42 protein-coding genes, 2 pseudogenes and 1 riboswitch (2 of these 45 running past the window's edge) are annotated in these 57671 nt (G+C 66.8%); of the genes and pseudogenes, 16 read left to right on the forward strand and 28 right to left on the reverse strand.

Features of this window, described 5'->3' with window-relative positions; all coding sequences use genetic code 11:
* The 3 genes in view from ABQY64_RS15585 to ABQY64_RS15595 are tightly spaced (each overlapping or abutting the next) and all read left to right on the forward strand, a layout consistent with a single transcriptional unit that may run on beyond the window.
* On the forward strand, positions 1–1002 hold the 3' portion of the coding sequence (locus ABQY64_RS15585) for an MFS transporter (RefSeq protein ID WP_054591046.1). 207 nt of this gene lie to the left of the window's left edge; the window shows 1002 of its 1209 coding nt (coding positions 208–1209); its start codon lies off the left edge, out of view; it ends in the stop codon at positions 1000–1002.
* Positions 980–2749, forward strand: a complete 1770-nt coding sequence (locus ABQY64_RS15590; protein ID WP_349779918.1) for an IucA/IucC family protein — start codon at positions 980–982, stop codon at positions 2747–2749. Before ABQY64_RS15585 ends, ABQY64_RS15590 begins: the two co-directional genes overlap by 23 nt.
* A complete protein-coding gene (locus ABQY64_RS15595; RefSeq protein ID WP_349779919.1) occupies positions 2746–4032 on the forward strand; it encodes a type III PLP-dependent enzyme in 1287 nt (428 codons plus the stop codon). Before ABQY64_RS15590 ends, ABQY64_RS15595 begins: the two co-directional genes overlap by 4 nt.
* On the opposite strand, the gene ABQY64_RS15600 is transcribed toward ABQY64_RS15595, so the two are convergent.
* The 13 genes and pseudogenes from ABQY64_RS15600 to ABQY64_RS15660 form a co-directional block, all read right to left on the reverse strand.
* Positions 3939–4847 (reverse strand): GyrI-like domain-containing protein, encoded by a 909-nt coding sequence (locus ABQY64_RS15600; protein ID WP_349779920.1) that lies wholly within the window; start codon positions 4845–4847, stop codon positions 3939–3941. The two genes, ABQY64_RS15595 and ABQY64_RS15600, sit on opposite strands and share 94 nt — an antisense overlap.
* Positions 4848–4923: 76 nt before the next feature.
* Positions 4924–5125: pseudogene (locus ABQY64_RS15605) on the reverse strand (histidine phosphatase family protein); the annotation flags it as partial.
* Complete coding sequence (cobT, locus tag ABQY64_RS15610; RefSeq protein WP_024940845.1) at positions 5122–6168, reverse strand: nicotinate-nucleotide--dimethylbenzimidazole phosphoribosyltransferase; 1047 nt, start codon at positions 6166–6168, stop codon at positions 5122–5124. The pseudogene ABQY64_RS15605 and the gene cobT, both read right to left, overlap by 4 nt.
* Positions 6165–6319, reverse strand: a pseudogene (locus ABQY64_RS15615) (bifunctional adenosylcobinamide kinase/adenosylcobinamide-phosphate guanylyltransferase); the annotation flags it as partial. The gene cobT and the pseudogene ABQY64_RS15615, both read right to left, overlap by 4 nt.
* Before the next feature lie 44 nt (positions 6320–6363).
* Entirely contained in the window at positions 6364–8241 is a 1878-nt protein-coding gene (gene btuB / locus ABQY64_RS15620; protein ID WP_349779921.1) for a TonB-dependent vitamin B12 receptor, read from the reverse strand.
* A 113-nt stretch (positions 8242–8354) separates the two neighbouring features.
* A riboswitch (cobalamin riboswitch) is annotated at positions 8355–8578 on the reverse strand.
* A gap of 770 nt (positions 8579–9348) precedes the next feature.
* Positions 9349–10635: an O-acetylhomoserine aminocarboxypropyltransferase/cysteine synthase family protein gene (locus ABQY64_RS15625; RefSeq protein ID WP_226427329.1), complete on the reverse strand. Its 1287-nt coding sequence runs from the start codon at positions 10633–10635 to the stop codon at positions 9349–9351.
* A gap of 209 nt (positions 10636–10844) precedes the next feature.
* On the reverse strand, positions 10845–13430 hold the full coding sequence (clpB, locus tag ABQY64_RS15630; RefSeq protein WP_024940653.1) for an ATP-dependent chaperone ClpB: 2586 nt from the start codon (positions 13428–13430) through the stop codon (positions 10845–10847).
* A gap of 198 nt (positions 13431–13628) precedes the next feature.
* A complete protein-coding gene (locus tag ABQY64_RS15635) occupies positions 13629–14432 on the reverse strand; it encodes an ATP-binding cassette domain-containing protein (protein ID WP_126967644.1) in 804 nt (267 codons plus the stop codon).
* The gene (ssuC, locus tag ABQY64_RS15640) at positions 14429–15223 is read right to left on the reverse strand and encodes an aliphatic sulfonate ABC transporter permease SsuC (protein ID WP_039519435.1); all 795 of its coding nucleotides are present in this window, start codon (positions 15221–15223) and stop codon (positions 14429–14431) included. Before ssuC ends, ABQY64_RS15635 begins: the two co-directional genes overlap by 4 nt.
* Positions 15224–15350: 127 nt before the next feature.
* Positions 15351–16334 (reverse strand): aliphatic sulfonate ABC transporter substrate-binding protein, encoded by a 984-nt coding sequence (locus ABQY64_RS15645; RefSeq protein WP_167705763.1) that lies wholly within the window; start codon positions 16332–16334, stop codon positions 15351–15353.
* Between the two features lie 11 nt (positions 16335–16345).
* A complete protein-coding gene (mgrA, locus tag ABQY64_RS15650) occupies positions 16346–17386 on the reverse strand; it encodes an L-glyceraldehyde 3-phosphate reductase (protein WP_167705764.1) in 1041 nt (346 codons plus the stop codon).
* A gap of 16 nt (positions 17387–17402) precedes the next feature.
* Positions 17403–18731, reverse strand: coding sequence for an LLM class flavin-dependent oxidoreductase (locus ABQY64_RS15655; protein WP_349779922.1), 1329 nt, complete (start codon positions 18729–18731; stop codon positions 17403–17405).
* Between the two features lie 64 nt (positions 18732–18795).
* Positions 18796–21051: a TonB-dependent receptor gene (locus ABQY64_RS15660; protein WP_349779923.1), complete on the reverse strand. Its 2256-nt coding sequence runs from the start codon at positions 21049–21051 to the stop codon at positions 18796–18798.
* A gap of 273 nt (positions 21052–21324) precedes the next feature.
* Here ABQY64_RS15660 and ABQY64_RS15665 point away from each other — a divergent pair, with 273 nt between their 5' ends.
* Together ABQY64_RS15665 and ABQY64_RS15670 are read left to right on the forward strand one after the other, a co-directional pair.
* Positions 21325–21633, forward strand: coding sequence for a GIY-YIG nuclease family protein (locus ABQY64_RS15665; protein ID WP_126967647.1), 309 nt, complete (start codon positions 21325–21327; stop codon positions 21631–21633).
* A gap of 45 nt (positions 21634–21678) precedes the next feature.
* The gene (locus ABQY64_RS15670; protein WP_167705765.1) at positions 21679–22386 is read left to right on the forward strand and encodes a glutathione S-transferase; all 708 of its coding nucleotides are present in this window, start codon (positions 21679–21681) and stop codon (positions 22384–22386) included.
* A gap of 132 nt (positions 22387–22518) precedes the next feature.
* On the opposite strand, the gene ABQY64_RS15675 is transcribed toward ABQY64_RS15670, so the two are convergent.
* The 5 genes from ABQY64_RS15675 to ABQY64_RS15695 all read right to left on the reverse strand — a co-directional run bounded on the left by ABQY64_RS15675 (position 22519) and on the right by ABQY64_RS15695 (position 29015).
* Complete coding sequence (locus ABQY64_RS15675; protein WP_349779924.1) at positions 22519–23334, reverse strand: DUF3014 domain-containing protein; 816 nt, start codon at positions 23332–23334, stop codon at positions 22519–22521.
* A 1419-nt stretch (positions 23335–24753) separates the two neighbouring features.
* The gene (locus ABQY64_RS15680; protein WP_104623793.1) at positions 24754–25923 is read right to left on the reverse strand and encodes a lysozyme inhibitor LprI family protein; all 1170 of its coding nucleotides are present in this window, start codon (positions 25921–25923) and stop codon (positions 24754–24756) included.
* A complete protein-coding gene (locus ABQY64_RS15685) occupies positions 25920–27521 on the reverse strand; it encodes a hypothetical protein (protein WP_039519417.1) in 1602 nt (533 codons plus the stop codon). The genes ABQY64_RS15680 and ABQY64_RS15685 overlap by 4 nt, the downstream gene beginning before the upstream one ends.
* Before the next feature lie 136 nt (positions 27522–27657).
* The gene (locus ABQY64_RS15690) at positions 27658–28530 is read right to left on the reverse strand and encodes a hypothetical protein (RefSeq protein WP_349779537.1); all 873 of its coding nucleotides are present in this window, start codon (positions 28528–28530) and stop codon (positions 27658–27660) included.
* 11 nt (positions 28531–28541) lie between these two features.
* Entirely contained in the window at positions 28542–29015 is a 474-nt protein-coding gene (locus ABQY64_RS15695; RefSeq protein WP_024939416.1) for a DUF3574 domain-containing protein, read from the reverse strand.
* Between the two features lie 228 nt (positions 29016–29243).
* Here ABQY64_RS15695 and ABQY64_RS15700 point away from each other — a divergent pair, with 228 nt between their 5' ends.
* The 6 genes from ABQY64_RS15700 to ABQY64_RS15725 all read left to right on the forward strand — a co-directional run bounded on the left by ABQY64_RS15700 (position 29244) and on the right by ABQY64_RS15725 (position 41230).
* Positions 29244–31679 (forward strand): TonB-dependent receptor, encoded by a 2436-nt coding sequence (locus ABQY64_RS15700; RefSeq protein ID WP_349779536.1) that lies wholly within the window; start codon positions 29244–29246, stop codon positions 31677–31679.
* A 127-nt stretch (positions 31680–31806) separates the two neighbouring features.
* Positions 31807–32565 carry a trehalose-phosphatase gene (gene otsB / locus ABQY64_RS15705; protein WP_349779535.1) on the forward strand — a complete coding sequence of 253 codons (759 nt, stop codon included), beginning with the start codon at positions 31807–31809 and terminating at the stop codon, positions 32563–32565.
* A gap of 48 nt (positions 32566–32613) precedes the next feature.
* Positions 32614–34392, forward strand: a complete 1779-nt coding sequence (locus tag ABQY64_RS15710; RefSeq protein ID WP_349779534.1) for a glycoside hydrolase family 15 protein — start codon at positions 32614–32616, stop codon at positions 34390–34392.
* The gene (gene otsA, locus ABQY64_RS15715) at positions 34389–35756 is read left to right on the forward strand and encodes an alpha,alpha-trehalose-phosphate synthase (UDP-forming) (RefSeq protein ID WP_047127075.1); all 1368 of its coding nucleotides are present in this window, start codon (positions 34389–34391) and stop codon (positions 35754–35756) included. The genes ABQY64_RS15710 and otsA overlap by 4 nt, the downstream gene beginning before the upstream one ends.
* A 624-nt stretch (positions 35757–36380) precedes the next feature.
* Positions 36381–38819 carry a glucose/quinate/shikimate family membrane-bound PQQ-dependent dehydrogenase gene (locus ABQY64_RS15720; protein ID WP_349779551.1) on the forward strand — a complete coding sequence of 813 codons (2439 nt, stop codon included), beginning with the start codon at positions 36381–36383 and terminating at the stop codon, positions 38817–38819.
* A 542-nt stretch (positions 38820–39361) separates the two neighbouring features.
* On the forward strand, positions 39362–41230 hold the full coding sequence (locus tag ABQY64_RS15725) for a methyl-accepting chemotaxis protein (protein WP_349779533.1): 1869 nt from the start codon (positions 39362–39364) through the stop codon (positions 41228–41230).
* 252 nt (positions 41231–41482) lie between these two features.
* Here the strand turns inward: ABQY64_RS15725 and ABQY64_RS15730 are convergent, their stop codons facing one another.
* The 4 genes from ABQY64_RS15730 to rluD form a co-directional block, all read right to left on the reverse strand.
* The gene (locus tag ABQY64_RS15730; protein ID WP_374151369.1) at positions 41483–41908 is read right to left on the reverse strand and encodes a thiol-disulfide oxidoreductase DCC family protein; all 426 of its coding nucleotides are present in this window, start codon (positions 41906–41908) and stop codon (positions 41483–41485) included.
* A gap of 70 nt (positions 41909–41978) precedes the next feature.
* Complete coding sequence (locus tag ABQY64_RS15735) at positions 41979–42503, reverse strand: DUF4166 domain-containing protein (protein ID WP_047129192.1); 525 nt, start codon at positions 42501–42503, stop codon at positions 41979–41981.
* Positions 42504–42505: 2 nt separating this feature from the next.
* The gene (gene pgeF, locus ABQY64_RS15740) at positions 42506–43321 is read right to left on the reverse strand and encodes a peptidoglycan editing factor PgeF (RefSeq protein ID WP_349779531.1); all 816 of its coding nucleotides are present in this window, start codon (positions 43319–43321) and stop codon (positions 42506–42508) included.
* 1 nt (position 43322) lies between these two features.
* A complete protein-coding gene (rluD, locus tag ABQY64_RS15745) occupies positions 43323–44318 on the reverse strand; it encodes a 23S rRNA pseudouridine(1911/1915/1917) synthase RluD (protein WP_047129194.1) in 996 nt (331 codons plus the stop codon).
* Between the two features lie 120 nt (positions 44319–44438).
* Here rluD and ABQY64_RS15750 point away from each other — a divergent pair, with 120 nt between their 5' ends.
* Both ABQY64_RS15750 and ABQY64_RS15755 read left to right on the forward strand, forming a co-directional pair.
* Positions 44439–45320: an outer membrane protein assembly factor BamD gene (locus ABQY64_RS15750; protein ID WP_024939405.1), complete on the forward strand. Its 882-nt coding sequence runs from the start codon at positions 44439–44441 to the stop codon at positions 45318–45320.
* Positions 45321–45644: 324 nt separating this feature from the next.
* Positions 45645–46631 carry a hypothetical protein gene (locus ABQY64_RS15755; RefSeq protein ID WP_102585156.1) on the forward strand — a complete coding sequence of 329 codons (987 nt, stop codon included), beginning with the start codon at positions 45645–45647 and terminating at the stop codon, positions 46629–46631.
* Between the two features lie 9 nt (positions 46632–46640).
* On the opposite strand, the gene ABQY64_RS15760 is transcribed toward ABQY64_RS15755, so the two are convergent.
* From ABQY64_RS15760 to ABQY64_RS15770, 3 genes are all read right to left on the reverse strand, one after another.
* Positions 46641–48281, reverse strand: a complete 1641-nt coding sequence (locus ABQY64_RS15760; protein ID WP_349779530.1) for an NAD+ synthase — start codon at positions 48279–48281, stop codon at positions 46641–46643.
* A 201-nt stretch (positions 48282–48482) separates the two neighbouring features.
* The gene (locus ABQY64_RS15765; RefSeq protein WP_225879958.1) at positions 48483–49304 is read right to left on the reverse strand and encodes an MBL fold metallo-hydrolase; all 822 of its coding nucleotides are present in this window, start codon (positions 49302–49304) and stop codon (positions 48483–48485) included.
* Positions 49305–49517: 213 nt separating this feature from the next.
* A complete protein-coding gene (locus tag ABQY64_RS15770; protein WP_349779529.1) occupies positions 49518–50162 on the reverse strand; it encodes a DsbA family protein in 645 nt (214 codons plus the stop codon).
* An 80-nt stretch (positions 50163–50242) separates the two neighbouring features.
* On the opposite strand from ABQY64_RS15770, the gene ABQY64_RS15775 reads away from it, so the two are divergent.
* Positions 50243–51184, forward strand: a complete 942-nt coding sequence (locus ABQY64_RS15775; RefSeq protein WP_349779528.1) for a LysR family transcriptional regulator — start codon at positions 50243–50245, stop codon at positions 51182–51184.
* A 206-nt stretch (positions 51185–51390) separates the two neighbouring features.
* Here ABQY64_RS15775 and sucD read toward each other — a convergent pair whose 3' ends face one another.
* Both sucD and sucC read right to left on the reverse strand, forming a co-directional pair.
* A complete protein-coding gene (gene sucD, locus ABQY64_RS15780; RefSeq protein ID WP_011038208.1) occupies positions 51391–52266 on the reverse strand; it encodes a succinate--CoA ligase subunit alpha in 876 nt (291 codons plus the stop codon).
* Between the two features lie 24 nt (positions 52267–52290).
* Positions 52291–53460, reverse strand: a complete 1170-nt coding sequence (sucC, locus tag ABQY64_RS15785) for an ADP-forming succinate--CoA ligase subunit beta (protein WP_039519379.1) — start codon at positions 53458–53460, stop codon at positions 52291–52293.
* A gap of 231 nt (positions 53461–53691) precedes the next feature.
* On the opposite strand from sucC, the gene ABQY64_RS15790 reads away from it, so the two are divergent.
* Both ABQY64_RS15790 and ABQY64_RS15795 read left to right on the forward strand, forming a co-directional pair.
* On the forward strand, positions 53692–55305 hold the full coding sequence (locus ABQY64_RS15790) for a PAS domain-containing sensor histidine kinase (RefSeq protein ID WP_039512337.1): 1614 nt from the start codon (positions 53692–53694) through the stop codon (positions 55303–55305).
* Positions 55306–55497: 192 nt separating this feature from the next.
* Positions 55498–56892, forward strand: coding sequence for a sigma-54 dependent transcriptional regulator (locus tag ABQY64_RS15795; RefSeq protein WP_016901261.1), 1395 nt, complete (start codon positions 55498–55500; stop codon positions 56890–56892).
* A gap of 230 nt (positions 56893–57122) precedes the next feature.
* Here ABQY64_RS15795 and pilB read toward each other — a convergent pair whose 3' ends face one another.
* Positions 57123–57671: the final stretch of a type IV-A pilus assembly ATPase PilB gene (pilB, locus tag ABQY64_RS15800; protein WP_349779527.1), read on the reverse strand. Its footprint extends 1188 nt past the window's final position; only the last 549 of its 1737 coding nucleotides appear in the window; the start codon falls outside the window, past its right edge — the gene reads right to left on this strand; its stop codon occupies positions 57123–57125.

The following is a 57671-nucleotide window of genomic DNA, read 5'->3' on the forward strand; positions in this document are numbered from 1 at the left end:
AAGCGCTCGCTGCTGCGTGCGCAGCTGGGGCTGGCGCTGGGCTTTGCGATCGCCGGCTTCGCGCCGTCGCTGAGCTGGCTGGTGATCGGCCTGATCGTGCAAGGCACCTGCGGCGGCTCGCTGGCGGCGGCCAATGCATACCTGGCCAGCCAGCCGCAGGCCGGCCCGCTGGCGCGCGCGCTCGACTGGACGCAGTACTCGGCGCGCCTGGCGATGGTCAGCGCGCCCGCGTTGCTGGGCCTGGCCGTGGCGCTTGGCCCGGCGCAGTCGCTGTATCGCGCGCTTGCGCTGCTGCCGCTGCTGGCGTTCGCGCTGACCTGGCGTCTGCCCGCCGACCGACCGGCGCCGCGGCCGACCGCGTCCCCTGCGCAGTCCAAGCCCTCCGGGCATGCGGCTACGTCGGCGCCATCGGCGTCAGCACCGACCACCACACCGGCCAGCGCACTGTGGCCTGCGTTGCTGATTGCGCAGTTTTTGTTCTGCTTCGCGATGGTGGTGACCTTCCCCTACTTCATCCCGTATGCGCTGGCGCGCGGCGCCGGCCACGACGCGCTGGCCGGCCTGCTCTACAGCCTGCCGCACCTGGTCTATCTGGTGGTGCTGCCGTGGTGGCGGCGCGGCGATGGCGAGGCCTGGCTGGTGCCCGGCCTGGCGCTATTCGCGCTGGCCTGCCTGTGGCAGGCGCTGCTGCACGACGCCGCCGCATTGGCAGCGGCACGGCTGCTGTTCGGGTTCGGCATGTTGTTCGGCCTGCGTGGGCTCAACCGCAGCCTGGCGCTGGTCGCCAGCGGGCATGGCGCCGGGCGTTTGTTCGGCCGCTTCGATGCCTGCGGCAAATGGGCCGGCGTGTTCGCCGGTGCCGCTGCCGGCGCGCTGGCCCAGGCGGCCGGCCCTGCCACCCCTTTCCTGGCTGCCGCGCTGGCTGCGGCGGCCGCTGCGCTCACCGTTCTGGTGCGCTTCCCTTCGAGGAGATCCGCCGATGTCGCCGCACACGATGCATGACCCCTGGTACGACAGCATGGCCGACGCGCAGGCCTGCAGTTGCTGGTTGAACTGCTACCTGCGCGAGTTCGCGATTCCGCAGCGCGCAGTGGACTTCGATTACCGCGGGCTGGATCGCCCCGGCCCGCGCGTGGCCGAGCAGCGCTGGCTGCGGATCGATCTAGGCGACACCGGCGCGCTGTGCGTGCGCATTGCCTATGCCGATCGCCTGGGCCGCTGCCGCTTTGCCTCCACGCCGTTTCTCAAGAGCGCCGGCCAACCGTGGCAGAGCCTGGACGCGCATGCCTTGGCGCGCTGCCTGCTGCAGGCGCTGGGCAGCACGCAGGCGGTCAACCCGGAACTGCTCGCGCAAAGCGCCAACAGCGTGGCGATCACTGCCGCACTGCTGCGCCAGGCACAGGGCAGCGCCGCGACCGGCGAGGCGATGATCGACGCCGAACAATCGATGCTGTGGGGGCATGCCTTGCATCCCACGCCCAAGAGCCGCGAAGGCGTCGATCTGGCGCAGGTGCTTGCCTGCGCGCCGGAAGCGCGCGCCGCGTTCCAGCTGTTCTGGTTCCGCATCGACCCACGGCTGCTGCGCATGCAGGGCCGCGATGTGCGTGCCAGCCTGCGGCAGCTGTCCGGCAGCGACGCGCTGTATCCCTGTCATCCGTGGGAAGCGCAGCGCCTGCTCGACGACCCGCTGCTGCGCACCCTGCAGGCGCGCGGGCTGATCGAGCCTGTCGGCACGCTGGGCGATGCACTGCGCCCCACCTCGTCGGTGCGCACGCTGTATCACCCGGAACTGGATTATTTCCTCAAGTGCTCGGTGCATGTGCGGTTGACCAACTGCGTGCGCAAGAACGCCTGGTACGAGCTGGAAAGTGCGGTCGCGCTTACCGAGCTGCTGGCACCGAGCTGGCGTGCGCTGGCAGTGCAGGTGCCGGGCTTCGATGTGATGCTGGAGCCTGCGGCCACCTCGCTGGAGGTCGCCCAGGTCGATCCCGCCTTGCACGACGCCGACCCGCTGGCGGCGCGTGGCCTGTCGGAGAGCTTCGGCATCCTGTACCGGCAGACCCTGCCCGCCGCGCAACGCGCGCGTTGGCAACCGCAGGTGGCCGCCGCGTTGTTCACCTGCGATGCGCAGGGCAACAGCGTGTGTGCGTCCAGGCTGCAGGCACTGGGCGGCGCGCAGATGGATCGCCACACCGCCACGCTGCTGTGGTTCCGCGCCTATGCCGGCTTGCTGCTGGACGGGGTGTGGAGTGCCTTGTTCCAGCACGGCATTGCGCTGGAACCGCACCTGCAGAACACCGTGATCGGGTTTGCCGATGGCTGGCCGACGCGGGTATGGATCCGCGACCTGGAAGGCACCAAGCTGCTCGCACATCACTGGCCCGCCACGCGCTTGCAGGGCGTGGGCGAACGCGCGCGGCAATCGCTGTACTACACGCCGCAACAGGGCTGGAATCGCGTGGCGTATTGCGCGCTGGTCAACAATCTGGCCGAGGCGATCTTCCATCTGACCGAAGGCGATACCGTGCTGGAGGCGCGCCTGTGGCAATGCGTGGGCGAGCTCGCCGCACGCTGGCAACAGCGCCATGGTCCGCAAGCCGCGCTACAGGGCCTGCTCGACGGCGCGCCGCTGCCCGGCAAGAACAACCTGGGCACGCGGCTGTGGCAACGCGCCGATCGCCAATCCGACTACACCGCGCTGCCCAATCCGATTCCACGCATCGCTGCGGCACGGCGGGTGGCGGCATGAGCCTGCGCATCGATATGGACGCAGTGATGCAGGCATTGCCGGGCATCCGCGACCAAAGCGATGGCCCGCTGTGCGCCTACGTCTACGACCTGGCCGCACTGGATGCGCATGCGGCCTGGATGCGCGCGCAACTGCCGGCCGACTGCGAGCTGTTCTACGCGGCAAAAGCCAATGCGGAGCCGCCGATCCTGCACACGCTCGCCCCGCACGTGGATGGCTTCGAGGCGGCCTCCGGCGGCGAACTGGCCTGGCTGCATCGGCAACAACCCCGGGCCGCGTTGTTGTTCGGTGGCCCTGGCAAGCTCGATGGCGAACTGGCCCAGGCCGCCGCACTGCCCGACTGCACCGTGCATGTGGAAAGCCTGGGCGAACTGGAACGCCTGGCCGCGATCGCGGCGCAGGCCGGCCGCTGCGTGCCGGTGTTCCTGCGCATGAACATCGCCGTGCCCGGCGCGCAGAGCACGCGCCTGATGATGGGCGGGCAGCCCTCACCGTTCGGCCTGGACCCGGACGATCTGGACGCGGCGATCCAGCGGCTGCGGGCCAGCCCTTCGCTGCGGCTGGAAGGCTTCCATTTCCATCTGATGTCGCATCAGCGGGATGCCGGCGCGCAGCTGCATCTGATCGCCGCCTACCTGCGCACCGTGCAGCAGTGGCGGCAGACCTACGCGCTTGGACCGCTGCGGGTCAACGCGGGCGGCGGCTTCGGCGTGGACTATCTGGCCCCGGAGTCCTCGTTCGACTGGGCCGGCTTCTGCGCCGGCTTGCCTGCCTTGCTACGCGAACACGGCCAGGCGCTGTGCCTGCGGCTGGAACCGGGGCGCTATGTCAGCGCCAGCTGCGGCTGGTATCTGATGGACGTGCTGGACCTCAAACGCAGCCACGGCGCGTGGTTTGCGATCGCCCGCGGCGGCACCCATCACTTCCGCACCCCGGCCGCGCAAGGCCACGATCACCCGTTCCGCGTATTGCGTGGCAGGCACGCGCCGGTGCTGCGCGACACCCCGATCACCCTGGTCGGGCAGCTGTGCACACCCAAGGACGTGCTGGCGCGCAACCAACCTATCGCAGCGCTGGCGCCCGGCGACTGCCTGGCCTTCCCGCTGGCCGGCGCGTATGCGTGGAATATCTCGCACCAGCAGTTCCTGATGCATCCGCCGCCGCAGATGGTGTTCCTGCCAGTGGCAGCTCAGGCGGCATCGGCGTCCGTCGCGGGCCGGACCGGCACGCGAATGTCGGCACGCAGCTCTGCCTCTGCCACCGCTTCGGGGTCGTCCAGGTAGAGATAGTGCAGCGGCGCATCGCGCAGCACGTAGCCGCTGTCGGGTAGCCATTGCGAGAGCACGCGATCGAGCGCGTCTTCGATACCTGCATAAGAGCCCACATGGCGCAGTACCGCGTGCGCGCCGCCATCGAGCTGGCGCAGTTGCAGCGGCGCCGGCGGCGACAGTGCGGCGTCGAATACCATGCCGCATTCGAACAGATGCCGATGTGCCGGCACATCGCGGTGGTCGCTGAGCGGCAGGCCGATCAAGGCCTGCAAGTGTTCGATTGCACCGGCGCGCTCGGCCCAGGCCGCGATGCGGCCGAAGCCACGGTCCAGATCGTCGAAGGCGCCGCGCTGCCGCAGCACCACCACGTCCAGCGGATCGAGCATTTGCACCAGCACCTGTAAGGGTGCGCCGGATATCTGCGGCGGCAGCGAAGGCATGGCCAGTTGCTGCAGTTTCTGTGCGCGCACCGCGGGCGCGTTGCGCAAGCTGCTTGGGCTGGCCTGCAACAGGCTGCGGAACGCGCGTGCCAGCGCCTGCGGGGTCTGATAACCCACCGCCAGCGCCACCTCGGTCACCGTGCTCGCCGGCTCGCCCAGCAGATGCAGCGCATAACTCAGCCGCAGCCGCGCGATGGTCTGTCCCAGGGTTTCGCCGGCCAACGCGCGATAGACCCGATGGAAATGATGCGGCGACTGCTGCGCCACCGCCGCCAATGCGGCCAGGTCCGGCAGCGGTTCGCCGGCGCGGATGCTGGCCTGCAGATGTGCGACGACGCGCTCGACGCTGCGCTGGCGATTGAAGACGACCGAAGCGGCTGCTGACATGGGGCGACTCCTGTTGGACAGCCCCAGCATCGCGCAGATCGGCTAGGCCTGCGGTCCCGATCTTGCGCAGTGTCGCTGGCGCGTCCGGCTGCATACAACCCGGTGGCGAACCAGGCGCAGGTGTTACAGCGTCGAGGCCACCACCGCGTCCCATGCGCCATCGGGGGTGGCCGCGCGCAGTTGCTGCCAGCCAGTTAAGCGAGCGGGTCGTCGAGCTGACCGCGGTCGCTGTGCTGGCCGGTGTCGCCGTGCCCCAGCAGGCTGATCTGCACACTCATGCGTCGGACACGCCGGCTTCGGCAAAGGTGGCCATGCCGTTGTGCAAGGCGCAGGCGTGACGCAGCAGCGGAATCGCCACCGCTGCGCCGCTGGCCTCGCCCAGGCGCAGGTCCAGTTGCAGCAACGGCTCGGCATCCAGCGCGCGCAGCAAGGCGGCGTGGCCGCGCTCCTGCGAGCGATGCCCGAACAACAGCCATTCGCGCACGCCGCCATTGAGATGGGTGGCGACCAGCGCTGCAGCAGTGCTGATGAAGCCATCCACCAGCACCGGAATCCCCGCCTGCGCAGCGGCGATGTAGGCACCGACCAGGGCGGCGATCTCGAAACCGCCCAGCCGGCGCAACCGCTCCAACGGAGTCGCAGCATCGGCATGCAGGGCCAGCGCACGGGTGATCACGGTGGCCTTGTGGGCGATGCCCTCGGCATCCAGCCCGGTGCCAGCGCCGGCCATCGCCTGCGGAAACTGCGACAGCAGCGCGCAGCCCAACGCCGCGGCCGAGGTGGTGTTGCCGATGCCCATTTCGCCGCCGACAAACAGCTGCGTGTCGCAACTCTTTGCCTGGGCGACGCTTTCGGCGCCCGCGGCAAGCGCGTCGCGCAACTGGGTGGAACTCATCGCCGGCTGCTCGCAGATGTTGGCACTGGCCGGCGCGATCCAGGCACGCCGCACCCGCGGCAACTCGCCCGGATCGTTGACCACGCCCAGATTGACCACTTCCAGGCGCGCACCGAGCTCGCGCGCCAGCACCGCAATGGCGGCGCCACCGCGGGCGAAATTGCGCACCATCTCGCCGGTGACCGCTTGCGGAAACGCAGACACGCCCTCGGCGGCGACGCCGTGGTCGGCGGCATACACCGCGATCCAGACCCGCTGCACGGTGGGGTGCTCATTGCGCTGCCAGGCCGCCAGCTGCACCGCCAGCTGTTCCAGCCGGCCCAGCGCGCCGTGCGGCTTGGTCAGTTGCTCCTGCCGCGCCAGCGCAGCCGCGCGCACACGCGCGTCCGGCACCGCACAGGCACCATGGATCCAATCGCTTGTCACACCGCCTCTCCCGTCAGAACCATCGGCAAACCTGCCACCACCAGCACCACACGCTCGCACTGTAGCGCCAATGTCTGGTGCAGCCGGCCGGCCTGTCGACAAATCGACGCGTGAGTTCGCCCAGCGGCACGACGCCCTGCCCCGCTTCGTTGCGCGCTCACCTCACAGTGCGCATGCCCGGCGCAACAGCCGCGCTTACTGCGCGGCCTGATAACGCAACGTCAGCAGATAATTGCGCCCCGGCTGCGCATACCAGCGTGCGGTCTCGTACTGGCGATCGAACACGTTGTTGGCGGTGAGCGATACCTTCCAGTCCACGGTCACGGCATAGCTCACGCGCAGATCCAGCAACCCGTAACCGGCCAGGCGCTCGGTGTTGGCCAGATCGTCGAAGCGCTTGCCGGACCCGAACAGGCTCGCGCCGACGCCGAATGCACCGAAGCTGCGGTCCGCATCGATGCGCCCGCTCTGCCGCGCGCGCCGCGGCAACCAGTTGCCGTTGTTGACCTCGCCATCGGCCTGCGGCTGTAGCCAGGTCAAGGCGCTGCGCACGGTCCAGCCGGCCAGCTCGGTGTCGTAGCCGGCTTCCACGCCGCGGATGCGCGCCTGATCGATATTGTTCGGCTGCCCGAACGGATGCGCCGCGTCCACCAACGACGCGTCGTAGGCGATCAGGTCGTTGATGCGGGTCTGGAACGCGCTCAGCGTCCAGGTGCCCCAGCCGTAGCTGCCACGCAGGCCGAGCTCGGCGCTCTTGGAGGTTTCCGGCCCCAGCAACGGATTGCCGAAATCGGGGTAATACAACTCGTTGAAGGTCGGTGCCTTGAACGCGGTGCCGTAGCTGGCGGTCAGGCGCAGATGCTCGGCAACATCCCAGCCCCACAGCAGGCTGCCGGTGGTCTTGCCGCCGAACTGGCTGTTGTCGTTGCGACGCAGGCTGGCCTGCACGGACTGCGCACCGAAGCTCTGTTGCCACTGTGCGAATGCGGCGCGGTCGATGCGGCTGTCGGCATCGTAATTGTCGCTGCTGGCGATGGCGTCGCGCTGCCAGTCGAAGCCGACCGTGAACAGGCCCGCGCCGGCAGCGATATCGGCCTGCAACGCGCCCTGCTTGCGGCGGGTGTCGTAGGTCGACAGATACGCACCGTCGTAATACGCATCACTGAAGTCGGAACTGCTGCCGACGCTGGCGGTGAGCTTGACCGCATCGGTAGGCGCGTAACGCACACGACCACCGACCGCCTGCTGCACGCCTTTGGACAGGTTGCCGCCGAAGGCCGAGCCGTCGTATTCGTTACGGCTTTGCGCGCGCAAGGCATGCACGTCGGCGTCCCACTGGCGATTGAAGCGCCAGCCGCCCTGCATGCTCAGCGAATCGTTGCGGTAGCCATCGCGATCCGGGTCGTAGTCGCTGGAGCTGGTGTCCAGATACGCGTTGATGCCATCGGTTTCGTCATGCACCGCGTTGGCCGAATACCAGCCGCCGCTTTCGCTCAGATCGCCTTCGCTGCGCCCGGCCAGGCCCGCGCTGTAGCGGCGCGCATTGTCGCTGCCGGCCGCTGCGCTGAAGGTGGGCACGAAGCGGCCTTGCGGGCGCCGGGTAAAGATCTGGATCACCCCGCCCAGCGCCTCGGAACCGTACAGGCTGGAGAACGGGCCACGCACGATCTCGATGCGCTCGATCTGCTCGATCGGCAGGTCCTGCCACGCCGCCCCGCCCGAGGTGGCCGAGCCGATGCGCACGCCATCGATCAGCACCACCACCTGGTCGGACTCGGTGCCGCGCAGGAACAGCGAGGTCGGCTTGCCCGGGCCGCCGTTGTTGGCCAGCGCCACCCCGGCTTCGCCACGCAGCAGGTCCTGCAGCGAATTCACCTGGCGACGCTCGATCTGCGCGCGGTCGATCACGGTGACCGGCGCCAGCGTCTGGTCCTGGGTCTGCGCAGTACGCGAGGCAGTGACCACGACCTGGTCGAGATCAATGGCGGCCTCGGCATGGGCCAGGGTGGCCACGCACAGCGACAGCCCCACGGCCAGCACCGCACGACGCGGCAAAACGGAAGAAACGGACATCGATTGCTGCTCCTGGAACCGCGCCTACCCGCGCGGGGGCAATGGGGCGGCAGACAGCAACGGGCCAGGCGTCCAACGCGCAGCGCCAGACGATCAAGGCCACGCCCACCGCGTGCCGGTTCAATCCCTCAGGCCGGTCTCCGGGCTCGCGAGTGGAAGCCTGCGCCTCCGATGCCGCGCCTTCCCATGCGACTGCACAGTGGCGTGTTGCGGCATCTGACCTCGCCCACCGTTGCGGGGGCAGCTCCGGCATTGCAGCTCGCCAAGGCGACCCGCGCACCGGATTCCCGTTTAAACCACCGCAACTCCGGTAGTCACCTCAGGGGCGCGCATGGTAGCAGGATTGGCCAGGGGCGCCTCCGAGGTCTGCGGCAAGCGGCCAAGCGCAACACGTCGCCACGCACCGGGGGGCCCGATCCCTTCTCCCACCGGGAGAAGGTTCCCCGAAGGGGCGGATGAGGGTACGGAGCGAAGCCTCATGCCATGGATGAAAGCAGCATGCCGGGGATGCCGGCATGGCCGCATGCCTGCCACCGAGCGTCACCTCGCAGATGCGAGTGGGCTTCGCTCCCGTACCCTCACCCCCGCTCCGCGCCCCGGCCCGCGCTTGCGGCGCGGGCGCTCCCAGGCACGCGCGCCCATGGTGCGCAAGCTGTGCCTCCTCGCCCCCGACGGGAGAGGGCTTCGGGCAACTTCGTCATGACCGCGTTCAGCACTTTTCGAAGTCGCGGCAACTCGAAGTCGCGGCAACAACGTGCCGAGGCGGCAGCGTGGCCGGGGGTCGGCGGAGAGCGGCACACGGATGTGCCGCGACGGCGAGTCAGACAGGATGTCTGCCGAGCCGAAGAGCCGATCACCGGCCACGCTGCCGCCCTGACCGAAGCCAGAGACAGACGGCGTACTTGGCGGTGCCTGGAGAACCCGTACCCTCACCCCAACTCCCGCGCCCCGGCCCGCGCTTGCGGCGCGGGCGCTCCAAGGCACCCGCGACCATGGCGCGCCAGCTGTGCCTCCTCGCCCCGACGGGAGAGTGGCTACCCGTCCTCCGCAGGAGAGGGGCTAGCTCGTCCCTTCGCGCACCCCTGCTCAGTTCACGGCTAGCAAACCTCACGCCCCCTGCAGCGCCTGCTCCAGATCCGCCAACAGATCGTCGATGTGCTCGATGCCGATCGACAGCCGCACCGTGTCTTCGCTGACCCCGGCATGTTCCAGTTCGGCCGGGCCCAGCTGACGGTGCGTGGTCGATGCCGGATGCGTTGCCAGCGACTTCGCATCGCCGATGTTCACCAACCGCGTGAACAACTGCAGCGCATCCAGAAAACGCGCGCCGGCCGCGCGCCCGCCGGGCAGGCCGAAGGTCAGCACGCCCGAACCATGCCCGCCCAGGTACTTCTGCGCCAACGCATGCTCCGGATGATCCGGCAGCGCGGCGTAATTGACCCAGGCGACCCGCGGGTGCTGCTGCAGATACGTCGCAATCGCCAGCGTGTTGGCATTGATGCGCTCCATCCGCAACGGCAGCGTTTCGATGCCCTGCAGGATCAGGAATGCGTTGAACGGCGACAGCGCCGCGCCGGTATTGCGCAGCGGCACCACGCGCGCACGGCCGATGTACGCCGCCTCACCCAGCGCTTCGGTGTAGACCACGCCGTGATAGCTCACGTCCGGCTCGTTGAGGCGTGGAAACCGCTGTTTGTGCGCCGCCCACGGGAAGCGCCCGCTGTCCACGATCGCCCCGCCGATGCTGTTGCCATGGCCGCCCAGATACTTGGTCAGCGAGTGCACCACGATGTCGGCGCCGAAGTCGATCGGCCGCAGCAGCGACGGCGTGGCCACGGTGTTGTCCACGATCAGCGGCACGCCATGCGCATGCGCCACCGCGGCCACGGCCTCGATATCGGTGATGTTGCCGCGCGGATTGCCGATCGACTCCACGAACACCGCCTTGGTACGTTCATCGATCAAGCCGGCAAACGCCTGCGGATCGCGATAATCGGCAAAGCGCGTGCTGATGCCGAACTGCGGCAAGGTATGCGCGAACAGGTTGTAGGTGCCGCCATATAACGCACTGGAGGAGACGATGTTGTCGCCGGCCTCGGCGATGGTCTGGATCGCATAGGTCACCGCGGCCTGCCCCGAGGCCAGCGCCAGCGCACCGATACCGCCTTCCAGCGCAGCCACGCGCTGCTCCAGCACAGCGTTGGTCGGATTCATGATGCGGCTGTAGATATTGCCCTGCACCTTGAGGTCGAACAGGTCCGCGCCATGCTGGGTATCGTCGAAGGCGTAGGCGACGGTCTGGTAGATCGGCACCGCCACCGCACGCGTGGTGGGATCTGGCTGATAACCGCCGTGCACGGCGATGGTTTCGGGCTTCCACTGCGGATCGGTCATGGCGCGGCTCGCTCGGACAGGAGTGCCGACCATAGCCGGCCCTGCACGCGTGTCTGCAAACCAGCAGTGATGACCTTATGCCGCCGTGTTGTGAGCGCCGACGATGCGCCGCATGCGCCATCCCCTCATGCAAACGGGCACTGCCTGCGCAGTGCCCGTTGCTTGCTTCAACCACTGCCAGCGATACGGCGCACGATTGGCGCCGCGTCTCAGCCCTTGCCAAACACCAGCCGCCCACCCTCGGCACGCACGCGCACGGTGTCGCCGCCGAGGTACTGGCCGGACAGGATCTGCTGGGCCAGCGGGTTTTCCACCTGCGACTGGATCGCACGCTTGAGCGGGCGCGCGCCATACACCGGATCGAAACCGACATTGCCGAGCAATTCCAGCGCGGCATCGTCCAGGTCCAGCTTGAGGCCGCGCTCGGACAAGCGTTTTTCCAGCCCATGCAACTGGATGCGCGCGATCGACTTGATCTGCGCCTTGTCCAGCGGGTGGAACACCACGATGTCGTCGAGCCGGTTGATGAACTCCGGGCGGAAATGCGCCTGCACCACGCCCATCACCGCTGCCTTCATCTGCGTATAGGCCTCGGCACTGCCGTCGCCGGACAGCTCCTGGATCTGGTGCGAGCCCAGGTTGGAGGTCATCACGATGACGGTGTTGCGGAAGTCCACCGTGCGGCCCTGGCCATCGGTCAGGCGGCCGTCGTCGAGCACCTGCAGCAGGATGTTGAAGACATCGGCATGCGCCTTTTCAACCTCGTCCAGCAGGATCAGCGAATACGGACGCCGCCGCACCGCCTCGGTCAGATAGCCGCCTTCCTCATAGCCCACATAGCCTGGAGGCGCGCCGATCAACCGCGAGACCGAGTGCTTCTCCATGAACTCGCTCATGTCGATGCGGATCATCGCCTCGGTGCTGTCGAACAGGAAGTCCGCCAGCGCCTTGCACAACTCGGTCTTGCCCACGCCGGTCGGGCCCAGGAACAGGAACGAGCCGCTCGGACGATTGGGATCGGACAGGCCTGCACGCGAACGCCGCACCGCGTCGGAGACGACCTTGATCGCCTCGTTCTGGCCGACCACGCGCTGGTGCAGCTCGTCTTCCATGCGCAGCAGCTTGTCGCGTTCGCCCTCAAGCATCTTGTTGACCGGGATACCGGTCCAGCGCGACACCACTTCGGCAATTTCCTCGGCGGTCACGCGGTCCTGCACCAGCTTGAAGTCGTGATGTTCGACCTCGTTGGCCAGCGCCATCTGCTTTTCCAGCTGCGGCAGCACGCCGTACTGGATCTCGCTCATCTTGGCGTAGTCCTGGCGCCGTTGCGCGGCTTCCAGCTCCAGCTTGGCGTGCTCGATCTGCTCCTTGACCTTGGTGGTGCCCTGCAGCGCGGCCTTTTCCGACTTCCACAACTCGTTGAGGTCGTAGAACTCGCGTTCGAGCTTGTCGATGTCGGTTTCCAGATCGGCCAGGCGCTGACGCGAGGCGTCGTCCTTTTCCTTCTTCAGCATCTCGCGCTGGATCTTGAGCTGGATCAGGCGGCGCTCCAGGCGATCGAGTTCTTCCGGCTTGGAGTCGATCTCCATGCGGATGCGCGATGCCGCTTCGTCCATCAGGTCGATCGCCTTGTCCGGCAGCTGGCGGTCGGTGATGTAGCGGTTGGACAAGGTGGCGGCGGCAACGATCGCCGGGTCGGTGATCTCCACGCCGTGATGCACCGCGTAGCGTTCCTTCAGCCCACGCAGGATCGCGATGGTGTCTTCCACCGTCGGTTCGCCCACGAACACCTTCTGGAAACGCCGCTCCAGTGCCGCGTCCTTTTCGATGTACTTGCGGTATTCGTCCAGCGTGGTGGCGCCGATGCAATGCAGCTCGCCGCGCGCCAGCGCCGGCTTGAGCATGTTGCCGGCGTCCATCGCGCCATCGGCCTTGCCGGCGCCGACCATGGTGTGCAGCTCGTCGATGAACAGGATGATCTGGCCTTCGTTCTTGGACAGGTCGCTGAGCACCGCCTTCAGCCGTTCTTCGAACTCGCCGCGGAACTTGGCGCCAGCGATCAGCGCGCCCATGTCCAGCGACAGCACGCGCTTGCCGCGCAGGCCTTCGGGCACTTCGCCGTTGATGATGCGTTGCGCCAGGCCTTCGACAATCGCGGTCTTGCCCACGCCGGGTTCGCCGATCAGCACCGGGTTGTTCTTGGTGCGCCGCTGCAACACCTGGATGGTGCGGCGGATTTCTTCGTCGCGGCCGATCACCGGATCGAGCTTGCCGCTCTCGGCACGTGCGGTCAGGTCGATGGTGTATTTTTCCAGCGCCTGGCGTTGTTCCTCGGCGTTTTCCGATTGCACGGTCTCGCCGCCGCGCAGCTTGTCGATGGCGGCTTCGATCTTCTTCTTGTCGCCGCCGGCCGCACGCAAGGCCACGCCCAGCGGGCTGGCATCGTCGGCGGCGGCCAGCACGAACCACTCGCTGGCGATGAAGGCGTCGCCATGTTGCTGGGCCAATTTGTCGGTCTGGTTGAGCAGGCGGTTGAGATCGTTGCCGATCGACAGGTTGCCTTCCTGCCCGGAGACCTTGGGCAGCGTGTCCAGCGCCTCGCCCAGCCGCTCGCGCAGCAACGGCACGTTGACGCCGGCCTGCGACAGCAGCGGGCGTGTGCTGCCGCCACTCTGGTCGAGCAATGCGGCGAGCACGTGCACCGGCTCGATGATGTTGTGGTCGCGGCCCACGGCCAGCGACTGCGCGTCGGCCAGCGCCTGCTGGAACCGCGAGGTGAGCTTGTCCATCCGCATGGGGATAATCCTCTGAACTGGTGGCCGGCGACGCCGACGATACCGTGCAGATGCGGCTGCCGTGCGGGGTTTCAAGGTTTGGCGGCTGCGCAGGTGCCGATGCGGGGCAGCAGGATCGGCTCACACACGGTGGCGCCTGGGCTGGGCGGTGGGGGTTCGCCCAGTGACCTGGACCACCCCAGGCCGACGGACACGTCGTTACACGATCCGCCGCAGCGGCAGCGACGCAGGCGCCGCAGCAGGATTCTCCGCAGCCGCTGGCGCCGGCACGTGCGACGCCCCCAGCAGACGCGACAGCACCTGCGCCTGGATTGCCGCCAGGGCCGGCGCGCCGGGGGCACGCGGATGCGGCACCGGCACCGGCAGGTCCAGGCCGACCTGGCCGTGTTCGATCAGCACGATGCGATCGGCCAGCGCGCTCGCCTCGGCCACATCGTGGGTGACCAGCACCAGGGTGAAGCCGTACTGCCGCCACAACTGCACGATCAGCTGCTGCATCTCGATGCGCGTCAACGCATCCAGTGCGCCCAGCGGTTCGTCCAGCAACAGCAGCCGCGGTCGGTGTACCAGTGCGCGCGCCAGGGCCACGCGCTGGCGTTGACCGCCGGACAGCGCCGCCGGCCAATCGCCGCCGCGTGTGCCCAGCCCTACCGCATCCAGCGCCGCCTGTGCCTGCGCACGCCCGGCACGCCCCAGGCCCAGCGCCACGTTGTCGATCACGCGTTTCCACGGCAACAACCGCGCGTCCTGGAACATCAGCCGCACCGCATCGCGCTGCGCTGCCAGCGCTGCATGACCGCTGTCGACGGTGCCGGTATCGGCCGCTTCCAGCCCGGCGATCACGCGCAGCAAGGTGCTCTTGCCGCAGCCGCTGCGCCCGACCACCGCCACGCAGGCGCCGGGTGCAATCTCCAGGTCGATACCGCGCAAGACCTCGCTGTCGCCGTAGCGCTTACCGATGCCGCGCAAGGTCAGCGGCAGGCCAGTGTCTGTTCCGCTCATCGGCGCAGCTCCGCACGCTGTTGCTGCGCCGGATGCCAGCCCAGCCACCAGGCTTCCAGCCCGCGTGCGGCCAGATCGGCCAGCTTGCCGAGCAGCGCGTACAGCACGATGGCCACCACCACGATGTCGGTCTGCAGAAACTCGCGTGCGTTGGTGGCCAGATAGCCGATGCCGGAACTGGCGGAAATGGTTTCGGCCACGATCAGGGTCAGCCACATCAGGCCCAACGCAAAGCGCAAGCCGACCAGGATCGACGGCAACGCACCGGGCAACAACACATCGACAAACAGCTGCGGGCCGCGCAAGCCGTAATTGCGCGCCATCTCGATCAAGGCCGGGTCTACGCTGCGGATGCCGTGATAGGTATTGAGATAGATCGGGAAGAAGGTGCCCAGCGCCACCAGAAACAGCTTGGCGCCCTCGTCGATCCCGAACCACAGGATCACCAGCGGAATCAGCGCCAGATGCGGCACGTTGCGCAGCATCTGCAGGGCGCTGTCGAGCAGGCGTTCGGCCACACGCGACACGCCGGTGAGCAGGCCCAGCGCAAACCCGATGCTGCCGCCGATGGCCAGGCCCACGGCCGCGCGCCAGCTGCTGATCGCCAGGTGTTGCCACAACTCGCCGGTTTGCACCAACGTCACTGCGGCACGCAACACCGCATCCGGCGCGGGCAGGATGCGCTGCGGCAACCAGCCGCCGGAGGCTGCGATCTGCCAGGCCACCAGCAAGGCCAGCGGCACTAGCCAGGGCACCAGCACGTTGCCTAATCGCTGCGAGCGGCGACTCATCGCGCAGCCTTATTGGTTGGGCGATGCAGCGAAACAACGGCGTGCGCCTGTCCGCTCACGGATGCTCGGCACGCGTTCTGGCCTGCGCATGCGCTCCTGCTTGCGAGTGTATTCCTGCTTCCACGCATCACTTGCCCGCCGCCTGCTTGCTTGCCGCTTGCAACGCAGCACCTGCGGGCGCCCGCCATACCGCCGGGGCCACCAGCACGCGCTTGGGCAGCAAGCGCTGCGCGTAGAACAGATCGGCAGTGGCCTGCTGCGCCTTGATGACCTCGGCGCTGAGCGGTTGCACGCTGGCCGGCGGGCGATGCGCCAGCGTGCGCTCGACCACCGCAGGCGACAGCCCGCTGACCTGCGCCAGCACCTTGATGCTGCCGGCGCGGTCGCGCTCCAGCAAGCCATCGGCCTGGTTGAGCTGCAGCATCACCTGCTGCACGAACGGACCCCACGCGGTGGCATAACGCCGCGAGGACAGAAAGAACCCGCCGGTCAATCCCAGCCCTTCGCCGTTGGCGAGCAGGCGTGCGCTGCCATCCAGCGTCAACGCCGAATACCACGGGTCCCAGATCGCCCAGGCATCCACCTGCCCGGCCGCGAATGCCGCACGTGCGTTGGCCGGCGACAGATACAACGGCGTGATGTCGCGCATGCTCAGGCCGGACGTGGCCAACAACCGCAGCAGCAGGTTGTGCGCGCTGGAACCCTTCTGAAAGGCCACCCGCTTGCCCTTGAGGTCGGCCACCCGCCGCAACGTGCTGCTGGCCGGCACCAGGATGGTCTCGGCCTTGGGCGTGGGCGGCACCCAGCCCACGTACAGCAGATCGGCTCCGGCGGCCTGCGCAAACAGCGGCGGAATATCACCCGCACCGCCCAGGTCGATGCTGCCCACGTTCAAGGCTTCCAGCAGCTGCGGGCCGGCTGGAAACTCGACCCAGCTGATTCTGGTGCGCGGGAAGCGCTGCTCCAGCAACCGATGCTGCTTGGCCAGCACCAGGCTGGACACCGCTTTCTGATAGCCGATACGCAACTGCGCCGGCTCGGCCGCCGCTGCGGGTTGCAGCCACGCGATGCCGGACAACAGCAACGCAGCAATCAAAAAGCGGTAGCGCATCGGAGCGTTCCTCATTGCCAATCGGTGGACGGTTTTTCCCAGAGGTTGACGCCACCTTCGACCGCAAAGCGGTCGATCTCGGCCAACTCGTCCGCACTGAACCCGGGCGTCTGCAAGGCCGCGACGTTTTCGATCAACTGCTCCGGGCGGCTGGCGCCCAGCAATGCCGAGCTCACCCGCGGGTCGCGCAGCACCCAGGCCAGGGCCAGCTGCGCCAGGCTCTGCCCACGCCGCTGCGCGATCGCATCCAGCCCACGTGCGCGCTGCAGGTTGGCCTCGGACAGATGTTCCGGCCGCAGCGAGTCGCCACCGGGACGATTCACGCGCGCATCGCCGGGGACGCCATTGAGGTACTTGCCGGTCAACAGGCCCTGCGCCAGCGGCGTGAATGCGATCACTCCGGCGCCGACCTCGTCGGTCGCATCGAACAGCTCGTGCTCGGCCCAGCGATTGAACAGGTTATAGGCCGGCTGGTGGATCAGCAGCGGCACCTTCCACTCGCGCAGCAAGGCAGCGATGTCGCGCGTGCGCGCTGCCGAATACGACGACACGCCCACATACAGCGCCTTGCCCTGCTGCACCGCGCTGGCCAGTGCGCCGGCGGTCTCTTCCAACGGCGTGTCCGCATCGAAGCGGTGCGAGTAGAAGATGTCCACATAGTCCACGCCCAGCCGCTGCAGGCTCTGATCCAGGCTGGACAGCAGGTATTTGCGCGAACTGCCGCCCTGCCCGTACGGGCCCGGCCACATGTCCCAGCCGGCCTTGGTGGAGAGGATCAATTCATCGCGATACGGCTTGAAGTCTTCACGCAGCAGGCGGCCGAAGTTGATTTCCGCGCTGCCATACGGCGGGCCGTAGTTGTTGGCCAGATCGAAATGGGTGATGCCCAGGTCGAAGGCGGTCCGCAGCAATGCGCGCTGCGTGTCGATCGGCGTGCTGTCGCCGAAGTTGTGCCACAGGCCCAGCGACAGCGCAGGCAGGACAAGGCCGCTGCGGCCGACACGGCGGTAGGCGATGCGGTCGTAACGATCGGGATGTGCGAGATAGGTCATCAGGGTATCCGGTGAGTCAGCGTGCGCTGAAGCGATTGACGGGGCGTGCCAGCCCCAGATGATCGCGCAGGGTGCGCCCTGCATATTCACGCCGGAACAGTCCACGCCGCTGCAACTCGGGCACCACGTGCGTGGCCACATCGGCCAGGCCGCCGGGCAGATGCGGCACCAGCACGTTGAAACCGTCCGCGGCCTCGCCTTCGAACCAGGCCTGCAGCTCGTCGGCAATCTGTGCCGGCGTGCCGATCAGGCTGTAGTGCCCGCGTCCGCCTGCGATACGCCGACCGAGCTGGGCAATGCTCAGTTGCTCCTGTCCGGCCAGCTCGGTGAACAACTGCTGGCGGCTGCGCTGGCCGGTTTCGGTGAGTGGCAGCTCCGGCAACGGGCCATCGGGGGGATAGCCGGACAGATCGAAATTGCCCAGCATGCGCGACAGCAGCGCGATGCCGACCTCCGGCTCCACCAGCTCCTGGAACTGCGCGAACTTGTCCTGCGCCTCGGCCTGGCTCTGCCCGACCACGATGAACACACCCGGCATCACCTTCAACGCATCGCGCGCGCGCCCGAACTGTGCCAGGCGCCCCTTGATGTCGGCATAGAACGCCTGCGCCTTGGCCAGCGACGATTGCGCGGTGAACACCACCTCGGCAGTTTCCGCAGCCAGCGCGCGCCCGGGCTCGGACGAGCCGGCCTGCACCAGCACCGGATGCCCCTGCGGCGCACGCGCGATGTTGAGCGGGCCGCGGACCTGGAAGTGCGTGCCGCGATGATCCAGCACATGCAGCCGCGCCGGATCGTAGTGCACGCCCGCAGCGGTGTCGGCGATGAAGGCATCGTCGTCCCAGCTGTCCCACAGCCCGGCGACCACCTGCTGGAATTCGCGCGCCCGCGCATAACGCTCGGCATGCACGTAATGCGCGTCGCGGTTGAAGTTCAATGCTTCGTCGGCGGCATCGGAGGTGACCAGATTCCAGCCGGCACGCCCACCGGACAGATGATCCAGCGAGGCGAACTTGCGCGCCACGTGATACGGCTCGTTGTAGCTGGTGGTCATGGTGGCGATCAGGCCGATGCGCTCGCTCACCACCGCCAACGCGCTCAGCAGCGTGAGCGGCTCGAACAGGCTGGAGCGCGCCATCCGCGACGCCACCGGCCCACCGGCCGCAGCCAGGCTGTCGGCCACGAACACCGCATCGAACTTGGCGGCTTCGGCGATGCGCACCATCTCGCGATAATGGTCGAACACCAGCGGGTCGGCACTGGCCTGCGGGTGCCGCCACGCGGCCACGTGGTGGCCGGTGGCCATCAGGAACGCACCGAGCGAGAGCTGTCGTGCAGCGCTCATCGCAGTTCACCGTGCGGTGCGCCTGCATTGCGCGAATCAGCATCAACAAACATCACGGACATCGTCAAAAATCCTTGTGCAGTTGCAGCCCGACATAGCGCTGGTCGTCGCGTGGCACCAGCCGGAACACGTTGCCGGTGGCATTGGCCAGCAACGGGGCGTATGAGCGGTCACCGAGATTGCGGCCGAGCACCGCCACCCGCCAGCCATGCACATCGTCGGCCAGTGAGATACTGGCATTCCAGATCGCATACGGGCCCTGGATGGTCTGCGGGGTCTGGCTGAGGTCGTACTGCACGCTGTCCTGCCAGCTCACGTCGCCGTTGAATTCCAGCGCCAGGCTGCCGCGCAACGGCACCCGGTAACCGGCGCGCAGATTGCCCTTCCAGTCCGGCGAAAACGGCAACGGCCGGCCGTCGACATTGCAGTTGGCCGCCGCTGCGGTGGGGCAGGCAAACCGCTGGATGCGCGCCTGCGTGTAGGCCAGCGAGGCGGCCAGGCTGAGCCGCTCGGTGGGCCGGTAGTCCAGATCCAGTTCCAGGCCCTGCGTGCGCACCTGCCCGGCGTTGATCAGGCGCGTCACCACCTGCCCGGCCACGGTGTCGAAGAAGTTGGCCTGGTAGTTGGCGTATTCGGTATGGAACAGCGCCACATTCGCACTGAGGCGATCGTCCAGGGCGCGCGCCTTCAGGCCCAGCTCCCAGGCATTGGAGGTCTCCGGTTTCAGCGCCGGCGTGTCGCGCGGCTGCATGTTGAAGAACACGTTGTAGGCGGGGCCCTTGTAGCCGCGCGAATAGGTGATGTAGCCGGTGGTCCGCGCGTCGAAATCGTATTGCAGGCCGGTGCGGCCGGACACGCCGTTTTCTGCGGTGCTGCCGCTGCTTGCGGTGGACGGCTGGATGCCGGTGACTGCGGTTGCCGAGCTGGATACGCGCTGATGCCGGTAGTCGAGCGTGTCGCGGGTGAAGCGCGCGCCCAGCAGCGCGCGCAGATCCGGGCGCCAATGCCAGGTAGCCTCGCCGAAGGCGGCATAGGTTTCCGCGCGGGTGGCGTAGTCGGCCACGCCCACGTTGCTGGCGGTGGGCGTCGTCACCGTGCGGCGGTAGGTTTCGTCGTTGCGCGCATGCAGGTAATACAGCCCGGCGACCGCTTCCACCGCGCGGTCGCGCGGGGTCTGGATGCGCACTTCCTGCGAATACTGCGTGTAGCCCAGGTCGCCACGGTCGTGCGAGGACGGAAACGCCGCGCTGCGTTGCGCGGTGCGATCGCCATCCTGGAACTGGGTGTTGTCCCATTGCCGCCACGCGCTGATCGAGGTCAGCAGCGCATCGCCGAGTTGCTGGTCCAGCTGCAGCGAGGCGCCCTTGTTGATGTCGTCCAGGTACGTGCGGTAATCGCTGTTGATCTGCCGGTTGTCGTCCCTGGCGATGACCGGGGCCAGCGCCGTGGCGAAGTCGGCACGCGTGCTGTCCACCACCACACCGCTGGGCGCGTCGCTGTGCGATTGCAGGTAGTCGGCGAGCAGCGTCGCGTTCAAATCCGGGTTCGGGCTCAGGTCCAGCCGCAAGCGCGCGCCGGCGCGCCGGTAGCCGTTGACGGTCTGGCCGTCGGCCACATTGCGCACGTTGCCGCCGTACTCGGCCCACAATGCCGACACGCTGGCCTTGAGCAGTTCCGGCACCAGCGTGCCGCCGACGCTGGCACGCACGCGGTCTTCGTCGCCGCCACCGAAGTGCGAGTAATCCACATAGCCGCCGAACAGCTCCGGCGCCGGCTTGCTGACGATATTGAGCACGCCGGCGGAGGCGTTCTTGCCGAACAAGGTGCCCTGCGGCCCGCGCAGGACTTCGATGCGTTCGACATCGAGCAGGTCCAGCGTGGCCTGGCCCGGACGCCCCAGCACCACGCCGTCGATCACCGTCGCCACGCTGGGCTCGACGCCTGGCGAGGTGGAGATGGTGCCCACGCCACGCAGGAACAACGAGGTGTCCTTGTTGGAGGCACCGTTGCGAAAGCTCAGGCTGGGCACCAGCGCCGGCAGGTCGGCCACGCTGTTGCGGTTTTCGCGCTCCAGCGTCTCGCCCTGCACCACCGATACCGCCACCGGCACCTGCTGCAAGGTGGTTTCGCGGCGCGTGGCGGTCACGGTGACCGCGCCCAGGGTTTGCGCAGCGTGCTCCGGCGTCGCAGCAGCCTCGCCCACTTCATCGGCCAGCACCGGCGCACATGCCCACGCCAGACTCCACGCCAGCACCTGCGGCCTGGCCAACCATCTCGAAGCAGCGAGGATCCTTGCAGAGGTCCGGTGTCGCGCAGGCATGTACGTCCTTTCGTGGCGTCGGCTGTCGTGCAGCAGCGTGGGGAGATTTTTTGCGAATTGGCGAGCGCCATGCATGCACGGCGACCCGTCCGCAGCGCAGGCCGACACGGCGCTGCAATGCAATAGCGCATGCTGTTTGCAGCGGCCGCGAGCGTCAAATAACCAATGTTTAGGTGGTTATTCACTCACGCGCCGCCGCGTGTCGACCACCCGTAACCAGCGCTCGCCAAGACCATCGCTGCACGACACCAGGCCAATGGCGATAATGGGCCCATGGATGCACCCAAGCCCTGGCACCTCTATCTGCTGCTATGTCGCAACGGCAGCTATTACGCCGGCATCACCAACGATCTGGAACGGCGCTTCCAGGCGCATCAGCGCGGCACCGGCGCGCGCTATACCCGTGCAAACCCGCCGCTGGAACTGCTTGCCAGCCATCCGTATGTGGACCGCGCCGCCGCCTCGCGCGCAGAGTGGCAGCTCAAGCAGCAACCACGCGCGCGCAAGCTGGCCTGGTTGCTGGCGCAACCGCACGACGATATCGGGTCACAGCCCGCTGACGCTGCGATCACGCCCGCCTAGCCGCGCGGTTTCTACGCTGTAGCGCCATCGATCGCGGAGCAGCGCATGCACTATCAGCTCTATTACTGGACCGGCCTGCAAGGCCGCGGCGAATTCGTCCGACTCGCACTGGAAGACGCCGGCGCCGACTACACCGACGTGGCGCGTGTCGAAGGCGATGAGGTGATGAATGCCTTTCTGGAAGGCCACCAGGCCGGCGCCCAGCCGTTCGCACCACCCTTCCTCAAGGCCGGCGACACGGTGGTTGCGCAGGTGGCGGCGATCTTGCATGTCATCGGACCGCAACTGCAGCTGGTGCCTGATTCGGAAGCACAGCGCATCCAGGCATTGCAGTTGCAGCTGACCATCGCCGACCTGGTGGCCGAGGTGCACGACAGCCATCATCCGATCGCCACCGGCCTGTATTACGAAGACCAGAAAGCCGAGGCAGCCAAGCGCGCCAAGGATCTGCGCGACAACCGCCTGCCCAAGTTCCTGGGCTACTTCGAGCAGGTGCTGCAACAGGCCGGCGGCACGCATGTGCTTGGCACGCATTCCTATGTGGATCTGTCGTTGTTCCAACTGATCAGCGGGCTGGAATACATGTTCCCGAAGCGCATGAAGACGCTGTCAGGCGAGCTGCCAGGCCTGAAAGCGCTGCAACAGCGCGTGGCTGTCCGCCCACGCATCGCGGCCTATCTCGCCTCCGAACGACGCGTGGCGTTCAATACCAACGGCATCTTCCGCCACTATCCGGAGCTGGATGCGGCGTAAGCGATGGTGGCGCGTGATGCATCGTGTGCCGCCGAAGTTGCGTTGTTTCCCTGCTGGGATGGCGCACGGCGCTGCATCCATGCATGCAAGGCGCATTCGGGCGACCTTCTCCTCACGTCATCACACGTTGCCTCAACGTCCCTGCAGCAACGCCGTCCGGATCCGCTGCAACTGCGCCTTAACTGCAGTCGCTTGCGCAGGCCCCAACCGCAGCAGCGCTTTTTGACCAACCGACAGTGACTCCAACGCGGGATCGACAAAACGATAACGGCCACGCTCGTCGCGCTGCACCTTGATCGGCTGTACCGGGTCAGGCGTGCGCAGTAGATGATCGACCACGTCGATCACGCGGTCGTTGAAGTAGCGGTCCGGCGCACCAAGATCGGCATAGGCCTGCTGGAACAGCGGATAGAAACGCACATAACTGCGCACCAGCGCCTGCGCATCCACCTGGGTGAATGCCGCCACGTAAGGCGCATACCGCGCCGCATTGGCCTGATTGATCACCACACTCCCGCTGGCATCGGACACTGCGAATTCGCCCGCCACCGGCTGCAGCACCGAGGCGCGACGGCTGATGCTGGGCTGGGTGAGATTGTCGATCATCACCACCACGCGTTCGATCAGGTGCTTGCGTAGCACGATCGACAAGGCGCCATCGTCCTGCACCAGTTCCAGCAAGGCCTGCCACGCAGCGGCATCGCTCTGTGCCAGCGCAGGAATCGCAGCGTCGGCGGCATCGGCCGAGGGCTGCTGCACCGGATGGCGCGGCCCGGCCGGTGCCGGCGACGCGGGGGTCACCGCCGCTGCCACGGCGCTGGCGGTCTGGCTAATCGGCGCAGGCAATGCACCCGGCGTAGTGGGTGACCCGCTGAATAGCCACCAGGCGGCGCCAGCCACCACCGGCACCGCCAGCAGCCACGGCCAACGCGAAGACTTGGATTGCATCGTGGAACTCCTTACATCGACAACATCCAGGGTGTGACAACGAGATATCGCGGTGGTTCCATCAATGTGCGGCGATGACGCCATCAAGCAGACCATGTGCATCGCACAAGAGCGATTGGCCGCGAGGAGAACTATCTCTGGCAGAAAACGCTGGCTGCAGCGCTAGAACTGGCAAGGACATACGCGTGACCATCCTCCTCATTGCGAACCGATCACGCGCGCAGCGAAGTCCGATGCAGTCACAGCTCAGTGATCGGGGGGCGCAGTGCCCTTACCGCTTGCGGGACACGCCGTGAATCCGTCCGTGCAGGCCCCTTGGCGGTATCCATGCCGCCAAGGGTCCCGCAACCGGCCAGGACACCGCACCAGGAAGTTGGTCGACAGCTTTGTTGAAAGCCTATCTGTCGCTCGGCTTGCGGTGGCGTGCTCAGACGCTGGTCGACGCACACCACTCCGACCAGCGCATGCCATGCACCGCTTGCAACCATGCACACCGACCCTCTCGACTGGTCCTTGCCCGCTCACCGTCGCGGGACCTTACGCGGCATGGATGCCGCGTAAGAGCCTACACGGAAGTAATTGCGGCGTGTCCTGCGATGGTGAGCGGGCAAGGTCCCTGCAGCCAAGCCGCACATCGTCTGCTCTACAGTCGACGCATTCGCATTGCTCAATACCTTCCAAGGCGACGGAGCGCTTGAGCTTCAGCAGCACCTGGACGTTCCAAAGCCGAGTTGGTCGAGTGCGCGGTGCCCTCACCGCTTGCGGGACACGCCGTGAATCCGTCCGTGGAGGCTCCTTGGCGGCATCCATGCCGCCAAGGGTCCCGCAACCGGCAAGGACACCGCACCAGGAAGTTGGTCGGCTGCTTTCTTGAAGACTTGTTTCGCAGCTTGTGAGGGAAAGATTTTCGGACGCACGACGCTCCGAACAACGCGCATCAGGCACTGCTCTTACCGTGCACACCGACTATCTCGACTGGTCCTTGCCCGCCCACCGTCGCGGGACCTTACGCGGCATGGATGCCGCGTAAGAGCCTACAGGGACGTACTTGCGGCGTGTCCTGCGATGGTGGGCGGGCAAGGACCCTGCAGCCAACCTGCAGATCATCCGAACAAGATGCATCGTGCATTGCTTGCACCATGCACACCGACCATCCCGACTGGTCCTTGCCCGCCCACCGTCGCGGGACCTTACGCGGCATGGATGCCGCGTAAGAGCCTACACGGACGTACTTGCGGCGTGTCCTGCGAGGGTGGGCGGGCAAGGGCCCTGCAGCCAAGCGGCAGATCGCCTGCTCTGGCTCTCGCTTTGACTCTCGCTCACCCACATCGCCAACGCTCGAACCAGAACGACCAGCGTTGCCGCATCAAGCAACAACGCCGCCCGCCCGATGGCCGCGAGTGGCAACGTCCGCCGCTTTCAGCTTGCGAAATCCAGCCGCGCGTTCACCCAGGCCGCCACGATCGCGGCGGCCGCCTGCTCTGCCTGCTTCGCAGGCAGGCGCTTCTCGCGCACCAGCCATGCGGCCGTGTCGGCTCGCACCTTCGGCAGCAACGCGCGCACGGCCTTGCGCTGTGCCGCCGGCCAGTCGCTGTCTTCCCCGGTCCAGGCGGCAATCGCCTTGTCCGGATCCTCGCCGTAGCGCTTGCGCAATGCTGGGGTCAGGTACAGCACTGGCGATACCGATGCGCGTAGCGCGATGATTTTCCACTCGGCGTAACTGGCATAGCGAATGGTGCCGGCGTCCTTGCTCAGGGCCTCGATCAACCCGTCGAAACCAGCATCCAGCTGCTTCCAGCTGGCCAATGCAAACAGCCCCCCAGGCGGCTCGCAGATCGGCGCGAACCCGTCGCGTGTCGAGCCATACAGCGACCCGAATGCCTCATACGCCGGCTCACCCACTGCGGCGAAGATGAAGCAATGCACGTAAGGACGATGATCGCTGTTGTCGCGTTCGATCCACATCCGCAGCAATGTCAGCACGCGTTCCTGCGCCTGCATGGCGGGCATGCCATCCACATCGTCGAGCAAGGATGCGGCGAAGTCGTCGACCTTGCGCAGCGCCTTGCGTGCACTTTCAAACCGCGCACTCGCCAGCTTCGCATCCACGCCCGCGGCGGGGACAAACTGATGCAGATACGCCAGCCACGCCGAAGCCAGCGGCGTGTCGTAGCCCTGCAACTGGCGCGCGGCGTCGGCAGGCGCAGTGGGAATCAAGGCGATGATGCGATCCAGCGCCTGTTGCTGCGCAACGAGCGCCTTGGCCAGCACATCGGCCCTGGCCTTCAATGTGCGTTGCAGGCAGTCGTCCAGTTTGGCGTCCTGCGCGCAGGCATTGCGCTGCCGCAGCCAGGCGCGTTGCTGATCACGCACGCCTGCGACCGCGGTACGCGGCGTGCTTTCCAGCAGCGCCCGATAGGACTCGTCCAGCTGATCGTCCAGATTGCCCAGCGCCGGCACCGCGCACAGCCGTTTTTCGACCGCCGTGCCGGCCTGCTTGCAATCGAACGACGCCGCCCAGGCACCGCCGGCGCCAAGCAACAATGCGCCACCGATGACTACCCGCAACATGCTGGAGCAGGATGTCATTGCACTGCCTCCTTGCGTGCGGGCAGCAGCGAGAGCAGCAGCAGGGTCACCGCCAGCGCGACATAGGCACCCACGAACTGCCAGCTGATCACGCGCGCCAGGCCGTGCAGCGACCATGGCAGATAGATGCCGCCGCGCGGGTCCACCGAATGGATCAGGCCGAACAGCGTCAGCCCCGCGGCCACCAGCAGGAACACCGCGCCACGGCGCAGCCGGCCATCGATCATCGCCGCCACGGCGGCGATCCACAGCATCGCGGTGATGATGAAACCGTTGCCCAACGCGAAGATCACCGCCAGCTCCGGCAGGCCGTGTCCATCGAGTTTGGTGGTGAGTGCGACCAGTTGATCCGGCGGAATCCAGCCCGGTGCCTTGATGGTCAGCAGGTACGCCACCGACGGCAGAAAGCCCAGCACCATCGCACCGGCATGCTGCCTGGGCGTGGCCTGGAACGCCTGCGTGGTGATGTCGATCGACACGTACACGATGATCGGTGCCAGCACCGCCAGCGGCAGCCATTGCACCAAGCCGGAGATCACACCCAGCATGCCACCGATGCCGACGAACAGGCCGGTCAGCAGCGTGTAACCGGAGCGCGCGCCCATGTGCTTGTAGGCCGGCTGGCCGATGTAGGGCGTGGTCTGCGCCACCCCGCCGCAGACGCCTGCGACCAGCGTCGCCAGGGCTTCCACCAGCAGGATGTCGCGGGTGCGGTAGTCATCGCCCGCGGCGCGTGCGCTCTCGCTGACATTGATGCCGCCCACCACCATCAACAGGCCGAACGGCAGCAGCAGCGGCAGGTACGCCAGCGTGGCGGGCAGGCCGTCGATGAAGCCCAGGTTCGGCAGCGGCAACACGATCTGCGGCGGCGTCCATTCCGGCACCGCGAAGCCCGGTGCGCCCAGGCCGGCCAGTCCCAGGCCGTAGTACAGCGCAGTGCCGATCACGAATGCCACCAGCACGCCGGGTAACTTGGTCGGCAACCGGCCCTTGGCGAGCAGCACGTACAGCAGCAGGCCCAGGGTGACGAAGCCGGCCACCGGCGAACGCAGGGTTTCCAGCAGCGGCAGCAGGCCCATCAACACCAGCGCGATGCCGGCGATGGAACCCAGCAAGGCCGCGCGCGGCAGCGCGCGCGTGACCGCCTCGCCGACGAACGACAGCACCAGCTTGAGCAGGCCCATCACCACCAACGCGGCCATGCCGAGTTTCCAGGTGGCGATGGCAGCCGCCTGCGGGTCCAGCCCCTGTGCCTTGAAGCCGACGAATGCCGGGCCCAGCACCAACAGCGCCATGCCGATGCTGGTCGGCGCATCCAGGCCCAGCGGCATCGCGGTGACATCGTCGCGCCCGGTGCGCGCAGCCAGCCGCCGCGCCATCAAGGTGTAGAGCAGGTTGCCCACCAGCACGCCGAACGCGGTGCCGGGAAACATGCGCCCGAACACCACTTCGGCCGGGAACTGGAACATCCCGACCAACGCCATCGCGATGAAGCCGAGGATGGAGAGATTGTCGACGACCAGGCCGAAGAAGCCATTGAGGTCGCCGGCGACGAACCAGCGCGGCGATGCCGCAGTACGCGAGGAAGGGGCCGACATGGGAGCCAGGAAGCGTGGGGATCGGCCGATGGTAGCCGCTGCTCCGCACGTGCGACAGCGGCGCGGTGGATCAGAGCGTGTCGCCGCGATTGCGCCGGTCTGTCCCATGCCAGGCGGCTGCGTGGCAGCAACGGCCCTACTTCATCGCCGCAGCAACCTCGATCCAGCCGACGATGTCGCCACGGCCGGCACTGCGATAGCGTACCTGCACGCGCGTGGCATCGGCGCTGACATCCAGCGCGTCGGCCCGATCGCCCTGCACCAGATAGCGCTTGGTGCTGGTCGCCGTAGGGGTGGCGTATAGCGGCAGACGCGCCACCTGCACGCGCAGTTGCACCGGCATCGGTGCGTCCAGGGTGGTGCCGATCTCGCTTGAAACCTTCGCTCCGCGCGCGTCGTAACTGGGCCACACCGAGAGCGGCATGCCATCGCCGGTGCCTGGATCCAGCAAGGTCTGGATGTCGGGCGAGGCGATCGGCTGCTGGGTCCTGGCCACATACAACCGCCCATCGGCCGCGTAGCGATACACATCGGCGTACCACATCGGCCCGCTGCGGCAGGAGCTGGTCAAGCTGCGCTGCTGCTTGTCGGGCGTTAGATTGAAGAAACCCTCGCACTGCACTGCCGGGCGCGTGGGCGCGGTCAGCGCACGAAAGCGCCGTTGCGCTGGATCGAACACAAAGACCAGCACCGCTTCGTTGACCTGGCCGAGCATCGCCGACACCGCAAGATCCGGATGTCCGTCGAAGTTGTAGTCGTCGCTGTCCACACCGGCGCCGCCTTCGCCCTCGTCCAGGTTCGCGTCGAACCATTGCTCCTTGCCGCCCGGGCCCAACACCACATGCAGGCGTGCGCCGACCAGTGTGGCGGTCGCCTGCGTGTTTGCGTCCAGCGTCACCTGCACGCTGGTGTCGCGCGCAGAGCACGCAAACGACAGCCCGCCCAGTGCGGCGAACAGCAGCGCGCGTGCAGCGCTCACGCGCAGTCGCTGCAGATGTTCAAGCCGCATGGTCGCCAGACTCAGAACGACACCTCCACCGCCTGCCGCGACCACAGCACCGACTGGTGGCCGGTGGCCTGCTTCCAGGCCAGGCGGATCGCCTCGATGTCGTTGCGCCGCTGCGGGGTGTCCTCGTGCAGGATCACCAGCACCTTGGTGCCCAGCCGGTTCGGCTCCTTGGCACCGCGAAACAGCCACTGGCCGTAGGCGTCGAACACGGTCAGGCCGTCGGGAAAGCGCGGGGTCACTTCCTTGTCCAGAAACGCCCGCCATTGGGTTTCGTCGATGGTACGGGTCTGCGGGCGATCGGCCGGGCCGGTTTCCTCGCCCACCCCGAAGTACAGCTCGCTGCGCACCCAGCCGCGCGCCGCCGCCGGCCGCGCCGCATCGCCTTGGAGGCTGGCAGTGGTCGGGCCCGGCGCGCCGCCGGGGGTGGTGGCGCAGGCGGACAGCGCCAGCATGGCGGCAAGCAGGCAGGACGGCAGCAACTTCATCGACTTCTCCACAACGGGTACGTTTACGACGGATCGGGGGCGGGCTCATGCAGGGCCGGCATCAGCTGATGCCGGCGTGCGCGCACTGTGCCATCTCGCACGCGCCTGAACAACGCGATAATATCTCTCCATCCGGATGAATGTGGACGATCCGAACCCCTTTGCGCCCCTGCCCGGCCGGATGCCGTCCGCGCGGCGCGTTCGCAGTTGCTGTCGCAGGAGAGAAAGATGACCCGCCCCACCCTTTCGGCTATCGGCCTGGCCGTGGCCGCCGTGTTGAGCGTCAACGCCCAGGCCCAGCAGGCCGCCCCCGGCGCCACCACGCTGGACACCGTGATCGTCACCGGCACCCGCGCCAGCGACCGCACCGTGCTGGAATCGACCGTGCCGGTGGACGTGCTCACCGCCGAGGACATCCGCAAGGCCGGCGTGGTCAACGGCGAGCTGGGCAGCGCGCTGCAGGCGCTGCTGCCCTCGTTCAACTTCCCGCGCCAGTCCAACTCCGGTGGGGCCGACCATATCCGCGCCGCGCAGCTGCGTGGGCTCTCGCCCGACCAGGTGCTGGTGCTGGTCAACGGCAAGCGCCGCCACACCTCGGCGCTGGTCAATACCGACAGCAAGATCGGCAAGGGCACCACGCCGGTGGATTTCAATTCCATCCCGATCAACGCGATCAAGCGCATCGAAGTGCTGCGCGACGGTGCCGGCGCGCAGTACGGCTCGGACGCGATCGCCGGCGTCATCAATGTGATCCTGGACGACAACCCCGAGCGCGGCGAGCTGGAAGCCAGCTTCGGCGCCTACAACACCGACGTGGAGCCGATCAATCGCCGCGTCACCGATGGCCAGACCAGCTACGCCAGCGCCAAGGTCGGCAGCCTGCTCGGCGATGACGGCGGCTTCTTCAAGGTCGGCCTGGAGCTGAAGAATCGCGAGGCGACCAACCGCGCCGGCTTCGACCAGATTCCGTCGTTCGAGGAGCAGACCCCGGCCAACCTGGCGCTGGCCGGCAAGCGCAATTACGTGCTCGGCGACGGCGCCACCAAGGGCCTGAATGCCTGGCTCAACACCAAGGTGCCCTTCAGTGCCACCGGCGAGTTCTACGCCTTCGGCACTTACAACCAGCGCGACACCGAAGGCGCCAATTACTTCCGTTACCCGGATGGCAGCGCCAACTGGCGTGAGATCTATCCCAACGGCTACCGCCCGATTTCCGAAGGCGAGAACCGCGATCTGCAGGTCGTCGCCGGCGCGCGTGGGCAGCTCGGCAATTGGGACTACGACGCCAGCGTCAACTACGGCCGCAACGACTTCACCTACCGGTTGCGCAACTCGCTCAACGCCTCGCTCGGCCCGGGCAGCACCACCCGCTTCAAAACCGGCGATTTCGCCTTTGCGCAGACCGTGGGCAACCTGGATCTGACCCGCGTGTTCGATGCGGCCGGCGCCACCCACACCTTCGGCACCGGTGCCGAATTCCGCCGCGAGCAATACCGCACCCATGCCGGCGACCCGGCCAGCTATGCGGCCGGCCCGTTTACCGATCGCCCCACCGGCTCGCAGGCCGGCGGCGGCCTGACCCCGCAGGACGAAGCCGACCTGTCGCGTAACGTGGCCAGCGCCTATGCCAACGTGTCCAGCCAGTTCGGCGACAAGTTCTCCACCGACCTGGCCGGCCGTTACGAGCATTACCAGGATTTTGGCAGCCAGTGGACCGGCAAGCTGGCCGCGCGCTATGCCTTCGCCCCGGCGTTCGCGCTGCGCGGTGCGGTCTCCAACAACGTGCGTGCGCCCTCGCTCAGCCAGATCGGCTACGAAGCCACGTCCACCGGCTATGACGCCGCCGGCCGCCTGACCCAGGGCCGCCTGCTGTCGGTCAACAACCCGATCGCACGCGCGCTCGGTGCCACCGACCTGAAGCCGGAGAAATCGCTCAATTACAGCCTGGGCTTCACCAGCCAGCTGGGCGACCACTTCGACCTGTCGCTGGACTTCTTCCAGATCGATATCGACGACCGCATCGCGCTGTCCGAAGACATCACCGGCACCACGCTGACCGACTTCGTGCAGCAGAACTTCGCCGTTGCCGGCGTGCAGAGCGCCAGCTATTTCCTCAACGCCGCCGACACCCGCACCCGCGGCGCCGAGCTGGTCGGCAACTGGCGCCAGTACGCCTTCGGCGGCGACCTGCTGCTGACCGGCACCTACAGCTACGCCAAGACCGAGTTGAAGAACGTCATCGGCACCCCGGCGCAGCTGCTCGCGCTGGACCCGGACTACGTGCTGTTCGGCGTCGAGGAGAGCAACACGCTCACCGATGCCGCACCACGCACGCGCGCCGCGCTGGCCGCCAACTGGAACAACGAACACTGGAACCTGCAGACCCGCGTCAATCGCTACGGCAGCGCCACGCGCGTGTTCGACTTCGGCGGCGGCTTCGTGCCACGCCAGACCTATGGCGCGGAATGGCAGCTGGACCTGGAAGCCGAGTACCACCTGGGCACGCAGTGGACGCTGGCGATCGGCGGCCAGAACATTCTCGACAACTACTCGGACCGCTCCATCGACGACATCGCCTACTTCGGCAACCTGCCCTACGACGTGCTCTCGCCGATCGGCAGCAACGGCGCATATTGGTATGGGCGGGTGCGGTACTCGTTCTGACGCCGGGATGGGTGGATTGGGGATTCGGGATTGGCAAGGGCGGCGCATCGCGAATCCCCACTCCCGAATCCCCACTCCCCGCTGTTGCATAACCTGAATATCACATCGCCTTGCGCACACTAGCGCGATGGCAGACGTGCACTCCCCCCTTCCGTCGCCGCCATTGCTGGACGATGCCTGCGCATTGTTTCTGGACGTGGACGGTACTCTCATCGACTTTGCCGACAGCCCCGAGGCTGTGCGGCTCCTGCCCGAGGTCCGCGCGGCCATCGGCCAGTTAAGCGACCGCCTGCAGGGCGCCGTGGCACTGGTCAGCGGCCGACCGCTGTCGCAACTGGATGCCTTGTTCGCGCCGTTGCTGCTTCCGGCCGCCGGCCTGCACGGACACGAACTGCGTAGCGACATTGCTGCACGCGCGGCGATGCCGCAGGACACCTCCGAGTGGCTGCATGGCCTGCATCAGCGTGCCGCCGCACTCACGCACCGGCACCCCGGCGTGCTGGTCGAAGACAAAGGCGTCAGCGTCGCGCTGCATTGGCGCGCACAGCCGCTGGCCGGCCCCGACGTGCTCGCCTTTGCGCAGCAGGAAATCGCCCAGCTTTCCGGATACCGCCTGCAACCGGGCGACCACGTGGTCGAATTCGTCCCCGAAGGCAGCAACAAGGGCCTGGCGGTCGAACAGCTGATGCAGCAGGGCGCATTCGCCGGCCGCACGCCGGTGTTCGTCGGCGACGACCTCACCGACGAATTCGGTTTCGAAGCGGCCAATCGCCTCGGCGGCTGGAGCGTACTGGTCGGCGATCGCGCCCAGACCAGCGCGCGCTTCCGCATTGACGGCACCGCCGACGTGCATGCCTGGCTGCAACGCAACGCGCGCCAGGCCTGAGCACAGCGCGCCTTCCCCTCTTCTCTTCAAAAGGATCGTTCGCACTCCATGACCGAGCCAAACCTGGATCTGGGCGTCATCGGCAACTGCAGCTTTGGGGCATTGGTCGATCGGCAGGCACGCGTGGTGTGGAGTTGCCTGCCGGCGTTCGACGGCGACCCGGCGTTCTGTTCGCTGCTCTCGCCCAAGCGCGAAGGCGGTGACTTTGCCGTGGAGCTGGAGGACTTCGCCAGCAGCGAGCAACACTACCTGCCCAATACCGCAGTGCTGCGCACCGTGTTGCGCGACCACCACGGCGGCGAAGTGGAAGTCATCGACTTTGCACCGCGCTGGCGCAACAACGGGCGTTTCTACCGGCCCGTCAGCATCATCCGGCAGATCCGCCCGCTGGCCGGCAACCCGCGCATCATCGTGCGCGCCCGCCCGCTGGCCGACTGGGGCGGGCGCAGCCCGGAAACCACCTGGGGCAGCAATCACATCCGCTGGGTGCTGCCCGAATTCACCCTGCGCCTGACCACCGACGTGCCGGTGCGCTTCGTGCGCGACGGCCTGCCGTTCGTACTCAGCCACCCGGTCAACCTGGTGCTGGGCGTGGACGAATCGCTGACCCGCTCGCTCACCGGCTACGTGCAGGAAGCGCAGGAACGCACCGAAGAATACTGGCGCGAATGGGTGCGCTACCTGTCGATTCCGCTCGACTGGCAGGAAGCAGTGATCCGTAGCGCGATCACGCTCAAGCTGTGCCAGTACGAAGACAGCGGCGCCATCATCGCGGCGATGACCACCTCGATCCCGGAAGCGCCCAACACCCCGCGCAACTGGGACTACCGCTATTGCTGGCTGCGCGATGCCGCATTCGTGGTGCGTGCGCTGAATCGCCTGGGCGCCACCCGCACGATGGAGCAGTTCATCGGCTACATCTTCAACATCGCCACCGCCGACGGCACCATGCAGCCGCTGTACGGCATCGGTTTCGAATCGCAGCTGGAAGAGCACGAAGTCGAAACGATGGACGGCTACCGCGGCATGGGCCCGGTACGCCGCGGCAACCTGGCCTGGATCCAGCAGCAGCACGATGTCTACGGCAGCGTGGTGCTGGCCTCCACCCAGCTGTTCTTCGATCTGCGCCTGAAGGACCAGGGCGATGCGGACACCTTCCGTCGCCTGGAGCCACTGGGCGAGCGCGCGTTCGCGCTGCACAACGTGCCCGATGCCGGCCTGTGGGAATTCCGCGGCCGCGCTGAAGTGCATACCTATACCGCCGCGATGTGCTGGGCCGCCTGCGATCGCCTCTCCAAAATCGCCGACAGGCTGGTGCTGCCTGAGCGCAGCGTGTACTGGCTCGAGCGCGCCGACACCATCCGCGAACGCGTGCTGGGCGAGGCCTGGAGCGAAGAGCGCGGCCATTTCACCGATACGCTGGGCGGTCATCGCCTGGACGCATCGCTGTTGTTGCTGGCCGATATCGGCATCGTCGCTAACGACGACAGCCGCTTCGTGCGCACGGTTGAAGCGGTTGGACGCGTGCTCAAGCATGGCGATGCGCTGTATCGCTACATCGCACCGGATGACTTCGGTGAGCCGGAAACCAGCTTCACCATCTGCACGTTCTGGTACATCGACGCGCTGGCCGCGATCGGTCGCAAGGAGGAAGCGCGTGAATTGTTCGAGCGCATCCTCTCGCGCCGCAATCACCTCGGCTTGCTGTCGGAGGATCTATCCTTTGAAGACGGCGAAGCCTGGGGGAATTTCCCCCAGACCTATTCGCATGTGGGCTTGATCATCGCAGCAATGCGCTTGTCGCGGAGCTGGCAGGAGGCGTCATGAGTCGTTTGGTGGTGGTATCCAACCGCGTTGCAGTGCCCGGCGAAAACCGCGCCGGCGGGCTGGCGGTTGGTCTGTTGGCTGCACTCAAGGAGCGCGGCGGTGTGTGGTTCGGCTGGAGCGGCAAGACCGTGCGCGGCGACAGCGGCGGCATGCACGAGCAGACCGAGGGCGACATCAAGTTCGTCACCATGGACCTCAACAAGCGCGACATCGATTCCTACTACAACGGGTTCGCCAATCGCACGCTGTGGCCGCTGCTGCACTTTCGCCTGGACCTGGTCGATTACGACCGCGCCACCCGCGAAGGCTACATGCGCGTCAACCGGCTGTTCGCCGAGAAGCTGGCGCCGTTGTTGAAAGACAGCGACACGCTGTGGATCCACGATTACCACATGATTCCACTGGGCGCGATGCTGCGCGAGCTGGGTGTGGGCTGCAAGATGGGCTTCTTCCTGCACGTGCCGATGCCCTCGGCCGACCTGATGCAGGCGATGCCGGATCACGCGCGCTTGTTCAGTACGTTCTACGCGTACGACCTGGTCGGCTTCCAGACCCAGCGCGATGCCGAGCGCTTCAAGGCCTATGTGCGCCTGTTCGGCGGCGGCCGCATTCTCGAAGGCGACATCGTCGAAGGCCCCGGCGGGCGTCGCTTCAGTGCCGCGGCGTTCCCGATCGGGATCGATACCGACCTGATCGCCAACCAGGCCAAGGCCTCGGTCGGCAAGCAGGCGGTGCGCGACCTGCGCGAAAGCCTGCGCGGCCGGCAACTGGCGATCGGCGTGGACCGGCTGGATTATTCCAAGGGCCTGCCGGAACGCTTCCAGGGTTTCGAGCGCTACCTGGAGCGTTATCCGGACCAATCCGGCAGCCTGACCTATCTGCAGATCGCGCCGGTATCGCGCGGCGACGTCAACGAGTACCGCCAGTTGCGCGGGCAGCTGGAGCAGATCGCCGGCCACATCAACGGTGGACATGCCGAGCCGGATTGGACGCCGCTGCGTTACGTCAATCAGAACTTCAGCCATGCGACGTTGACCGGTTTCTATCGCGCGGCCTCGGTTGGCCTGGTCACGCCACTGCGCGATGGCATGAACCTGGTCGCCAAGGAATTCGTGGCGGCGCAGGATCCGCAGAATCCAGGCGTCTTGGTGCTGTCGCTGCTGGCCGGTGCAGCGGATGAAATGAAGGAGGCATTGCTGGTCAATCCGCACGATCTGGACGGCGTGGCCGACGCGATCGCAACGGCAGCAAGCATGCCGCTGGCAACACGCATCGAGCGCTGGAGCGCGATGATGGATCATCTGCGCAAGAACAACATCAACCACTGGCGCCAGCGCTACCTGCAGGCACTTGCAGATATCTGAATCAGGTTTCCGCAAGCTGTCAGCACCATGCTGTTGGCAAACAGAAGCGCTGCGCATCTGCAGCGCGCCTCTTCTCCCCTCGGGAGAAGGTGGCCGAAGGGCGGATGAGGGTACGCGTGTACGTACAAGTGGACGTGCACGTACAAGTGGAAATGTCCGAAGCGCAAGCTCCCAGCTTCTACAAATCTCCACTCCCGAATGCCAAATCCCCGCCTCACCGCTTGAGTCAATAACTCAATAGAACTACTGCAGGATTCTGCATTTGCCACCACACGCGAATGCACCCAACACCGCCTGACACCCACCGCAATCTCCAGCCGTATCGGATTTAAGCAATTCCAGCGCCCCAGATGCACAGCCTGGAACGCTGGTTCTTATTCCGTCACGGACACAACCGTCATTGCGGTTTAAAATATTCACATGAGTAGCGCTGAGGACCCTGGGAGGGGCTGCGCGTTCATATCCCGGCGTTCTGGTTTAGGACGTTTTTGTTAGATCGTGGCCGCCCTTTGCCAGCCTGTGATCTTGCTCCCTCCACGACTCGCCACCGCCTGCCGGTGCCTGGGTCCTTCCTGACATCTCAAAATGACTGATCAATCCTCAAAACGTGGACTAGGCACCTGGTTGCTGGTGGTCTATGCCGTGGTGATCGCCGTGCTCGGTGCGGTGCTTGCCTACGAGGGCGGCCGCCTGGTCGCCGTCGGTGGTTCCTGGTATTACCTGCTGGCGGGCATCGGCCTGTTCCTGGCCGGCGTGTTGCTGGCGCTGGGCAAGCGTGCCGGCCTGTGGCTGTTCGGCGCCACGCTGGCGGCCACCATCGCCTGGGCGCTGTGGGAAGTGGGCCTGGATGGCTGGGGCCTGGTCCCGCGTCTGGCCTGGATGTCGGTGCTGGGGCTGGTGCTGCTGCCGTTCTGGGGCGTGGCCCGTCGCCGCATGCAGCCGCTGTCGGGACTGGGCTATGTGGTGGTGACCGGCGTGCTGCCGATCCTGGGCGCGACGCTGATCCTGTGGCCGCTGCTGGTGCCGCGCAATGTCGAACTGGCCGATGCCTCCAAGCTGCCGGCCGAGAGCGCGAAGCCGTTCAGCCGCGCCAACGTGCCCAGCCCGGACGGCAACGTTGCGGCCAATCACGATGCCAGCAACTGGACCTCGTACGCCGGCTCCAACCTGTCCAACCACTACACCCCCGGTGCGCAGATCACCCCGGAGAACGCCAAGAACCTGAAGGTGGCCTGGGAGTTCCATACCGGCGATCTGAAGCCGGCCGGCTCCAAGTTGGGCTACGCCTTCCAGAACACCCCGCTCAAGGTCGGCGACCTGCTCTACATCTGCACCCCGACCCAGAAGGTGATCGCGGTGGAAGCGGCCAACGGCAAGGAGCGCTGGCGCTTCGACCCGCAGACCAATCCCAAGGCGATGGCCGGCGTTGCCGCCACCACCTGCCGCGGCGTGTCGTACTACCAGGCGCCGCAAGGCACCGCCGAGTGCCCGAAGCGGATCTTCTGGCCGATGGTCGATGGCCGCCTCGGCGCGCTGGACGCGCAGACCGGCAAGCTGTGCACCAGCTTCGGTAACAACGGCTTTGTCGATCTCAACGCCGGCACCGGCAACACCAAGCCGGGCTTCGTCGGCCCGACCTCGCCGCCGGTGGTGATGCGCGGCGTGGTGATCCAGCCCACCGGCCAGGTGCGCGACGGCCAGGAAGGCGATGCGCCGTCGGGCGTGGTGCGCGGCTTCGATGCGCTCACCGGCCAGCTGCGTTGGGCCTGGGACCTGGGCAACCCGGCGATCACCGCCGAGCCGCCGGCCGGGCAGACCTACACCCGTTCCACCCCGAACGTGTGGTCGCTGATGGCAGCCGACGACGAGCTGGGCCTGGTGTATCTGCCGACCGGCAATGCCTCGGGCGATTTCTTCGGCAAGGGCCGTTCCCCGCAGGATGAGGAATACACCGCCTCGCTGGTTGCCGTGGATGCGGCCACCGGCAAGGAGCGTTGGCACTTCCGCACCGTCAACCACGACCTGTGGGATTACGACATCGGCCCGCAGCCGAATCTGGTCGACTGGCCGGTCGCCGGCGGCGCTACCCGTCCTGCGGTGATCCAGGCCACCAAGTCCGGCCAAGTGTTCGTGCTGGACCGCGCCACCGGTGCCCCGCTCATGCCGGTCAAGCAGATCGCCGTGCCGCAGGGCACCGATCACGGCGACTGGACTGCGGCCACGCAGCCGATCTCGCCGGGCATGCCCAATACCGTGGGCGCACCGAGCCGCGAGTACGAAACCATCGTCGAATCCGACGCATGGGGCATGACCCCGTTCGACCAGTTGGCCTGCCGCATCCAGTTCAAGCAGTTGCGCTACGAAGGCATGTTCACCCCGCCGACCCTGCAGGGCTCGCTGGCCTTTACCGGCAACCACGGCGGCATCAACTGGGGCGGCGTCTCGGTCGATCTGCAGCGCGGCATCATGGTGATGAACAGCAATCGCCTGCCCTACACCCTGCAGGTCTACACCCGCGAAAAGATGAATGAACTGGGCGTGGTCTCGGTGTTCGACGGCAAGAGCAAGACGCCGGGCTACATGGCGCAGAAGGGCCTGGCCTACGGCGCCCGCAAGGAGCCGTGGATGTCGCCGCTCAACACGCCGTGCGTGGCACCGCCGTGGGGTTACATCTCCGGCGTGGACTTGCGCACCCAGCAGGTGATCTGGCGGCGTCCGCTGGGCACCGGTTACGACCAGGGCCCGATGGGCATCCCGTCCAAGACCAAGTTCGAGATCGGCACGCCCAACAACAGCGGCTCGCTGGCCACCGCCGGCGGCGTGACCTTCATCGGCGCGACCCTGGACGACTTCATGCGCGGCTTCGACACCCGCACCGGCAAGCAGGTCTGGGAGACCCGCGTGCCGGCCGGCCCGCAGGCCGCCCCGCTGAGCTACACCATCGACGGCAAGCAGTACATCGTGGCCGCCGTGGGTGGACACGACCGCATGGAAACCAAGTCGGGCGACAGCGTGATCGCCTGGGCGCTGCCCGACGACGCGGGCGCCAAGCCGGCGAAGTAAGCCGGCGTAGCGTCAGCTAGTTAGGTATCGATAGACCGGTCATCGTGAGATGGCCGGTTTTTTTTTGGGGAATCGGGAATCGGGAATCGGGATTCGGAATGGGAGAAGCGCTTTTCCGTTGTCGTTCGGGCTGGGCTGGAGCTGTAGTGCGCCCGATTCCCGATTCCCGATTCCCGGCCCTGCGGTGCGTGTTCGTGGCCTCGCACTGATGGCGCCACTGGCCAGCTTTGGTCGTGTCATGCGATCGGACTGCGTGGCATCGAGGTCTACGGAGTGTTTACGGCACCCACTGATATTTCACGTGGTATTTACAACCGAAGGACCGGTGTCCGGCTGCAAATCGCGGTTGCACAGTGCATCGGGTCGTACTGAAACCGCTTCCAAATCAACTACATCGGTGTTTTCGGGGGTCTGGTCGGCAGATTCCGACGAACGGTGATTTCACGCCGTCATGATTCGGGCTCGGCCGCCGATACCCCATAGCAGCCCATGCAGCGCAGGACGCCGCTCCCCACTCCGAATCACTCAGTTGGACTCAGCCTATGTCGCCCTCACCCGATGCCACCGCCGTCTCCCGCCCGCCTTCCGGCCGGAACCTTGCGCGTGCCAGCACGGCCGCATGGCTGCCTGCCGCTGCACAGATCGGTCTGCTGGCCTTGCTGACGCTCTACGCTGCCACGCTGCTGCCCGGCAGCATCTGGGCTGGGCTGGGCCGCTTGCTACCGGCGCTGCTGGTGCTGGGCGCGGCAAGTGCCGGGCTGCGGTGGTGGGCGCGCCGTCGCGGTCTGGCGCAACTGCAACAGGCGATCGGCACGGTGACGGCCATCGGTGAAGGGCGCTTCCAGCGTCTGGATCTGCGCAGCGCCTCCGGCGAACTCGCGCCGTTGCTGCACGCCCTGCAGGCGACCCAGGACAAGCTGGCCATCCGCATCGATGTGATGGAACAGGGCCTGCGCCACGGCCAGTTCGTGATCAAGGCGCTGGACGATCTGGACACCATGATCCGCATCGCCGACGACGACGGCCAGGTGCTGTTCGCCAACCGCAAACTGCTGGCGATGCTCAAGCTGATCGAGCCGGATGTGCAGAGCTTCCGTCCCAGCTTCCATGCCGAAGGCTTCGTCGGCGGCAGCATCGGCGACATCTATCCCGACAGCCAGGCCGCGATCGACCGCATGCGTGCGCTGACCGCCTCCAAGGCGGTGCGCGCGCCGTTCTTCGGCCGCCAGATCGACTTCGTCTACAGCCCGATCATCGCCGCCGACGGCACCAAGCTGGGCACCATCGCGCAGTGGATGGACGTCACCGCGCAGGTCAACGCCGAGCAGGCGCTGATCCAGATCATCGATGCCGCCGCGGCCGGCGATTTCAGCCGGCGCATGCAGATCGACGGCATGGACGGCGTGCTGCTGTCGCTGGCGCAAGGCATCAACCGCATCTACGACTCGGTGGAAACCCACCTGGCCGCGTTGGCGCGGGTGATCGGCGCACTGGCCGAAGGCGACCTCACCCAGCGTGTGGACGGCGATGCGCACGGCATCTTTGCGCGCCTGCGCGACGACACCAACCAGACCGTGACCCGGCTGACCGAGATCATCGGCGGCATCCAGATCGCATCGGACACGATCCGCCGCGCGGCGGTGGAAATCGCCGCCGGCAACACCGACCTGTCCGAGCGCACCGAGCAGCAGGCCGCCAATCTGGAAGAAACCGCCAGCTCCATGGAGGAACTCACCTCCACCGTGAAGCAGAACGCCGACAGCGCGCTGCAGGCCAATCGGCTGGTGGTGGGCACCGGCGAAGTCGCGCAGAACGGCGGCCAGGTGATGGACGATGTGGTGTCCACCATGGGCCAGATCAGCACTGCCTCGCGCAAGATCGGCGAGATCATCGGCGTCATCGACGGCATCGCCTTCCAGACCAATATCCTGGCGCTCAACGCCGCGGTGGAAGCCGCACGCGCCGGCGAACAGGGCCGCGGCTTTGCGGTGGTCGCCTCGGAAGTGCGCGCGCTGGCGCGGCGCTCGGCCGATGCGGCCAAGGAGATCAAGACGCTGATCGCCGATTCCACCGACAAGGTCGAACTGGGCTCGGGCCTGGTGCACCGCGCCGGCGCGACCATGCGCGAGATCGTCGGCTCGGTCAAACACGTCACCGACATCATGAGCGAGATCACTGCCGCCAGCGCCGAGCAATCCAGCGGCATCGAACAGGTCAACCGTACGGTCGCGCAACTGGACGAAGTCACCCAACGCAACGCCGCGCTGGTGGAAGAAGCCACCGCCGCTGCGCGCAGTCTGGAAGAACAGGCCGTGGAACTGGCCGATGCGGTGTCGATCTTCCGCCTGCAGCCTGCGCACGGCGGTAACCCGAAAGCAGCGCCCGCAAGCTTCAAAAACGCAGCCGCGTAAGCCGCCGTCACGGAATCACTGTAGGAGCGCACTTGTGCGCGATGAGGCTTTCCCGGTAATGCCGCATCGCGCACCAGTGCACTCCTACACAAAGCAGGCCTGCCCGTTCACTAAACCAACTTCAACGCACGCGGCCGACCAACACTCCAAATCATCCAGCCACCATAGAAATCAGCGCGCTGTCGTAGGAGCGCACCCGGGCGCGACGAAGCGTTATCGATAACGCCCGTCGCGCCCAGGTGCGCTCCTACGCTAGTCGAGAAACCGCTCGCGCTGCTCTGGGCTCGGCAGCATGCAATGCTCAGTGCGACCGAACCAGCGGTAGCGATGGCGTGCGATCAGGCGATAGCCGATGTCGCGCACGCGACGCGGCACCACGCGCAACACCGTGGCCAGCCGCCAGAAGCCGCCCAACCCGGCCAGCACCCGCACGATCGCGTCGCTGTCGGTCCATGCACCGCGGTCATCCACCAGCAGAAACGACAATGGGTCGTCCGGATCCAGGCCATGCCGCTGTAACAGCGCACGTCCGGCCTGGCCCTGCATTGCGGCAAAGCGATAACGCCCGCGTCGATCGTGACGCAGCAGGAACCTGACCCAGCCATTGCACAGCAGGCACACGCCATCGAACACGATGGTCGCGGGCACAGCACCTGGCTGACGGCCGGGCGGCTCCACGCGCGACGGCTTCGAGTGAGGAGTCTCCAACTGAGATGGCTCCAGCTGAGACACGTCAACGAGCGGTGGATCAACGCGGTTCAAGCCAGCCCTCGTAGCGAATGAACGGGCCGACCAGCGGCAAGTGCACGTCGACCAGGAATCCGTAACGCCCGGCGTCGGCATGCTCGCGGCAACGCACCTGCTCGAACCAGCGCGCAGGCAACCGGATCCAGCCCAATGCCCACACCCGCGTGGCCTGCCAGTACAGCGATTGCGCGTCGGCGCGCAGCGCGAATTCAAACCGCACTGCGCCCAAATGTTCGCGCAGGCGCGTGCCCTCGCGCCACAGGCGCGAATGCATCGGCAGGCCTCCGAACCGCCGATGCCAGCGCTCGCCTGTCGCGTCGGCAAGAAACTCCACTTCGACCTCCACTTCGCCACTGCGCGGCAAGCGGCTCAACAGCGCCAGTAACGGGACCAGCACATGCGTGCCGCGTTGAATCCTTGCCCGGCCGGCGAAGGTCTGCCGCTGCTGCACCGAATGCAGCGCGCGCACCGGCGCAGGCAGCTGCGCGAACGCGTCCTGCCCCAGCACCTGCGCAAACAACGGCACGCTCAGGGCGCGATCCAGGCCAGCGTGACCATGCGTCCGCTGCGACGGTCACGACGATGCGAGAAGAAGCGTTGCGGCTCGGAAATGGTGCACAGCCCGCCGCCATGAATGGCGCTGGCCGGCACGCCGGCATGCTGCAGGCGCTGACGCGCCAACGCATACAAGTCCACCCGCCAATGCCCCGGACGGGTCGCGACAAACGCGCGTTGCGCCTGCGCATCGTGCGCGACGAAGGCGTTGAACACGTCTTCACCGATTTCATAGGCCTGCGGCCCCGCTGCCGGCCCCAACCATGCCATCACCTGCTGCGGCGGCGTGCGCATCGCCGCCACGCTGCGCTCCAGCATGCCGTCGGCCAGGCCGCGCCAGCCTGCATGCGCGGCGGCCACTTCGCTGCCATCGGCAGCGGCGAGCACGACCGGCAGGCAATCGGCAGTGAGGATCGCCAGCACCACGCCGGGCACGGCGGTTACCGCTGCATCGGCGACCGGTTCCTGCGCGCCTGGCGCGACAGTGCCCGCTGCAGGCGGCTGTTCGCCGCGCGCGAGCACAGGCGCGTCGACACGCAACACCTCCACCCCGTGCACCTGACGCAGCCACTGCGGGGTGCCGGGCAGTGCCAGCGCCTCGACCAGCAGCGCCCGGTTGCGTTCCACCTGCTCCGGCGTGTCGCCATCGGCACTGTGGCGGTTGCCGAGGTTGAGCGTGTCGAACGGCGCCAGCGAGCCGCCCAGGCCGTGACGCAGCGTGGTCAGCGCATGGATGCGTGGTGGCGCCGGCCAGTCGGCCGGCAGCACGAAGGGCGCGGCAGCGGCCACGTCAGCGGCGTGCCAGCTCGGCGGCGCGTGCGCTGTCTTCGCGCAGGGCCGTCATCAGCCGCTGCAGATCGGCCGGCACCGGCGCGCTGGCGCGCACCGGCTCGCCGCTGACCGGGTGCAGGAATTCCAGGGTTTCGGCATGCAGCGCCTGACGCTTGAAGGTGCGCAGCTCGTGCACCAGTTCGTCGGTGGCGCCCTTGGGCAGCTTGAGCGCGCCGCCGTACAGCGGGTCGCCGACGATCGGCGACTTCAGATGCGCCATGTGCACGCGGATCTGGTGGGTGCGCCCGGTTTCCAGCCGGCATTCCAGCGCGGTGTGTGCGCGGAAGCGCTCGCGCAGGCGGTAATGGGTGACCGCATCGCGGCCATCGTCGCGCACCGCCATCTTCAGCCGATCGCGCGGATGGCGGTCGATCGGCGCGTTGGCGGTGCCGCCGGAGACCAGCGCGCCGACCACCACCGCCAGATACTGGCGATGCACATCGCGTGCGGACAGCTGTTCCACCAGCGCGGTCTGCGCCTGCACGGTACGCGCCACCACCATCACCCCACTGGTGTCCTTGTCCAGCCGGTGCACCACGCCTGCGCGCGGCACCGACGCCAGCGTCGGGTCGCGGAACAGCAAGGCGTTGACCAGGGTACCGTCCGGATTGCCCGCGCCCGGGTGCACCACCAGCCCGGCTGGCTTGTCGATCACCAGTACCTGGTCGTCTTCGTACAGCACGCTCAGCGGGATGTCCTGCGGCGCGGCGTGGGTCTGAGTTTCCAGCACCACCTGCACCTGCACGCTCTCGCCGCCGCGCAAGGTGTCGCGCGGGCGCGCCATTTCCCCGTTCAGCAGCGCATCGCCGGACTTGATCCACTCCGACAAGCGCGAGCGCGAGAATTCGGGGAACAGCTCGGCCAGCACTGCGTCGAAACGGCGTCCAGCGGCGTTGTCGGGCACGATGGCCTGGCGGATGGACGGGTCGAGGGGGTCGGCAGATGGGTCAGACATGGACACGGGCACTCAGGCAAAAGCGGGAATTTGGCGGTCCGGGCGGCGGGAGTCAGTCGCCGGACAGGCCACTAGGCTATCATCGCGCTCTCGTTTTCCTGATGCGTCCTGCCCAGACCCATGATCCGACGGTCCACGTTTTCCGCGCCTGCGCGCCTGATTGCCCTCATGCTGGTCATGGCGTTCGTCGTCACCGGCTGCCACCGCGGCGCCAAGGACAAGAATCCCGATGAGGGCATGCCGGTCGAGCAGCTCTACGGCAAGGGCCACGGCCTGATGGAGAAAGGCAACTGGGCCGGCGCCGAAGCCAGCTACAAGCGCCTGATTGCCCAGTACCCGTACGGCCCGTACACCGAGCAGGCGATGATCGAAACCGCCTATGCCCAGTACAAGGCCGGCAAGCACGACGACACCGTCTCCAGCGTCGACCGCTTCATCCGGACCTACCCGACCCATCGCAACATCTCGTATCTGTACTACCTGCGCGGGCTGGCCAACAGCAATCGCGACACGGTGTTCCTGCGCCGCGTGTGGTCGCTGGATCCGAGCCGTCGCGACCTGTCCTCGCCGCAGCAGGCCTACAACGACTTCAACACCGTCACCGACCGCTACCCGAACAGCCGCTACGCGCCGGATGCGCGCAAGCGCATGATCGAGCTGCGCGACGTGTTCGCCCAGCATGAACTGGACAACGCGCTGTACTACCTGCGGCGCAATGCCTGGGTCTCGGCGGCCGGTCGTGCCAACTACCTGCTGGAAACCTATCCGCAGAGTGCCTACCAATACGACGCGGTCGCGGTGCTGGCCGAGGCCTACACCCACCTGGGCAACAAGACCCTGGCCGCCGACGCGCGCCGCGTGCTGGAGCTCAACAGCCCGCAGCACCCGTGGCTGACCGGCGACTGGCCGAAGTATCCCTGGGCCATCCGCAAGCTCAACCCGTTCGCCGGCGAGAAGTCTGCCGCCACCGGTCAGCGCAACGCGCAGATGAGCCGCGACTGAGACATCAGTCGCCGGTGTGATGAGAAAGGGGCCGCAAGGCCCCTTTTTTATTGCGGCAACGCGCCTGCGGCGGTGACGGCGCGCCGGCTACCGCAGGCACTCGCGATGCCTGGCGACAGTGACGCCTGATCGACCGGAAGATCGACCGTCCCGCATTCCGCACCCGCGTCCCACCCTCTCCCGCAACGCGGGGCACGCCTGCCTGCGACAGCTGCAGGCACCTCGCCAGACCCGGCACCAGGTCACCGAACCGCGCCTGTGCGCTGCCTATACTCGGCCCTGAAGAAGATCCGACTCCCCGCTGGCACCCGCCCAGGAGGCCGCATGTCCCGCTGCATCGTCCCGTTCCTGCTCGCCCTGTTGCTGGCGGCGATGACCACCACCGCCACCGCGGCGCCGATCGTCTACGGCGTCAACGCCCACGACAATCGCCCCGGCTATTCCATGGCCCAGGCCGAGGCCCGCTTCCAACTGCTGGCCGCACGCAATCTGCGCAGCTACCGCTTCGATGTGGACCCGCGTGACTACGCAACGCTGGATGCGCTGGTCCCGCTGGCGCGCAAATACGGCATCACGTTGCGCCCGATGGTCTACCCGATGTCGCGCGAGATCGGCTACCAGCTGGCACGCCGCTATGCGGCCGACATCAAGGTCTGGGAGATCGGCAACGAACAGGATCTGGTGCGCGCCGAGGCAGATGCCCGCATCGCGGCAATGACCACGATGTACCTGGGCATGCGCCAGGCCTCCAACGAACTGGGTGCCGGCCTGCGCTTCACCATCAACATCACCGCCTGCAACAGTGACGACCGCAGCGCCAACGCACGCTGCCCCGGCGACCGCAATGGCTCGCTGTGGTTCCTGGCCAAGGCCAAGGCGGCCGGCTTCAATTTCGACCACATCAGCTTCCACTACTACGCCTTCCACCAGGATGCCGGCTACTGGAGCGCGTTGTACCTGGGCCAGCTGCGCACGGCAGCGCAGACCTACAAGACCCCGGTGTTCTTCAACGAGCTCAACTGTGCGGAGATCTACACCGGCAACACCACCGGCGGTGCGGAAGGCGACCGCGGCTGCTACGACAGCCTGGCGCAGTTGCTGCGCAACGTGCGCGACAACTATGCCGACGTGGTGTCCGAGGTAAACGTCTACGAATTGCTGGACCAGACCACCATCCAGGGCGCCGAAGGCCATTTCGGCCTGATGTACGACCTGACCCGGCCCAAGCCGACCCTGGACCTGCTCACCCGCTTCGCCCAAGCACCGGCCACCGCAGCGGGAGCCGATGCGACGGGCGACCGACCGCAATAGCCGTTCGGGCTACTGGCCGGAATAGCCATTGGTGATCGGGTAACGCCGCTCGCGGCCGAACGCGCGTCGCGACACCTTGGGCCCGGGCGCGGCCTGGTGGCGCTTCCATTCGTTGAGCCGCACCAGCCGCAGCACGTGTTCCACCGTGTCGGCGGCATAGCCGGCCGCGACGATGTCATCGCGCGACTGCTCCTGGTCGACGTAGCGGTACAGGATGCCGTCCAGCACATCGTATGGCGGCAGCGAATCCTGGTCGGTCTGGTTGTCGCGCAACTCGGCGGAGGGCGGGCGCGAAATCACGGCCGGCGGTATCACCGGCGCCCCGCCCACGGTATTGCGCCACTTGGCCAGGCCGAACACTTCGGTCTTGTACAGGTCCTTGAGCGGGGCGTAGCCGCCGCACATGTCGCCGTAGATGGTGGCGTACCCCACTGCGTATTCGCTCTTGTTGCCGGTGGTCAGCAGCAGCCCGCCAAACTTGTTGGACAGCGCCATCAGGATCACCCCACGGCTGCGCGACTGCAGGTTCTCTTCGGTGATGTCCGGCTGGGTGCCTTCGAACATCGGCCCCAGCGCGGCGAGCAGGCCTTCGAACGCCGGCTCGATCGCGATGGTTTCCAGCTTGACGCCCAGCGCGCGGCATTGCTCGTCGGCCAGATCGTTGGACAGGTTGGCGGTGTAACGCGACGGCAGCCGCACCGCGGTGACGTTGTCGCCGCCCAGCGCATCGACCGCCATCGCCAGCACCAGCGCCGAATCGATGCCGCCGGACAGGCCCAGCCAGACCTTGGTAAAGCCGTTCTTGCGGCAATAGTCCTGCAAGCCGCGCACCACGGCGCGCCAGGCCAGCGCATCCATGCTCTCGTCGCCATCGTCCACCCACACCACCGGGGTGAAACTGCGCTCGCCGGCGGCGTAGTCCACCACCAGCCACTGATCGACGAAGGCGGCAGCGGCAGGATGCACGGTGCCGTCGCCATCGGCCACCACCGATGCGCCGTCGAACACCAGCGCGTCCTGGCCGCCGACCACGTTGAGGTAGGCAATCGCCGCCCCGCTCTCACGGGTGCGCTCGGCCAGCAGGGCATCGCGCTGCGCATGCTTGCCGCGCTCGTAGGGCGAGGCATTGGGCACCAGCACCAGCTCGGCGCCGGCCTGCACGGTCCTGGCCAGCGGCTCGGCAAACCACAGGTCCTCGCAGATCACCACGCCCACCTGCACGCCCTTGACCGTGACCACGCAGTTGTCGCCATCCGGGTCCATGTCGAAGTAGCGGCGCTCGTCGAACACTGCGTAATTAGGCAATTCGCGCTTGCGATACGTGGCCTCGATATGCCCGTCGCGCAACACGCTGGCGGCGTTGTAGACCACGCTGCCGGCACTCTGCGGCCAGCCGACCACCGCCACGATGCCGCGCGTACTGGCGGCAATGCGCGCCAGCGCTTCCTGGCAATGGGCGAGAAAACCGGGCCGCAGCAGCAGATCTTCCGGCGGGTAGCCGCTGATCGCCAGCTCGGGAAACAGCACGATGTCCGCATCGAACTCGTCGCGCGCTGCCGCGATGAAGTCGATGATGCGATCGGTATTGCGCGCCACGGCGCCGACCGGGAAGTCGAACTGCGCCATGGCGATGCGGAGCGTCTGGGACATTGGAAGGCCTATGCGAATGCAGCGGGGAAGGCGTGGCTGCGCCGCATCCCGCAACAGACCGGGATGCAGACCGGCGTCGCCGCCAAGGCTGCATTATTCCAGAAGCGCAGCGGCGTGCAGGGATCTGCCGCGCCTCGGTGTTACGCGTCCACTGCATGCACGGCGCCTGCGCGGATGATGTCCGGCTGCGTCGTTATCGCATCAACCCCACTGCATCTCGCCGGTGGCGACCTTGGCGCCGATCTGCAATGCCACCGTCATGCCGGCATTGGGATAGCGCGCGGTCATGGCCTTGATCAGGTCGGCACTGTTGCTGTGCCTGGCCAGCTCTTGCTCGAAGGCCAGCAGATAATCGCGCGTGTAGGCGATGGCCGAGGCATCGGTGGGCGCGCCCGGCAGCAGATGGCCGGCCACCACCACCGACGGCGAACGCGCCGCCATGCGGTCCAACGTCTTGCGCCAGGCGGCACGGCCTTCGGCGCCGCGCGTATCGGCGGTCCACACATGCGTGCCGGAGAACACCAGCACGCCACCGACGATGGCCTTCAGTGCAGGCACCCAGACATAGCGTCGATTGGCCAGACCGTCGGCTTCGACGATCTCCAGCGCGTGGCCTTCCAGTGTGAGCGCAGGACCATCGAAGGACTCCGGCATCACGATGTCGGCCAGACGCTGCGGGCCGTTTTCCTTCAGCTGCGGGCCCCAGGTGGCCAGCTTCTTTTCGACATTGCCCTTGATCGCCGCAATGGTGGCCGAGGCGGCGACGACGCGCGCCTTGGGGAAGGCAGCCTTGATCGGCGCCAGGCTGAAGTAGTAGTCCGGGTCGCTTTGGCTGATGTAGATGGTGGTCAGCGTCTTGCCGCTGGCGCGGATCGCCTCGGCCAGCGCCTTGCCGTCGGGCAGGGTGAAGCCCCCGTCGATCAGCACCGCATCGCGCGTGCCGGAAATCAGCACCGGCGCGCGGAAGAAACCGTGTTCGCCGGCGGGGAAATGTTGATACGTCAGTGTGGTCGGTGCAGCCATGGCGGTATTCGCTCCAGGGAAGGCGGTTGCGACACTCGCAACCGCCAGGGTTTTGATGACGTCTCGTCGGGTTGGCATTGGTTTGGCCTTTGAGGATGGCGATGGTTGTGGTGAGGATGCGGCGGAAGACAGCCAAGTCACCGGAGACGTGTGTGGGGAAAGGTCCGCTGCAAGAAAGCCAACCCCATGGCGAGAAACCCGTCACCCAGACGCCTAAAAATGCCCAGCATCCAACTGCCGCAGGACGACATCGGGGTTCCCATAACCCGCCCCGACATCCAGCAACCACCGCTTGCCGGACGACTGCGCAACCAGCGTCGGCACGCCGCGCACATCGAATTCCTGCAACAGCTCCAGCGCGGTGTCGATGCGCGCCTGTGTCAGCGCAAGCAGCTGCGCATCCGGCGCGGCGATCTGCTTTGCGGCCTGCTCCAGCCCAAGCGATTCCAGCAGGCCCACCAGCGTGTCCAGCGCGGTCACATCGTTACCCTCGACATAGCGCGCCCGCTGGATGGCCCCCAGCACCTGCACTTCGCGCGACGGATCGACACGCGCCACCGCCGTCAGCGCCAACGTCGCCGGACCGCTGTCGAAGCGTTGCTGACGATCGCCGAGCACGCGCTGTCGATACTGGGCGCTGAAACCCTGGCCGGTCAGCTGCGCAATGCGTTGGTCGTTGGACCAGGCGTAGCCGGCGAAGGTGGCGTCCATCGCCCTGGCGCCGGCGCCCAGAAACAGCCCGGCTGGCAGCAATTGCAGCGCGACATCGGCCCGCGCCTGCAACGCCGACACCACCGCGGTGGCGCCATAGCACCAGCCGCATAGCGGGTCGTAAATGTAGTGAACGGTGGTGGACATGGCAGCGGCATCCGGTGGCGAGCAATGCATCCTAGGCCCGCGCCGTTGACTCTTAAATCCATCCGCCATAAACATACCGTATGCCAAAGACACACAATCGAAGCGAGACCGGACCAGGCGGCCTTGGCAATCTGCGCCGCCTGGCCTACTTCGTCGCAGTGGTGGACACCGGCTCGTTCACGGCGGCCGCCGAGCGCCTGGGCATCACCAAGGCGGTAGTGAGCCAGCAGGTCGCCCGCCTGGAGCGCGAATGCCGCACCTCGCTATTGGTGCGCACGACCCGCAGGGTGCGCACCACCGAACTCGGGCAGGCGTTCTACCAGCGCTGCGCGGCCATCCTGCGCGATACCGACGACGCCTTCGACGCACTCACCGATACCGCCGCCGAACCGTCCGGCCTGCTCCGGCTCACTGCCCCGCTGGACTACGGCGTGCGCGTGGTGGTGCCGGCGATCGCAGCCTTCACCCGGCGCCATCCGGCCTGCAAGGTCGACGCGATCCTCAGCGACCAGACCCTGGACCTGATGACGGCCAACATCGAACTTGCGATCCGCGTCGGCTGGCTGGCCGAAAGCAGCCTGCAGGCACGCAAGATCGGCGCGTTTCGGCAGTTGCTGGTCGCGCCTTCCGCGATGGCCGCGCAGCTGGCCCGAATCGCATCGCCGCAGGACATCGCCACCCTGCCCTTCGTGGCCAACACCGCCTTGCGCGATCACCAGCGCTGGCAATTCGCGCACGCCACGCATGCGCCGCAGAGTGTGGAGGTGCAGCCGGGCATCTTTCTCGACGCCACCCTCGCCGTGCGCGAAGCGGTGTGCCAGGGCGCAGGCATCTCGGTGCTGCCCGATTATGTGGTCGCCGACGATCTGGCTGCCGGTCGCTTGCTGCATGTGCTGCCGCAGTGGCAGTTGCCGTCCGGCGGCATCCACGCCGTGTTTCCGGCAACGCGCTTTCGGCCGGCCAAGGTGCGCGCGTTCGTGGACCTGTTGCTTGAGCTCAATGCGCAACAGCACGAGCTTTGAATCGAACGCTGCAAGCCGCTCGAATCCGCCGCCAAGCCGCGGCAGGCAACGGCGGCCGGCGAAGACGCTGGCACCAGCCAGCCATTGGCCAACGGCAATGGCCACGTCGGCCATTGCCACAAACGGCTAGCCACAGTGGCTAGCCACAAAAAAGGCCGCCCAAAGGCGGCCTTTCCGACGCTCACACGCTTGCGCGCGCGGCGTGCTTACTTCACCAGCGCAGCAATCGCCGCACCCAGATCGCCCGGCGAACGGACGGTCTTGACGCCGGCAGCTTCCATCGCCGCGAACTTGCCTTCGGCAGTGCCCTTGCCGCCCGATGCGATCGCACCGGCGTGGCCCATGCGCTTGCCGGCCGGCGCCGACGCACCGGCGATGAAGCCGACCACCGGCTTCTTCACGAACTGCTTGATGTACTCGGCACCGGCTTCCTCGGCGTCGCCACCGATTTCGCCGACCATGATGATGCCTTCGGTCTGCGGGTCTTCGTTGAACAGCTTGAGGCAGTCGACGAAGTTCAGGCCGTTGATCGGGTCGCCACCGATACCGATGCAGGTGCTCTGGCCCAGGCCCACTTCGGTGGTCTGCTTGACCGCTTCATAGGTCAGGGTGCCCGAACGCGACACGATGCCGATCTTGCCCGGCTTGTGGATGTGGCCCGGCATGATGCCGATCTTGCACTCGCCCGGGGTGATCACGCCGGGGCAGTTCGGCCCGATCAGCACGGTGTCCGGATGCGAGCGGGTCAGCACGTTCTTGACGCGCAGCATGTCCAGCACCGGGATGCCTTCGGTGATGCAGACGATGACCTTGATACCGGCCGCGGCCGCTTCCAGGATCGCATCAGCCGCGTACGGCGGCGGCACATAGATCACCGACGCATCGGCGCCGGTGCTCTGCACGGCATCGGCCACGGTGTTGAACACCGGCAGGTCGATATGCGTGGTGCCGCCCTTGCCCGGCGTCACGCCGCCGACGACCTGGGTGCCGTACTCGATCATCTGAGTGGCGTGGAAGGTGCCCTGCTGGCCGGTGAAGCCCTGCACGATCACCTTGGTGTTCTTGTTAATCAAAACGGACATGGATAGTTCCTTCGGTGTCGTGGATCAGGCGGCGTTCTTGACAGCTTCGACGACCTTCTTGGCACCGTCGTTGATGTTGTCGGCCGGGATGATGGCCATGCCGCTGTCGCGCAGCAGTTGCTTGCCTTCTTCCACATTGGTGCCTTCCAGGCGCACCACGACCGGGACCTTGACGCCCACTTCCTTGACCGCAGCGATGATGCCCTCGGCAATCATGTCGCAACGGACGATGCCGCCGAAGATGTTGACGAAGATGCCTTCGACCTTGTCCGAAGACAGGATCAGCTTGAACGCCTCGATGACGCGCTGCTTGTTGGCACCGCCGCCCACGTCCAGGAAGTTCGCCGGCTCGCCGCCGTTGAGCTTGATCACGTCCATGGTGGCCATGGCCAGGCCTGCGCCGTTGACCATGCAACCGATGTTGCCGTCCATGGTGACGTAGTTGATGTCCAGCTCCGACGCGGTCACTTCGGTCTCGTCTTCCTGCGTCTTGTCGCGCATGGCGATCAGCTGCTTCTGACGGAACGCGGCGTTGTCGTCGCTGTCGAACTTGCCGTCCAGTGCGTACAGGTTGCCGTCGTCCAGGATCGCCAGCGGGTTGATTTCAACCAGCGCCAGATCCTTTTCGTTGAACAGGCGATACAGGTTCACCATGATGCTGGCGAACTGGCCGGCCTGCTTGGCGGTCAGGCCGAGCTTGAAGCCGAAATCGCGGCCGTGGTAGCCCTGCACGCCTTCGACGAAATCGACGTTGAGCGAGTGGATCAGCTCCGGCGTCTCGGCGGCGACCTGCTCGATCTCCACGCCACCCTCGCTGGAGGCGATGTAGGTGATGGTCTTGGTGCCGCGGTCGACCAGGATCGACAGGTACAGCTCCTTGACGATCTCGCCGGCGGTGGTCACCAGCACCAGGTTGATCGGCAGCTCGACGCCGGCGGTCTGGTAGGTGGACATCTTGGTGCCGAGCATCTTGGCCGCTGCGGCCTTCACGTCGTCGGTGGTCTTGCAGAACTTGACGCCGCCAGCCTTACCGCGACCGCCCGCGTGGATCTGCGCCTTCACCATCCAGGGGCCCTTGCCCAGGGAATTGGCGACTTCAACCGCTTCGTCCGGGGTCGCCGCGACCTTGCCGGCCGGAACGGGGATGCCGTACTCGGCAAGCAGCTGTTTTGACTGGTATTCGTGGAAATTCATGCGTCACCGTGGGAAAAGGAAACGACCGCTGCGTGCAACGCAGACCGCCTGGGCGGCACGTCAAGAGACGCGAACGGGCCGCCTATTGTGGCCGACCACGCCGTGCGGCGCAAAAGCCGGCGCGCATGGCCCGCCATTTGCGCCGCTTGCACGCAGCCCGGCACTGTGCGCAAGCGCTACGCGGGCCGCGCACCTGCCTATACTCGCGGCTTGCTCCAGCGGGGAATCGGCTTGCCATCCAGCCCATCGCTTATCGACCGGATCCAGTCCGCGCCGCAGCGCGAGCTGTACTTCTTTTCGCTGTACCGGGTGCTGGTGGCCGGGCTGATCGCCGCCCTGGTGTTCAGCCCCCTGTCCGACGCGATCCCGGAGCCGCGTTACCCGCGCCTGGCGGCCGGCGTGGCGATCGGCTATCTGTCGGTTGCGATCCCGCTGCTGTTCTGGGGCCGCAGCGAGCGCCGGCTGACCACCACCGTGTTCTGTTCGGTGCTGGCCGACATCGCCGCCGCGACCCTGGCCACGCATGCGCTGCCCGGCGCCAGCGCCGGCATCGCGATGATGCTGCTGTTCAATGTCGCCGCTGCCTCGATCCTGCTGCGCCTGCGCTACGGCATGAGCATCGCGGTGCTCGCCAGCGGCGCCATCGTGCTGGAATACCTGTGGACCCTGCTCGAAGGCGGCGGCGCCGCCCGCCCGGTCGCGGAACTGGCGATGTTCGCCACCAGCTACGTCGCGGTGGCCTTCATCTGCGAACAGATCGGCTCGCGTGCGCGCCGCAATCAGGTACTGGCCGAAGAACGCGGCGCGCAGGTCGCCAACCTCTACGAGATCAACGAACTGATCATCCGCCGCATGCGCACCGGCGTGCTGGTGGTCGACACCCACAGCCACATCACCCTGGCCAACGAGGCGGCGCTGGCGCTGCTCGGCGACGGCGACCAGCGCAACGCCCCGGTCGACCTGTCGTTGGCCGCGCTCACGCCCGAACTGTCGCGCCGCCTGCAGCGCTGGCGCAGCGGCTGGCGCGAGGAAGAGGCTCCGCTGCAACTGGGCGCCGACCGCCCGGAAGTGCAGCCGCGCTTCGTGCGGCTGCTCGCCGACAGCGACCTGGTGCTGGTGTTTCTGGACGATGCCAGCGTGGTGTCGCGGCGCGCCGAATCGCTCACCCTGTCGGCGATGGGGCGCTTTTCGGCCAGCCTGGCACACGAGATCCGCAACCCGCTGGCGGCGATCAGCTACGCCTCGCAGCTGCTGGAGGAATCCCCGGACATCGGCGATGCCGACCGCCGCCTGCTGCAGATCATCCACCAGCAATGCCAGCGCACCAACGGCATCGTCGAAAGCGTGCTCGCGCTGGCCCGCCGCGAGCGCGCAAGCCCGGACAACCTGGATCTGGCCGCCTTCGTGCGCCGCTTCGTGGTCGAGTACCGGCAGACCCTGTCGATGGAGACCGACATCCTGGAGGCCAGCATCCAGGGCAATGCCGTGCATGCCTTGATTGACCCCAAGCACCTGCACCAGATCCTGACCGCGCTGGTGCACAACGCGCTCAAGTACGGCCGGGTCATGGACGAACCGGCGCGGGTGAAACTGCGCGTGGAGCGCATGGAGCGCATGGCGGTGATCGACGTAGTCGACCGCGGCCCCGGCATCCCGGAGACGGTGGCCGCGCAATTGTTCCGCCCGTTCTACACCACCTCCGAGCACGGCACCGGGCTGGGCCTGTATATCGCCCAGGAACTATGCCGCGCCAACCAGGCGCAACTGGACTACGTGTCGGTGCCGGGCGGCGGCGCCTGTTTCCGGATCCTGTTGCAGGGGCCCAATAGCCTGCTCGGGAAATGAGCGAGAGCGCTGCGTCATGCCAGCCGCAAGCCAATGGCGCTGCGGCCTGCGTTAGCACTGCAATGGTGTCCGTGCGGCCAGCTGCTGGGCATCGTGCTGCGCCCGCGCACCATCGTGTGATCACGTGAATCGTTACGCCCGGACCCGGCCGGCAATTGTCGACGGTCATCGCCGTGGGCTATCTTGCGCCACATGAACGAACCGAAAAGTGCCCTGGTTGTCGATGACGAGCGTGACATTCGCGAACTGCTTGTTCTCACCCTGGGCCGGATGGGCCTGCGCATCAGCACCGCCGCCAACCTGGCCGAAGCGCGCGAGCTGCTGGCCAACAATCCCTACGACCTGTGCCTGACCGACATGCGGTTGCCTGACGGCAACGGCATCGAGCTGGTTACCGAAATCGCCAAGCACTATCCGCAGACCCCGGTGGCGATGATCACCGCGTTCGGCAGCATGGACCTGGCGGTGGAAGCTTTGAAGGCCGGTGCCTTCGACTTCGTCAGCAAGCCGGTGGACATCAGCGTGCTGCGTGGCCTGGTCAAGCACGCGCTGGAATTGAATAACCGCGACCGCCCTGCCCCGCCACCGCCGCCACCGGAACAGGCCAGCCGCCTGCTGGGCGATTCCAGTGCGATGGAAAGCCTGCGCGCCACCATCGGCAAGGTCGCGCGCAGCCAGGCGCCGGTCTACATCGTCGGCGAATCGGGCGTAGGCAAGGAGCTGGTCGCGCGCACCATCCACGAACAGGGAGCACGCGCGGCCGGCCCGTTCGTGCCGGTCAACTGTGGCGCCATTCCCGCCGAGCTGATGGAAAGCGAGTTCTTCGGCCACAAGAAGGGCAGCTTCACCGGCGCACATGCCGACAAGCCCGGCCTGTTCCAGGCCGCGCATGGCGGCACGCTGTTTCTGGACGAGGTGGCCGAATTGCCGCTACAGATGCAGGTCAAGCTGCTGCGCGCGATCCAGGAAAAATCAGTGCGCCCGGTGGGCGCCTCCAGCGAGTCGCTGGTGGACGTGCGCATTCTCTCGGCCACCCACAAGAACCTGGGCGACCTGGTCTCCGACGGCCGTTTCCGCCACGACCTGTACTACCGCATCAACGTCATCGAACTGCGCGTGCCGCCGCTGCGCGAACGCGGCGGCGACCTGCCGCAACTGGCCGCGGCCATCATCGCGCGCCTGGCACATAGCCACGGCCGGCCGATTCCGCTGCTGACCCAGTCCGCGCTCGACGCGCTGGACCAGTACGGCTTCCCGGGCAATGTGCGCGAGCTGGAAAACATCCTCGAACGCGCCCTGGCCCTGGCCGAAGACGACCAGATCAGCGCCACCGACCTGCGCCTGCCCGCCCACGGCGGCCATCGCCTGGCCGCCACACCAGGCAGCGCCGCCGTCGAACCCCGCGAAGCGGTGGTCGACATCGACCCCGCCTCAGCCGCCCTGCCCTCCTACATCGAGCAACTGGAGCGCGCCGCGATCCAGAAGGCGCTGGAAGAAAACCGCTGGAACAAGACCAAGACCGCCGCGCAGCTGGGCATCACGTTTCGGGCGTTGCGTTACAAGTTGAAGAAGTTGGGGATGGAATAGAAGGGCTGGGAGTCGGGATTGGGGAATCGGGAATCGGGAATCGTAAAAGCACAGGCGCCGCTTCGATGGTTCTTGCGGGAAACAGCGCGATGCATTGGCTCATGCATCACCTCGCGGTGGCCCGCTGCAATCCTTGACGCTGTTGTCCAAAGTTGTCCAAACAAAAAAGCCTGGGACGTATAGCCCCAGGCTTTTCCGATTCCCTAATCCCGATTCCCGATTCCCAGCACTCAGTCCTTCGTCACCCGATTGATCTCGGCCAGGCTAGTCACCCCGTGCGCGGCCTTGACCAACGCCGACTGGCGCAGGTCGCGGATGCCGATACTCTGTGCCGCCTCGGCGATCTGCATCGCGTTACCGCCTTCCAGCACGATCGCGCCGATCTCGTCGGTCATCGGCATCACCTGGTAGATACCGGTACGGCCCTTGTAGCCTTCGGTACACTCGTCGCAACCGACCGCCTCATACAGCTCGATCCCGGCAGCGATCTGCTCTGCAGTGAACCCTTCCGCCAGCAACGCATGCTCGGGCAAGGTCGATTTGCGCTTGCAGTTGTTGCACAGGCGCCTCGCCAGACGCTGCGCGATCACCAGGGTCACCGACGAGGTGATGTTGTACGGCGCGATGCCCATGTTCATCAAACGTGCGATGGTCTGCGGCGCGTCGTTGGTATGCAGCGTGGACAGCACCATGTGACCGGTCTGCGCGGCCTTGATCGCAATCTCGGCCGTCTCCAGGTCGCGGATTTCGCCGACCATGATGATGTCCGGGTCCTGACG

It is taken from the genome of Xanthomonas sp. WHRI 7065, from assembly GCF_040203115.2.
Lineage (GTDB): Bacteria > Pseudomonadota > Gammaproteobacteria > Xanthomonadales > Xanthomonadaceae > Xanthomonas > Xanthomonas arboricola.

What these genes read in the sequence shown, in the direction of transcription:
- ABQY64_RS15590 (WP_349779918.1), top strand. Translation starts at nt 980, where the DNA reads ATGTCGCCGCACACGATGCATGACCCCTGGTACGACAGCATGGCCGAC.
- ABQY64_RS15595 (WP_349779919.1), top strand. Translation starts at nt 2,746, where the DNA reads ATGAGCCTGCGCATCGATATGGACGCAGTGATGCAGGCATTGCCGGGC.
- ABQY64_RS15600 (WP_349779920.1), bottom strand. Translation starts at nt 4,847, where the DNA reads ATGTCAGCAGCCGCTTCGGTCGTCTTCAATCGCCAGCGCAGCGTCGAG.
- btuB (WP_349779921.1), bottom strand. Translation starts at nt 8,241, where the DNA reads ATGTCCGTTTCTTCCGTTTTGCCGCGTCGTGCGGTGCTGGCCGTGGGG.
- ABQY64_RS15625 (WP_226427329.1), bottom strand. Translation starts at nt 10,635, where the DNA reads ATGACCGATCCGCAGTGGAAGCCCGAAACCATCGCCGTGCACGGCGGT.
- clpB (WP_024940653.1), bottom strand. Translation starts at nt 13,430, where the DNA reads ATGCGGATGGACAAGCTCACCTCGCGGTTCCAGCAGGCGCTGGCCGAC.
- ABQY64_RS15635 (WP_126967644.1), bottom strand. Translation starts at nt 14,432, where the DNA reads ATGAGCGGAACAGACACTGGCCTGCCGCTGACCTTGCGCGGCATCGGT.
- ssuC (WP_039519435.1), bottom strand. Translation starts at nt 15,223, where the DNA reads ATGAGTCGCCGCTCGCAGCGATTAGGCAACGTGCTGGTGCCCTGGCTA.
- ABQY64_RS15645 (WP_167705763.1), bottom strand. Translation starts at nt 16,334, where the DNA reads ATGCGCTACCGCTTTTTGATTGCTGCGTTGCTGTTGTCCGGCATCGCG.
- mgrA (WP_167705764.1), bottom strand. Translation starts at nt 17,386, where the DNA reads ATGACCTATCTCGCACATCCCGATCGTTACGACCGCATCGCCTACCGC.
- ABQY64_RS15655 (WP_349779922.1), bottom strand. Translation starts at nt 18,731, where the DNA reads ATGAGCGCTGCACGACAGCTCTCGCTCGGTGCGTTCCTGATGGCCACC.
- ABQY64_RS15660 (WP_349779923.1), bottom strand. Translation starts at nt 21,051, where the DNA reads ATGCCTGCGCGACACCGGACCTCTGCAAGGATCCTCGCTGCTTCGAGA.
- ABQY64_RS15665 (WP_126967647.1), top strand. Translation starts at nt 21,325, where the DNA reads ATGGATGCACCCAAGCCCTGGCACCTCTATCTGCTGCTATGTCGCAAC.
- ABQY64_RS15670 (WP_167705765.1), top strand. Translation starts at nt 21,679, where the DNA reads ATGCACTATCAGCTCTATTACTGGACCGGCCTGCAAGGCCGCGGCGAA.
- ABQY64_RS15675 (WP_349779924.1), bottom strand. Translation starts at nt 23,334, where the DNA reads ATGCAATCCAAGTCTTCGCGTTGGCCGTGGCTGCTGGCGGTGCCGGTG.
- ABQY64_RS15680 (WP_104623793.1), bottom strand. Translation starts at nt 25,923, where the DNA reads ATGACATCCTGCTCCAGCATGTTGCGGGTAGTCATCGGTGGCGCATTG.
- ABQY64_RS15685 (WP_039519417.1), bottom strand. Translation starts at nt 27,521, where the DNA reads ATGTCGGCCCCTTCCTCGCGTACTGCGGCATCGCCGCGCTGGTTCGTC.
- ABQY64_RS15690 (WP_349779537.1), bottom strand. Translation starts at nt 28,530, where the DNA reads ATGCGGCTTGAACATCTGCAGCGACTGCGCGTGAGCGCTGCACGCGCG.
- ABQY64_RS15695 (WP_024939416.1), bottom strand. Translation starts at nt 29,015, where the DNA reads ATGAAGTTGCTGCCGTCCTGCCTGCTTGCCGCCATGCTGGCGCTGTCC.
- ABQY64_RS15700 (WP_349779536.1), top strand. Translation starts at nt 29,244, where the DNA reads ATGACCCGCCCCACCCTTTCGGCTATCGGCCTGGCCGTGGCCGCCGTG.
- otsB (WP_349779535.1), top strand. Translation starts at nt 31,807, where the DNA reads ATGGCAGACGTGCACTCCCCCCTTCCGTCGCCGCCATTGCTGGACGAT.
- ABQY64_RS15710 (WP_349779534.1), top strand. Translation starts at nt 32,614, where the DNA reads ATGACCGAGCCAAACCTGGATCTGGGCGTCATCGGCAACTGCAGCTTT.
- otsA (WP_047127075.1), top strand. Translation starts at nt 34,389, where the DNA reads ATGAGTCGTTTGGTGGTGGTATCCAACCGCGTTGCAGTGCCCGGCGAA.
- ABQY64_RS15725 (WP_349779533.1), top strand. Translation starts at nt 39,362, where the DNA reads ATGTCGCCCTCACCCGATGCCACCGCCGTCTCCCGCCCGCCTTCCGGC.
- rluD (WP_047129194.1), bottom strand. Translation starts at nt 44,318, where the DNA reads ATGTCTGACCCATCTGCCGACCCCCTCGACCCGTCCATCCGCCAGGCC.
- ABQY64_RS15750 (WP_024939405.1), top strand. Translation starts at nt 44,439, where the DNA reads ATGATCCGACGGTCCACGTTTTCCGCGCCTGCGCGCCTGATTGCCCTC.
- ABQY64_RS15755 (WP_102585156.1), top strand. Translation starts at nt 45,645, where the DNA reads ATGTCCCGCTGCATCGTCCCGTTCCTGCTCGCCCTGTTGCTGGCGGCG.
- ABQY64_RS15760 (WP_349779530.1), bottom strand. Translation starts at nt 48,281, where the DNA reads ATGTCCCAGACGCTCCGCATCGCCATGGCGCAGTTCGACTTCCCGGTC.
- ABQY64_RS15765 (WP_225879958.1), bottom strand. Translation starts at nt 49,304, where the DNA reads ATGGCTGCACCGACCACACTGACGTATCAACATTTCCCCGCCGGCGAA.
- ABQY64_RS15770 (WP_349779529.1), bottom strand. Translation starts at nt 50,162, where the DNA reads ATGTCCACCACCGTTCACTACATTTACGACCCGCTATGCGGCTGGTGC.
- ABQY64_RS15775 (WP_349779528.1), top strand. Translation starts at nt 50,243, where the DNA reads ATGCCAAAGACACACAATCGAAGCGAGACCGGACCAGGCGGCCTTGGC.
- sucD (WP_011038208.1), bottom strand. Translation starts at nt 52,266, where the DNA reads ATGTCCGTTTTGATTAACAAGAACACCAAGGTGATCGTGCAGGGCTTC.
- sucC (WP_039519379.1), bottom strand. Translation starts at nt 53,460, where the DNA reads ATGAATTTCCACGAATACCAGTCAAAACAGCTGCTTGCCGAGTACGGC.
- ABQY64_RS15795 (WP_016901261.1), top strand. Translation starts at nt 55,498, where the DNA reads ATGAACGAACCGAAAAGTGCCCTGGTTGTCGATGACGAGCGTGACATT.